55 protein-coding genes, 1 tRNA gene, 2 pseudogenes and 1 riboswitch (2 of these 59 cut by a window edge) are annotated in these 55,716 nt (G+C 69.4%); of the genes and pseudogenes, 13 read left to right on the top strand and 45 right to left on the bottom strand.

The features are described 5' to 3' along the window. The 4 genes from ACGGCP_RS07965 to ACGGCP_RS07950 all read right to left on the bottom strand — a co-directional run. On the bottom strand, positions 1-127 hold the 5' portion of the coding sequence (locus tag ACGGCP_RS07965; protein WP_392962706.1) for a YbaB/EbfC family nucleoid-associated protein. It extends 188 nt beyond the left edge of the window; the window shows 127 of its 315 coding nt (coding positions 1-127); its start codon is at positions 125-127; the stop codon falls past the left edge of the window. A gap of 242 nt (positions 128-369) precedes the next feature. Further along, positions 370-2,109: a hypothetical protein gene (locus ACGGCP_RS07960; RefSeq protein ID WP_392962703.1), complete on the bottom strand. Its 1,740-nt coding sequence runs from the start codon at positions 2,107-2,109 to the stop codon at positions 370-372. A 2-nt stretch (positions 2,110-2,111) separates the two neighbouring features. Continuing rightward, a complete protein-coding gene (locus tag ACGGCP_RS07955) occupies positions 2,112-2,843 on the bottom strand; it encodes a hypothetical protein (RefSeq protein WP_392962700.1) in 732 nt (243 codons plus the stop codon). Positions 2,844-2,856: 13 nt separating this feature from the next. Beyond that, the gene (locus ACGGCP_RS07950) at positions 2,857-3,189 is read right to left on the bottom strand and encodes a hypothetical protein (RefSeq protein ID WP_392962697.1); all 333 of its coding nucleotides are present in this window, start codon (positions 3,187-3,189) and stop codon (positions 2,857-2,859) included. Positions 3,190-3,743: 554 nt separating this feature from the next. Between ACGGCP_RS07950 and ACGGCP_RS07945 the strand changes: the two genes are divergently transcribed. Both ACGGCP_RS07945 and ACGGCP_RS07940 read left to right on the top strand, forming a co-directional pair. After that, complete coding sequence (locus ACGGCP_RS07945; protein WP_392962695.1) at positions 3,744-4,184, top strand: hypothetical protein; 441 nt, start codon at positions 3,744-3,746, stop codon at positions 4,182-4,184. Continuing rightward, positions 4,181-4,468, top strand: coding sequence for a hypothetical protein (locus ACGGCP_RS07940; protein WP_392962693.1), 288 nt, complete (start codon positions 4,181-4,183; stop codon positions 4,466-4,468). Before ACGGCP_RS07945 ends, ACGGCP_RS07940 begins: the two co-directional genes overlap by 4 nt. A 47-nt stretch (positions 4,469-4,515) precedes the next feature. Here the strand turns inward: ACGGCP_RS07940 and ACGGCP_RS07935 are convergent, their stop codons facing one another. The 5 genes from ACGGCP_RS07935 to glmU form a co-directional block, all read right to left on the bottom strand. Beyond that, positions 4,516-6,021: a sugar transferase gene (locus tag ACGGCP_RS07935; RefSeq protein ID WP_392962691.1), complete on the bottom strand. Its 1,506-nt coding sequence runs from the start codon at positions 6,019-6,021 to the stop codon at positions 4,516-4,518. Positions 6,022-6,093: 72 nt separating this feature from the next. Continuing rightward, positions 6,094-6,681, bottom strand: coding sequence for an aminoacyl-tRNA hydrolase (gene pth, locus ACGGCP_RS07930; protein ID WP_392962689.1), 588 nt, complete (start codon positions 6,679-6,681; stop codon positions 6,094-6,096). Positions 6,682-6,691: 10 nt separating this feature from the next. Further along, positions 6,692-7,309, bottom strand: coding sequence for a 50S ribosomal protein L25/general stress protein Ctc (locus ACGGCP_RS07925; RefSeq protein ID WP_392962687.1), 618 nt, complete (start codon positions 7,307-7,309; stop codon positions 6,692-6,694). A gap of 203 nt (positions 7,310-7,512) precedes the next feature. Further along, positions 7,513-8,496: a ribose-phosphate diphosphokinase gene (locus ACGGCP_RS07920; RefSeq protein WP_392962684.1), complete on the bottom strand. Its 984-nt coding sequence runs from the start codon at positions 8,494-8,496 to the stop codon at positions 7,513-7,515. Positions 8,497-8,598: 102 nt separating this feature from the next. Further along, positions 8,599-10,038, bottom strand: a complete 1,440-nt coding sequence (gene glmU, locus ACGGCP_RS07915; protein WP_392962682.1) for a bifunctional UDP-N-acetylglucosamine diphosphorylase/glucosamine-1-phosphate N-acetyltransferase GlmU — start codon at positions 10,036-10,038, stop codon at positions 8,599-8,601. Between the two features lie 167 nt (positions 10,039-10,205). Here glmU and ACGGCP_RS07910 point away from each other — a divergent pair, with 167 nt between their 5' ends. The 4 genes from ACGGCP_RS07910 to ACGGCP_RS07895 are packed head-to-tail and all read left to right on the top strand — an operon-like array spanning position 10,206 to position 14,425. Beyond that, positions 10,206-11,300: a sugar ABC transporter substrate-binding protein gene (locus tag ACGGCP_RS07910; protein ID WP_392962679.1), complete on the top strand. Its 1,095-nt coding sequence runs from the start codon at positions 10,206-10,208 to the stop codon at positions 11,298-11,300. A gap of 9 nt (positions 11,301-11,309) precedes the next feature. Further along, complete coding sequence (locus ACGGCP_RS07905; RefSeq protein ID WP_392962676.1) at positions 11,310-12,077, top strand: ATP-binding cassette domain-containing protein; 768 nt, start codon at positions 11,310-11,312, stop codon at positions 12,075-12,077. Then, entirely contained in the window at positions 12,074-13,333 is a 1,260-nt protein-coding gene (locus ACGGCP_RS07900) for a sugar ABC transporter permease (protein WP_392962673.1), read from the top strand. Before ACGGCP_RS07905 ends, ACGGCP_RS07900 begins: the two co-directional genes overlap by 4 nt. 3 nt (positions 13,334-13,336) lie before the next feature. Beyond that, a complete protein-coding gene (locus ACGGCP_RS07895; protein WP_392962670.1) occupies positions 13,337-14,425 on the top strand; it encodes an ROK family protein in 1,089 nt (362 codons plus the stop codon). A gap of 276 nt (positions 14,426-14,701) precedes the next feature. Here the strand turns inward: ACGGCP_RS07895 and ACGGCP_RS07890 are convergent. The 19 genes and pseudogenes from ACGGCP_RS07890 to ACGGCP_RS07800 all read right to left on the bottom strand — a co-directional run bounded on the left by ACGGCP_RS07890 (position 14,702) and on the right by ACGGCP_RS07800 (position 32,247). Beyond that, positions 14,702-14,776 (bottom strand) — tRNA-Gln (locus ACGGCP_RS07890). A 182-nt stretch (positions 14,777-14,958) separates the two neighbouring features. Then, positions 14,959-15,654, bottom strand: coding sequence for a hypothetical protein (locus ACGGCP_RS07885; protein WP_392962667.1), 696 nt, complete (start codon positions 15,652-15,654; stop codon positions 14,959-14,961). Positions 15,655-15,730: 76 nt separating this feature from the next. Beyond that, positions 15,731-16,414 (bottom strand): hypothetical protein, encoded by a 684-nt coding sequence (locus ACGGCP_RS07880; protein WP_392962664.1) that lies wholly within the window; start codon positions 16,412-16,414, stop codon positions 15,731-15,733. Between the two features lie 59 nt (positions 16,415-16,473). Further along, positions 16,474-17,160, bottom strand: coding sequence for a hypothetical protein (locus ACGGCP_RS07875; protein ID WP_392962663.1), 687 nt, complete (start codon positions 17,158-17,160; stop codon positions 16,474-16,476). An 86-nt stretch (positions 17,161-17,246) separates the two neighbouring features. Then, a complete protein-coding gene (locus ACGGCP_RS07870) occupies positions 17,247-18,122 on the bottom strand; it encodes a LemA family protein (protein ID WP_392962660.1) in 876 nt (291 codons plus the stop codon). Positions 18,123-18,202: 80 nt separating this feature from the next. Continuing rightward, positions 18,203-19,531 carry a phosphoglucosamine mutase gene (gene glmM, locus ACGGCP_RS07865; RefSeq protein ID WP_392962657.1) on the bottom strand — a complete coding sequence of 443 codons (1,329 nt, stop codon included), beginning with the start codon at positions 19,529-19,531 and terminating at the stop codon, positions 18,203-18,205. Between the two features lie 115 nt (positions 19,532-19,646). Then, positions 19,647-20,195, bottom strand: a complete 549-nt coding sequence (gene rpsI, locus ACGGCP_RS07860) for a 30S ribosomal protein S9 (RefSeq protein WP_392962655.1) — start codon at positions 20,193-20,195, stop codon at positions 19,647-19,649. Between the two features lie 25 nt (positions 20,196-20,220). Beyond that, entirely contained in the window at positions 20,221-20,664 is a 444-nt protein-coding gene (gene rplM, locus ACGGCP_RS07855) for a 50S ribosomal protein L13 (RefSeq protein WP_208495357.1), read from the bottom strand. A 261-nt stretch (positions 20,665-20,925) separates the two neighbouring features. Continuing rightward, positions 20,926-21,222 (bottom strand): putative quinol monooxygenase, encoded by a 297-nt coding sequence (locus ACGGCP_RS07850; protein ID WP_392962651.1) that lies wholly within the window; start codon positions 21,220-21,222, stop codon positions 20,926-20,928. A 93-nt stretch (positions 21,223-21,315) separates the two neighbouring features. Further along, positions 21,316-22,941, bottom strand: a complete 1,626-nt coding sequence (gene thiC, locus ACGGCP_RS07845) for a phosphomethylpyrimidine synthase ThiC (RefSeq protein ID WP_392962648.1) — start codon at positions 22,939-22,941, stop codon at positions 21,316-21,318. 423 nt (positions 22,942-23,364) lie between these two features. After that, positions 23,365-24,444, bottom strand: a complete 1,080-nt coding sequence (gene thiD, locus ACGGCP_RS07840; protein ID WP_392962646.1) for a bifunctional hydroxymethylpyrimidine kinase/phosphomethylpyrimidine kinase — start codon at positions 24,442-24,444, stop codon at positions 23,365-23,367. Beyond that, the gene (locus ACGGCP_RS07835; RefSeq protein WP_392962644.1) at positions 24,441-25,235 is read right to left on the bottom strand and encodes a thiazole synthase; all 795 of its coding nucleotides are present in this window, start codon (positions 25,233-25,235) and stop codon (positions 24,441-24,443) included. Before ACGGCP_RS07835 ends, thiD begins: the two co-directional genes overlap by 4 nt. A 2-nt stretch (positions 25,236-25,237) precedes the next feature. After that, the gene (gene thiS / locus ACGGCP_RS07830) at positions 25,238-25,432 is read right to left on the bottom strand and encodes a sulfur carrier protein ThiS (RefSeq protein WP_392962641.1); all 195 of its coding nucleotides are present in this window, start codon (positions 25,430-25,432) and stop codon (positions 25,238-25,240) included. Continuing rightward, positions 25,429-26,793 carry an FAD-dependent oxidoreductase gene (locus ACGGCP_RS07825; RefSeq protein WP_392962638.1) on the bottom strand — a complete coding sequence of 455 codons (1,365 nt, stop codon included), beginning with the start codon at positions 26,791-26,793 and terminating at the stop codon, positions 25,429-25,431. Before ACGGCP_RS07825 ends, thiS begins: the two co-directional genes overlap by 4 nt. 290 nt (positions 26,794-27,083) lie before the next feature. After that, a pseudogene (gene thiE, locus ACGGCP_RS07820) lies at positions 27,084-27,707 on the bottom strand (thiamine phosphate synthase); the annotation flags it as partial. Further along, a riboswitch (TPP riboswitch) is annotated at positions 27,700-27,806 on the bottom strand. Its footprint overlaps the pseudogene before it by 8 nt. 83 nt (positions 27,807-27,889) lie before the next feature. Continuing rightward, positions 27,890-29,146 (bottom strand): family 1 glycosylhydrolase, encoded by a 1,257-nt coding sequence (locus ACGGCP_RS07815; protein WP_392962636.1) that lies wholly within the window; start codon positions 29,144-29,146, stop codon positions 27,890-27,892. Then, positions 29,143-29,979 (bottom strand): carbohydrate ABC transporter permease, encoded by an 837-nt coding sequence (locus tag ACGGCP_RS07810; RefSeq protein WP_392962633.1) that lies wholly within the window; start codon positions 29,977-29,979, stop codon positions 29,143-29,145. Before ACGGCP_RS07810 ends, ACGGCP_RS07815 begins: the two co-directional genes overlap by 4 nt. Further along, positions 29,976-30,923, bottom strand: coding sequence for a carbohydrate ABC transporter permease (locus ACGGCP_RS07805; RefSeq protein WP_392962631.1), 948 nt, complete (start codon positions 30,921-30,923; stop codon positions 29,976-29,978). The genes ACGGCP_RS07810 and ACGGCP_RS07805 overlap by 4 nt, the downstream gene beginning before the upstream one ends. Positions 30,924-30,990: 67 nt before the next feature. Next, positions 30,991-32,247 carry an ABC transporter substrate-binding protein gene (locus ACGGCP_RS07800; protein WP_392962629.1) on the bottom strand — a complete coding sequence of 419 codons (1,257 nt, stop codon included), beginning with the start codon at positions 32,245-32,247 and terminating at the stop codon, positions 30,991-30,993. A gap of 264 nt (positions 32,248-32,511) precedes the next feature. On the opposite strand from ACGGCP_RS07800, the gene ACGGCP_RS07795 reads away from it, so the two are divergent. Continuing rightward, complete coding sequence (locus ACGGCP_RS07795; RefSeq protein WP_392962627.1) at positions 32,512-34,611, top strand: RICIN domain-containing protein; 2,100 nt, start codon at positions 32,512-32,514, stop codon at positions 34,609-34,611. 104 nt (positions 34,612-34,715) lie between these two features. On the opposite strand, the gene ACGGCP_RS07790 is transcribed toward ACGGCP_RS07795, so the two are convergent. Beyond that, entirely contained in the window at positions 34,716-35,729 is a 1,014-nt protein-coding gene (locus ACGGCP_RS07790) for a LacI family DNA-binding transcriptional regulator (protein WP_392962625.1), read from the bottom strand. A gap of 184 nt (positions 35,730-35,913) precedes the next feature. Continuing rightward, entirely contained in the window at positions 35,914-36,531 is a 618-nt protein-coding gene (locus tag ACGGCP_RS07785; protein ID WP_392962622.1) for a class I SAM-dependent methyltransferase, read from the bottom strand. Positions 36,532-36,855: 324 nt separating this feature from the next. Between ACGGCP_RS07785 and ACGGCP_RS07780 the strand changes: the two genes are divergently transcribed. Then, positions 36,856-37,854, top strand: coding sequence for a hypothetical protein (locus ACGGCP_RS07780; RefSeq protein ID WP_392962619.1), 999 nt, complete (start codon positions 36,856-36,858; stop codon positions 37,852-37,854). Between the two features lie 293 nt (positions 37,855-38,147). Continuing rightward, positions 38,148-39,176, top strand: a complete 1,029-nt coding sequence (locus ACGGCP_RS07775) for a proprotein convertase P-domain-containing protein (RefSeq protein ID WP_392962617.1) — start codon at positions 38,148-38,150, stop codon at positions 39,174-39,176. Between the two features lie 61 nt (positions 39,177-39,237). On the opposite strand, the gene ACGGCP_RS07770 is transcribed toward ACGGCP_RS07775, so the two are convergent. The 14 genes and pseudogenes from ACGGCP_RS07770 to ACGGCP_RS07705 all read right to left on the bottom strand — a co-directional run bounded on the left by ACGGCP_RS07770 (position 39,238) and on the right by ACGGCP_RS07705 (position 51,634). After that, positions 39,238-40,320, bottom strand: coding sequence for a cytochrome d ubiquinol oxidase subunit II (locus tag ACGGCP_RS07770; RefSeq protein ID WP_392962614.1), 1,083 nt, complete (start codon positions 40,318-40,320; stop codon positions 39,238-39,240). Continuing rightward, on the bottom strand, positions 40,317-41,837 hold the full coding sequence (locus tag ACGGCP_RS07765) for a cytochrome ubiquinol oxidase subunit I (RefSeq protein ID WP_392962612.1): 1,521 nt from the start codon (positions 41,835-41,837) through the stop codon (positions 40,317-40,319). Before ACGGCP_RS07765 ends, ACGGCP_RS07770 begins: the two co-directional genes overlap by 4 nt. A gap of 422 nt (positions 41,838-42,259) precedes the next feature. Beyond that, the gene (locus tag ACGGCP_RS07760; RefSeq protein WP_392962610.1) at positions 42,260-43,714 is read right to left on the bottom strand and encodes a von Willebrand factor type A domain-containing protein; all 1,455 of its coding nucleotides are present in this window, start codon (positions 43,712-43,714) and stop codon (positions 42,260-42,262) included. A gap of 192 nt (positions 43,715-43,906) precedes the next feature. Continuing rightward, entirely contained in the window at positions 43,907-44,731 is an 825-nt protein-coding gene (truA, locus tag ACGGCP_RS07755; protein WP_392962607.1) for a tRNA pseudouridine(38-40) synthase TruA, read from the bottom strand. Positions 44,732-44,804: 73 nt separating this feature from the next. After that, positions 44,805-45,152, bottom strand: a pseudogene (gene rplQ, locus ACGGCP_RS07750) (50S ribosomal protein L17); the annotation flags it as partial. 68 nt (positions 45,153-45,220) lie between these two features. Further along, positions 45,221-46,267: a DNA-directed RNA polymerase subunit alpha gene (locus ACGGCP_RS07745; RefSeq protein ID WP_392962605.1), complete on the bottom strand. Its 1,047-nt coding sequence runs from the start codon at positions 46,265-46,267 to the stop codon at positions 45,221-45,223. Positions 46,268-46,344: 77 nt separating this feature from the next. Next, entirely contained in the window at positions 46,345-46,743 is a 399-nt protein-coding gene (rpsK, locus tag ACGGCP_RS07740) for a 30S ribosomal protein S11 (RefSeq protein WP_091053358.1), read from the bottom strand. A gap of 11 nt (positions 46,744-46,754) precedes the next feature. Then, entirely contained in the window at positions 46,755-47,129 is a 375-nt protein-coding gene (gene rpsM, locus ACGGCP_RS07735) for a 30S ribosomal protein S13 (protein WP_208495378.1), read from the bottom strand. Between the two features lie 168 nt (positions 47,130-47,297). Beyond that, the gene (gene rpmJ, locus ACGGCP_RS07730) at positions 47,298-47,414 is read right to left on the bottom strand and encodes a 50S ribosomal protein L36 (RefSeq protein WP_081913453.1); all 117 of its coding nucleotides are present in this window, start codon (positions 47,412-47,414) and stop codon (positions 47,298-47,300) included. Positions 47,415-47,441: 27 nt separating this feature from the next. Then, positions 47,442-47,663, bottom strand: a complete 222-nt coding sequence (gene infA / locus ACGGCP_RS07725) for a translation initiation factor IF-1 (RefSeq protein ID WP_026929479.1) — start codon at positions 47,661-47,663, stop codon at positions 47,442-47,444. A gap of 339 nt (positions 47,664-48,002) precedes the next feature. Further along, the gene (gene rpsD / locus ACGGCP_RS07720; protein ID WP_392962602.1) at positions 48,003-48,608 is read right to left on the bottom strand and encodes a 30S ribosomal protein S4; all 606 of its coding nucleotides are present in this window, start codon (positions 48,606-48,608) and stop codon (positions 48,003-48,005) included. A gap of 184 nt (positions 48,609-48,792) precedes the next feature. Continuing rightward, complete coding sequence (locus ACGGCP_RS07715) at positions 48,793-49,854, bottom strand: D-alanine--D-alanine ligase family protein (protein WP_392962599.1); 1,062 nt, start codon at positions 49,852-49,854, stop codon at positions 48,793-48,795. After that, entirely contained in the window at positions 49,851-50,852 is a 1,002-nt protein-coding gene (locus ACGGCP_RS07710) for an NAD(P)H-dependent glycerol-3-phosphate dehydrogenase (RefSeq protein ID WP_392963569.1), read from the bottom strand. Before ACGGCP_RS07710 ends, ACGGCP_RS07715 begins: the two co-directional genes overlap by 4 nt. 11 nt (positions 50,853-50,863) lie before the next feature. After that, positions 50,864-51,634, bottom strand: coding sequence for a lysophospholipid acyltransferase family protein (locus ACGGCP_RS07705; RefSeq protein ID WP_392962596.1), 771 nt, complete (start codon positions 51,632-51,634; stop codon positions 50,864-50,866). Between the two features lie 336 nt (positions 51,635-51,970). On the opposite strand from ACGGCP_RS07705, the gene ACGGCP_RS07700 reads away from it, so the two are divergent. The 4 genes from ACGGCP_RS07700 to ACGGCP_RS07685 all read left to right on the top strand — a co-directional run bounded on the left by ACGGCP_RS07700 (position 51,971) and on the right by ACGGCP_RS07685 (position 55,077). Then, entirely contained in the window at positions 51,971-52,198 is a 228-nt protein-coding gene (locus tag ACGGCP_RS07700; RefSeq protein ID WP_392962593.1) for a hypothetical protein, read from the top strand. 56 nt (positions 52,199-52,254) lie between these two features. Continuing rightward, entirely contained in the window at positions 52,255-52,470 is a 216-nt protein-coding gene (locus ACGGCP_RS07695; RefSeq protein ID WP_392962591.1) for a hypothetical protein, read from the top strand. A 74-nt stretch (positions 52,471-52,544) separates the two neighbouring features. Continuing rightward, positions 52,545-53,462 carry an NUDIX domain-containing protein gene (locus ACGGCP_RS07690; protein WP_392962588.1) on the top strand — a complete coding sequence of 306 codons (918 nt, stop codon included), beginning with the start codon at positions 52,545-52,547 and terminating at the stop codon, positions 53,460-53,462. A gap of 337 nt (positions 53,463-53,799) precedes the next feature. Then, positions 53,800-55,077, top strand: coding sequence for a D-arabinono-1,4-lactone oxidase (locus tag ACGGCP_RS07685; RefSeq protein ID WP_392962587.1), 1,278 nt, complete (start codon positions 53,800-53,802; stop codon positions 55,075-55,077). 126 nt (positions 55,078-55,203) lie between these two features. Here ACGGCP_RS07685 and ACGGCP_RS07680 read toward each other — a convergent pair whose 3' ends face one another. Further along, positions 55,204-55,716, bottom strand: the 3' portion of a protein-coding gene (locus ACGGCP_RS07680; protein ID WP_392962585.1) for an HU family DNA-binding protein. Its footprint extends 42 nt past the window's final position; only the last 513 of its 555 coding nucleotides appear in the window; the start codon falls outside the window, past its right edge — the gene reads right to left on this strand; the stop codon is at positions 55,204-55,206.

Genomic DNA, 55,716 nt, shown 5'->3' with positions numbered 1-55,716 from the left:
GTCCACCGGCTCTTGCGAGGACTCGTATTGCTCCGTCTTCAGCGACGGCCTCGACTTCAATTGCAGCGATGACCTGCTGGAGACGAACTGACTTGTCCGCGAGGCCATGAATGTCGTTGTCCGACACGGGGGTGGTCTCCGTTTGGGGAGTGGTGATCAGATGCTCACGAGCAGAGTATCGGAGCGATCCCATTTTGTAAGTACATGTCTAGGCTGGTGTGATTTCGTTGGCGGAGAGAGGGTTTGGCATGCCCGCCCAGGGTGAGTTTGCGACGGACCTGGGCGGGCACGGGATCGGGTTGAGGGGTCGGCAAATAGCGCGGCGGCCGGGTCCTTTCGGGCTCGGCCGCCGCTGTTCGTTGATATGGGTTAGGCGAGGGGGTCGTTCTCGTCGTTGAAGCGGGCGAGGCCCCAGACGTCTTCGTCCTCGGTGAGCCAGGTTCCGGTGTTCGCTTCCTCGTCGTCACCGAGGCCGTTGGCGCCGCGACCGCCGCCCATCATGCCGCCACCAGCGCCTGCCCGGCCGCCAGCTCCGGCGGCCTTGCCGAAGAGGCCCTGGCCCTTGCCCATGCCGCCAGCACCTGCGCCGCGGCCTCCAGCGCCCGCACCGGTCATGCCCGACATGCCGCCGGTTCCGCCTGCGGCGGGACCGAAGAGGCCAGAGCCCGGGCCGAGGCCACCGCCGCCAGCTCCGCCTATGCCGCCGCCGGTACCGAGGCCGGTTCCCGCGCCCGTGCCGGGCAGCGTGCCCGCACCGAGCCCGCCGCCTGAGGCGAGACCACCAGAAGTGTCGTCGTCATCGTCGGTGGACGACTCCCACGGGTTGAGGCCCGAGTCGGTTGCGGTGTTTGAGCCGCCGGTGAGGTTGCCGCCGCTCAAGCTCTGCGTAGTCGCGGGCGGGGTGAGGCCGGCGCTGCCGGAGCTGTCGACATTGCCGTTCCAGTTGCCGCCGCCTGGCGGAGAGTAGCCGGAGCCGCTCAGGTTGCCCGCGGACTCGCGGAACGTCGTGTCGCCAGATGGCTGGACCGTCGGCACGAACTCGGAAGCAGAGGTCTCGGCGTCCTGCCAGCGGGCCGTAACCGTCTCGTTCTGCTCGGTCGCTCGGGCTTCGTAGTCCTGCGAGCCCGAGTCGTAGTCCTGCTTGGCCCGGTCATTGGCGTCCTGCTGGGCCAGGCGTTCCGCCTCGGCACGCAGCGAGGACTCCTGCGAGGCAGTCAGCGTGGTCGCCTCGGACTTTTCCTCGGCGTTCATCCCGGTCGTGTCGACCCCGTTGACGTGCTCCGCCTTCAGACGCGTGTAGTGGTACTCGGTCTGGTCGGTGACGTACTGGTTCAGCTCGTTGGTGTACTCGCTGTCGAAACCGCTGAGTTCCATGGCCTCGTTGGTGGTGCCGGTGCCAGCGAAGGAGCAGTCTTCGGCAATGTCGCAGTCCCCGTTGGTGAAGGGAGCACGGACGTGGATCTTGCCGTCGGTGAAGAGCGACATCTCATCCTCGACCCAGTACTGGGGCGCTGGGTAGGGAAGCTCGCCAGAGCCAGCACCCTGGAGGTTGTAGATCTCATCGCCCTTTTGATTCAGCAGACCAGCCATGCCGGTCGTCTCGGTGCCGATGTCAGATGCAATCTGCTCGCAGTTGGCGAACACGGCCTCCATCTGCTCTGCGAACGCATCGAAGTCGTTGCCCTGCCAACCGTTCGACAGTTCTGTAAGCTTCGACCGCAGGATCGGCTCAACTGCGGTTCCCTCGTTGATCGAGAAGTCGTTGTTGAACAGCAACCACTTCAGGGCGACTTCTTTGAGCGCGTACTTGTCCGGATCCGGGGGCCTGATCTGCGAGACCAGAGACTGGACCTCTTCTTGGCTCGGCGCGGCGGTACCGGTGGCCACACACTTCAGGTTCGCGACCTGACCGGCGACAGGGATTGCCGACACCAGCTTGACCCAAGCGTCTTCAGCCGGGTTGTGGGTGTTCTGGCAGTCGCCGTTGCCACACGGAGCGCCTGACAGGTAGGCGCCATCAGCGCTCGCCTGCTGACCGTCGACGGCTTCTTGGCCTTCGAGTTCACCGTTGCCGGCGTATTCCTCAGTCTCGAACTCAATGTCGCTCATGACTACTGGACCTCCGCAATCCGGTCGTTGACGGTCGTGTTGACCTCAGGCAGGTACGTGTTCACAAACCACTGGTTGAGTTCTTCGCTGGTGAACTGGTATGCAGGGGTTCCTTCGTTTCGAAGGCCGAAATCAGCGCCGTAGTTCAGCTGAATGTGGAACACCCATTGCCCATCCAGGGCGATAACTTCGAGGTTGGGGCTTTCCGCGCTGCCGATCCAGGAGACCAAGGTTCCCTGGTCCCACGGATCTCCAAACTCTTCGCTCTGGGCATCGGCACCTTGGGCCGATGCCGACTGGGCGGCGGCGACACGATCCTCGTAGGCGGTCGTTGCCTGTTCTTCGTCCTCAGCAGGAACAATCTTGACCTTGATTTCGCCGCCACCCATCATGCTTGCGTACTCATCAGGCACAGAAATGCTGATGAGGTCGTTGCAGCCGATGGAATCAGGGTCCAGCGTATTGCCGATTTCGGAAACGGTCGGTTCGCCGCCAGCGGCGGACGAGGAGCCATAGCCCTCGATTCCCATCTCGTCGGTGATGGGCTGAAGGTTGCCGAGAACCTCACAGGCGTTCCAGGACGCCATCTCGTTGTAGACGGCGTTGTCGCTGCCGCCGTCTTCGCCGTTTGCGTTTCCGGAGGAGTCGCTGCCTCTGTCGAGGAGGCTGCAGCCGCTGAGGAGGAGTGCCGCGGCGCCGGTTGCTGCGAAGGTCTTGAAGATAGTGCGCTTCATGAGTTTCGGGGTCCTAGGAGTTCTCGACGTCGGATTGGCTGGCCTTGAATTCGGTGAGGTTCAGATCCTCGGAATCCATATGCACGCCAAGCGAATCGTTGATCGTGACGATGGCGCCGTAAAGGTCGGCGCGGAGCTTCTGCATGTTGTTCCAGAGCTCTTCGTGAGCGGCTGCGTAATCGAGTCGCGCCTGCTGGGAAGAGTCGAGGAGGCCGAAGCCGGGTTCGACGCCGAGTTCATTGCCGGTGGCGAGCATCTGGAGCTTCTCGGTCACGAAGTTGAAGCGTGCCGCGAGTTCGTCGCGGTACGCCTCCAAGTAAGCGGGGTCGAGAATGCGCTGAGCCACGGTGGGGACCTCCGGGGTGTATCGGGCGAAACTTCAGCAAAACCGTCTTCGATTCTAACGGCTCGCTGCAACACCGTGTGATCGGCGTGTTCTCGCAATGTCGCCCGAACGGGTGTAGACGCTTTCGGCGTGTCGCCTTGACGGAGATTGACAACGCATGTCACCGTCGTAGATCACGCGATGAGTCTTCATCGCGTGCAACAAATGAAGATCAGACGGCGGCCCGCCGGTCCAGTCGCTAAACAGATTGGCGGGCCGCCTCCCAAAACCAGAGAGGCGAACCTCCCGTGGCTAGTCCCACCCTACGCGAAAACAGGGCCGCGTCAACAGCTCATAATGCGTGTTTCACCGAATCGGGAACGACCGACGTTCCCGGTATTTCCCCTGCTCAGCAGCGGGAAGCCGAGACCTCCTGGACGGCCGTCCGGCCGATCTCGGGCACCCCGCTCTGGGCCCGTCCGGGACCTGACGGCGGTCGGGCCGCCGTTCCTCCCTGGGAGCCGTGGCCTCGGACGCCGCGGGATCCGGCTCGCTTCGCCGCCAAGCTCGCCGCGGTGCGCGAGCCCGCGCCGCAGGTCTCCTACGCTTGGCGGGTCGACTTCCGTGAGGCCGGCACCGCGTCGGCACGGCAGGGCAGGGAGGCAGCAACTGCTCCGAACCCGGCTGTCCAGCCGGTTCGTGCACAGGTGGTGTCGATCGAGTCGCGAAATTACACTGCGGCCCTTCGCAAGCGCGTCGCGCTGCTGCTCGGGTTCGCTTACCTGCTGCTCTATGCGCTGGCTTCCGGGTTGGCGCTCCCGCTGATCGCCGATCCTGAGCCTGAGTTGCCGGAGGAACCGGTCGAAGGGCCTAATCCGCCGACTGCTCCCCCGCTGGTCGACTATCGGCCCCGGCCGCATCCGCGTCCTGATCCGCATGAGCCGGGCCTGCACGTCCGGCCCGATGGGTCGCGGTATCTCGTTGTGCCGCTGAACTTCGCGGGGGCCGCCGCGTGAGCAGGGTCAATGCGCCGCTTGATGCGACGTTCGTGGTCGGGAAGGCCTGGATCGGCGATCGGTTCCTGCGGTTCGACGCGAGCTTCTGCCAGGCGCGCATCCGGGTGACGTTCGCGGGGGCCGAGACCAGGGCTGTCGGGTCGGTGATCTACCTGGATACCGATCAGCCTGCACTGCGGGTGAGTTCGCCGATCGATGCCGAGTGGGCCGGGCTGCATTGTGCGGCGATCATTCAGCAGGCCAGGCGGATCTGGGCCGAGGCGGTCCGGGAGTGTGACGGATAGAGAAGAGCGCCCCGCCCGGAAAGCCGGGCGGGGCGCTCACCAGTGACTCAGTACGCGCCTTGCGGGCGCAGGATGGCGGTCACCGTGCGCAGCAGGATGACGAAGTCGAGCGAGAGGTTCCAGTGCTCGACGTAGCGCAGGTCGAGGCGCACGGCCTCTTCCCAAGGGAGGTCGCTGCGGCCGGAGACCTGCCAGAGGCCGGTCATGCCGGGCTTGACGGCGAGGCGGCGGCGCATGTCGGATTCGTAGGCGGCGACCTCGATCGCGAGCGGCGGGCGCGGTCCGACGAGGCTCATGTCGCCGCGGAGGACGTTGACGAGCTGGGGGAACTCGTCGATGGAGAAGCGGCGCAGGTATTTGCCGACGGTGGTGATGCGGGGGTCGTCCTTCATCTTGAAGAGGACGCCGTCGCCTTCGTTGAGGTGCGCGATCTCGGCGAGGCGGCGTTCGGCGTCCGTGTGCATGGTGCGGAACTTCCAGATGGTGAACGGCTGGCCGTCCTTGCCGATGCGCTCCTGCTTGAAGAGGGCCGGTCCCGCTGAGGTGCAGCGGATCAGGAGCGCGGCCGTGAGGAGGAGCGGCGAGAGCGCGAGGAGGAGGAGCGCCGCGCCGACGCGGTCCACCGCTTCCTTTGCGAGGCGGCGCACTCCGGTGAGGCGGGCGTGGTCGAGATGGAGCATCGGGAGGCCGTCGACGGGACGGACCGTGGTGCGGTCCCCGGCGACGTCGACCAGCGCGGAGGCGACGATGAGGTCGACTTCGCTGCGTTCGAGCTTCCAGGCGAGGCGGCGCAGGGCCTGGCCGTCGATTTCGGGGCAGCCCAGGACGATGACGGTGTCGGCGCGTTCGGCGGCGACGGCTTCGGCGATGCGGTCGAAGCTGCCGCGGACGCGGGTGTCGAAGTCCAGCAGGGCGCCTCGGGGCTTGTCGGTGGGCAGACAGGCGGCGACGACGTTGAGGCCGTGGTAGTGCTCGCGGCGGAGCTGGACGATGAGGGCGGCGACGGAGGACTCGTGGCCGACGAGGACGACGCGTTTCATGCAGCGGCCGTCGCGGCGCATGTGGTGGAGCCATTTGCGCCAGGCGAAGCGGGCGACGATGGACCATGCTGCGGCGGTGGGGATCGCGATGAGGACGAAGACGCGGGAAGTCGGGAGCTCGAGTCCATAGGAGACGATGGCGACGGCGGCGGTGAGCGCCACGGCGGCGTGCACGATGCGCTGGTACTCCTCGGTGCCCACGAAGAGGTAGCGCTTCTCGAACGCGCGGGAGAGGCCGAGGGCCGCGATCCAGACGGCGGGAAGGGCGATCAGGGCGAGTGCGTAGATGCGGGTGCCGTCGTTGACGTGGCCGAAGCGGGCGAAGAAGGCCAGCGCCGCACCGAAGATGCCGGCGCCGATGTCGGAGGCGATGATGCCCGCGAAGTACTTGCGCTGCCAGGCGGGTGGGCCGCCGTAAGGCCGGGTCGCCTGGGGGCCTATGGAATAGACGCGCCCCTTTGCGGAGCTGTCCTGTACGCCATCGAAAGCCGTCGAGTCCGCAACCACTGTCATGACCGGATAACGACCGAGGAGACATTGAGTGACGGGGTTGTCACCCTGCGGAGTACATGAGGGTCCGTCGAGTCAGGACGGGGCGTTGAACGCGTTCTGCGCCAGGACGAAGCCCTTTTCGATGATGGCTTCGACCGCGTCGGCGGCGAGTTCGATGTTCAGCTCGACTTCGGGGCGTTCGGCTTTGGCGAAGTCCTTGAGGACGAAGTCGGCGGCGTCCTGGCGGCCGGGCGGGCGGCCGACGCCGAAGCGGACGCGGGCGTAGTCCTTGGTGCCCAGGACTTTGGTGAGGGAGCGGAGGCCGTTGTGGCCGCCTTCGCCGCCGCCGCGCTTGAGGCGGAGTTCGCCGAAGGGGACGTCGAGCTCGTCGTGGACGGCGATCACCGATTCGGGCGGGACCCCGAAGTACTGGGCGAGCGGGCCGACCGCTTCACCGGAGAGGTTCATGAACGTCAGGGGTTTGACGAGAATGACGCGAGGCCCGCCTACCCCCAAGCGGGCCTCGCAGACTTCGGCGCGGGCCTTGCGGGCCACGGCGAATTTGGCGCCGACGCGCCGGGCAAGGGCGTCGACGACCATGAAACCGACATTGTGGCGGTTCGCGGCGTACTTCGGCCCGGGGTTGCCCAGGCCGACCACGAGCGTCGGGGTGTCGGTCATGTTCAGGTTGTTACTCGGCGGCAGCGGCGGCCGGGGCTTCTTCACCCTCGGCGGCTTCGGCCTCGGCCTCGTCGGCGGCTTCGCCGCGCGGCTCGCTCACGGTGGCGACGGTCTGCTCGCCGTCGGTGAGGATGACGATGCCGTCGGGCACGGTGATCTCGGAGACGAGACGCTGCGAGCCGATGGCCAGGCCCTCGAGGTCGACCTCGATGGACTCGGGGATGTGGGTGGCCTCGGCCTCGACGGACACGGCGGTGAGCTCGTGCACGACCAGGCCGCCCTTCTCGACCTCGCCGGTGAAGGCGAGCGGGATGTCGGTCGTGATCTTCTCGCCGCGGCGGACGATCAGGAGGTCGGCGTGGACGATCTCGTCACGCAGCGGGTCGCGCTGGATGTCCTTGGGGATCACCAGTTCGCGGGTGCCGTCGGTGACCTCGATCGCGATGAGCTGGTTGGCGCCGCCCTTGCGGATGGCCGCGGCGAGCTCGAGCGAGGGAAGGGAGATGTGGAGCGGCTTCTCGCCGTGGCCGTAGACCACCGCGGGAACCTTTCCAGCCCGGCGCGTACGGCGGGCACCGCCCTTCCCGAAGTCAGTGCGAGGCTCGGCGCTGATACGAACTTCGGACACGGAAATACTCCCCTGTTTCTTAAGCAACATTTCATGCGGCGCTCGACGCTCACGTCGGCATTCAGAAGGGCACACGAGCCCTGAAAAGACCTACGCCATTTGCGTCGATTACGGCGCCCTCTGGAGGACACCCTCGCCGTCGGCAACCCCACCAGAGTACTACGCGCATCAGATCAGGCTTGACACGGGCGTCGATATGTGACTTACGAGAGACCGCCGAAGAGGGTGGTGACGGAGCCGTCGTTGAAGACCTCCCAGATGGCCTTCGCGACGAGCGGCGCGATGGACAGGGTGGTGATCTTCTCCAGGTCCTGGGCTTCCTTGGGCAGCGGGAGCGTGTTGGTGACGATGACCTCGGAGACGGGGGCCTTGGCGAGGCGCTCGACGGCGGGGCCGGACATGATCGCGTGGGTGGAGGCGATGACGATGTCCTCGACGCCGGACGCGGCGAGCATCTCGGCGGCGGAGCAGATGGTGCCCGCGGTGTCGATCATGTCGTCGATGAGGAGGCAGGTGCGTCCTTCGACGTCGCCGACGACCTTGTGCGCGACGACCTGGTTGGGCTTGAGCGGGTCGCGGGTCTTGTGCACGAACGCGATGGGGCAGCCGCCGAGGCGGTCGGACCAGCGCTCGGCGAGGCGCACGCGCCCGGTGTCGGGCGAGACGACGGCCATCTGGCGGTCGGCGTACTTCTCCTCGACGTAGCGGGCGAGCGTGCCCATGGCGAAGAGGTGGTCGACGGGGCCGTCGAAGAAGCCCTGGATCTGGGCGGTGTGGAGGTCCACGGTGAGGATGCGGTCGGCGCCGGCGGTCTTGAGCAGGTCGGCCATGAGGCGCGCGGAGATGGGCTCGCGGCCGCGGTGCTTCTTGTCCTGGCGCGCGTACGGGTAGAACGGCAGCACGACGGTGATGCGCTTGGCGGAGCCGCGCTTGAGCGCGTCGATCATGATGAGGGTCTCCATGACCCACTCGTTGATCGGGGCGGGCATGGACTGCACGACGAAGGCGTCGCAGCCGCGGACCGACTCCTGGTAGCGCACGAAGAGCTCGCCGTTGGCGAAGGAGTAGGCGCTCATCGGGGTCGGCGCGACCCCGAGGTGCTTCCCGATCTCCTCAGCCAGCTCCGGGTAGGCGCGCCCGGAGAACAGCATGAGCATCTTGGAGTTGACAGCGGACATGCTCGCCATGACGTGGGCTCCCCCAGTAGGTCGTCTCACCTGAACCTCGACGGTTCCAGTGTCCCCGACCCAGCCCCGAAGCGCGAGGGGACCGGGGGGTTTAGTGTCGCGTCACGCTTCAGACACTCCCGCCTCACCTTTCGCTCGCCTCGCTGCTTTATCGGAGACGGTGCCGGGGCGTTTCTTGGCGACCCAGTCGGTGAGCACGGCCTGGCGGGCGCGGGCGACGCCGAGGTCGCCGGGCTCGACGTCCTTGACGATGGTGGATCCGGCGGCGATGTAGGCGCCGTCGCCGACCGAGACGGGAGCGACGAGCACGGTGTCGCAGCCGATGAAGGCCGCTTCGCCGATCTCGGTGCGGTGCTTGCTGACGCCGTCGTAGTTGGCGGTGATGACGCCGCAGCCGATGTTGGCCTTGGCGCCGACGGTGGCGTCGCCGAGGTAGGCGAGGTGGTTGGCCTTCGCGCCGGGGCCGATCTCGGCGTTCTTGGTCTCGACGAACGCGCCGATCTTGGCGTCCTCGGCGAGCTTGGAGGCCGGGCGCAGGTGCGCGTAGGGGCCGACGTGCGCGTTCTCGCCGATGTGGGACTGGTCGGCGTGGGAGCGGACGACGACGGCGTTCGCGCCGACGATGGTGTCGGTGAGGGTCGTGTCGGGGCCGATCTCGGCGCCGGAGTCGACGGCGGTGGCGCCCTTGAGCTGCACGCCGGGGTGCAGGTGGACGTCGGGGGCGACCTTGGCGGTGGCGTCGATCCAGGTGGTGGCCGGGTCGTCCATGGTCACGCCGGACTTCATCAGCTCGGTGTTGATGCGGCCCTGGAGGATGCGGCGCAGGTCGGCGAGCTGGGCGCGGTCGTTGCAGCCGAGGGTCTCGGTGGGGTCGTCGACGACGACGGCGCCGACGGTGTGGCCGGCTTCGCGCGCGAGCTCGATGATGTCGGTGAGGTAGTACTCGCCCTGGTCGTTGGCGGTGCCGAGGCGCTGGAGCTGCTCGCGCAGGACCTGGGCGTCGAAGGCGTAGGTGCCGGAGTTGATCTCGCGGATGGCGCGCTCTTCGGCGTCGGCGTCGCGGTGCTCGACGTTGCGGAGCACGTTGCCCTCGTTGTCGCGGACGATGCGGCCGAGGCCGGTGGGGTCGTCGACGACGGCGGTGAGGACCGTGACGGCGTTGCCCTTCTTCTCGTGCACCTCGACGAGCTCGGCGATGGAGTCGGCGCGCAGGAGGGGCGCGTCGCCGCAGGCGACCACGATGGTGCCCTTGAGGTCCGGGTTGGCGTCCACGGCGATCGTGACGGCGTGGCCGGTGCCGAGCTGCTGGTCCTGGAAGACCGTGTCGGCTTCGGGGGCGACCTCGGCGAGGTGGGCGCGCACCTGGTCGGCGGCCGCGCCGACGACGACGATCTGGCGGTCGGGCCTGATGGCCTTGACACTGCGGAGGACGTGGCCCACCAGGGAACGGCCGAGCACCTCGTGCAGGACCTTCGGTTTGGTGGACTTCATGCGGGTGCCCAGGCCAGCGGCCAGGATGATCGCCGAACGCTCACTGCTCATGATGGGCCATGGTAGTCGGTGACCCTGACATGAACGGGCCGGGCCGGGAGCGCGCCTCGTCACTGAATCGTTACGAATGGAACGCGTTCTCCATCTCCCTGACACTTGTGCGAGCTGCGTCACTCGTCATATGTTGCTGACAACAACAAACCTCGGAGGTACCTCTCATGCACCTTCTCAGCAGCTCCCGACCGATCCTGGCCGCCGCCGCCGGCGCGGCCCTCGTCCTGACCATGACCGCCTGCGGCGCCGACGAAGGCGGCGGTGGCGGCGACGACAAGCCGTTCATCGGCGTCATCCTCCCCGACTCCGCCTCCTCGGACCGGTGGGAGACCGCCGACCGCAAGTACCTCGAAGCCGCCTTCGACGCCGCCGGCGTCGAGTACGACATCCAGAACGCCCAGGGCAGCCGCGAGGACTTCCAGACCATCGCCGACCAGATGCTCACCAAGGGCGTCAACGTGCTGGTCACCGTGAACCTCGACTCCGGCACCGGCAAGACCGTGATCGAGAAGGCCAAGTCGCAGGGCGTGGCCACCATCGACTACGACCGGCTCACCGAGGACGGCGGCGCCGACTACTACGTGAGCTTCGACAACGAGCAGGTCGGCGTCCTCCAGGGCGAGGGCCTCGTCTCGTGCCTGGAGGGCGCGGAAAAGCCCCTCGTGGCCGAGCTCAACGGCTCCCCCACCGACAACAACGCGACCCTGTTCAAGAACGGCTACGACTCGGTGCTCCAGCCGCTCTACGACGGCGGGACCTTCGAGAAGGGCCCCGACGAGTGGGTGCCCGACTGGGACAACGCGCAGGGCGGCACGCTCTTCGAGCAGATGCTCACCGACACCGGCACCGAGATCGACGGCGTGCTGGCGGCGAACGACGGCCTGGCGCACGCGGTCATCACGGTGCTGGAGCGCAACAACCTCAACGGCACGGTGCCCGTGACCGGGCAGGACGCCACCATCCAGGGCCTGCAGAACATCCTCACCGGCGACCAGTGCATGACCGTGTACAAGGCGATCGAGGAGGAGGCCAACGCGGCCGCCGAACTCGCCGTGGCCCTCGCCAACGGCGAGAAGCCGACCACCGACGCGAGCGTCACCGACCCGGTGAGCGGCGCCGAGGTGCCGTCCGTGCTCCTCGAACCCGTCGGGATCACCATCGAGAACATCCAGCTGGTCGTCGACGACGGCTTCGCCGACCCGGCCGAGCTGTGCGCCGGGGAGTACGCGGCGCTCTGCACCGAGCACGGCATCGGATAGGGGCTGCACGTGCTGCTCGAACTCACCGGACTCTCGAAGCGCTTCGGACCGGTCGAGGTCCTCTCCGACGTCGATCTCGCTATCGACGCCGGAGAGGTCTGCGCGCTGGTCGGCGACAACGGCGCCGGAAAGTCCACACTGGTCAAATGCGTCGCCGGGATCCACGACATCGACGGCGGTTCCATCACCGTGGACGGGGAGTCCCGGACCATCTCGGGGCCGCGTGACGCCGCCGCCCTCGGGATCGAGGTCGTCTACCAGGACCTCGCGCTGTGCGACAACCTCGACGTCGTCGAGAACCTGTTCCTCGGGCGCGAGAAGGTCCGCGGCGTCGTCCTCGACGACGACGCCATGGAGCAGCTCGCCGCAGAGACGCTCTCCTCCCTTGCGGTGCGGACGATCCGCAACCTCAGGCAGCCGGTCGCCAGCCTCTCCGGCGGCCAGCGCCAGACCGTCGCCATCGCCAAAGCCGTGCTGTGGAACTCGCGGCTGGTCATCCTCGACGAGCCCACCGCCGCGCTCGGCGTGGCCCAGACCCGGCAGGTGCTCGAGCTCATCCGGCGCCTCGCCGACCAGGGCCTCGCGGTGCTGTACATCTCCCACAACCTGAACGACGTCTTCGCCGTGGCCGACCGGATCGCCGCCCTCTACCTGGGGCGCATGGCGGCCGTGCTCGACGCCGCCGACGCCACCCAGTCGCAGGTGGTCGAACTCATCACCAGCGGCAGGTCCGGGACCCTCGGGCTCGGCGCCGACACGAATGGAGCCCGGACGTGACCACAGTGGAGACCCGGCCGGAGGCCGGGACCGAACCGGGCGCGGTGCGCGCCGTCGCCGACCACCTGCGCGGGTACTGGGCGGAGGTGCGCTCGGGCGAGGTCGGGGCGCTGCCGGCCGTCGCGGGGATCATCGCGCTGTGCGTGTTCTTCGGGATCTCGCAGCCGGTGTTCCTGTCGGTGGGGAACCTCGCGAACCTGTTCGGGCAGGGCGCGGCCGTCGCCTGCATCGCGATGGGGCTGGTGTTCGTGCTCATCCTCGGCGAGATCGACCTGTCGGCCGGGTTCGCGTCGGGCGTGTGCGCGGCGATCATGGCCGTGATCCTCACCAACTGGGGGATGCCGTGGCCTATCGCGGTCGGCGCGGCCATCGTCACCGGCATGGTGATCGGGCTGCTGCTGGGGACGCTCGTGGTGAAGCTCGGCATCCCCTCGTTCGTGGTGACGCTCGCGGCGTTCCTGGCGTTCCAGGGGATCGTGCTCATGATCCTCGAGGAAGGCAGCAACATCAGCATCAACGACGAGACCGTGAAGGCCGTGGCGGGCGGGAACCTGGAGCGCTGGCAGGGCTGGACGCTGCTGGTGCTGACGATCGGGGCTTACGCTGCGCTGCAGCTGAACCGGTGGCGGCGGCGGGTGGCGCGGTCGCTCGTGCACGAGCCGCTCGCGGTGGTGGCGGCGCGGATCGCGGCGCTCGGGCTGCTCCTGGCGGCCGGGGTGTTCCTGCTCAACCTGGAGCGCTCGGCGAACCCGCAGATCATCTCGCTGACGGGAGTGCCCGTAGTGGTCGTGCTCCTCGGGGCGCTGTTCGCGGTGTGGACGTTCGTGCTGCACCGCACCAGGTTCGGGCGGCACCTCTACGCGGTGGGCGGGAACCGGGAAGCGGCGGTGCGCGCGGGCGTGAACGTCGACCGGGTGCGCATCGCGGCGTTCGTCATCTGCTCGGGCATGGCCGCGATCGGCGGCATCGTCGCCGCGTCGCGCGCGGCCTCGGTGGACCCCAACACGGGAGGGTCCAATGTGCTCCTGCTTTCTGTGGGGGCCGCGGTCATCGGCGGTGCTAGCCTCTTCGGTGGCAAGGGCACGGTGCGGGCGGCCCTGCTGGGAGGAGCGGTGGTGGCGATCATCAACAACGGCATGGGCCTGATGGGCCTGAGCGCCGGCGTGCGGTTCGGCGTGACCGGCGCGGTGCTGCTCCTCGCGGCGGGCGTGGACGCCATGTCGCGCGGCCGGGGCAAGCTCTTCGGCAGGCACTGACCGGTGGCCCTGCCTCCGGCCGCGGAACTGCGGCGGCGCAACCGCGCGGCGCTGCTCGAACAGCTCCACCGGCACGGCCCCCAGACCCGCGCCGCGCTGACGGAATCGTTGGGGCTCAACCGTTCCACGATCGGCGCGCTCGCGACCGACCTGGCCGACTCGGGGCATCTGCAGGAGACGACGGGGCAGTCGACCGGTTCGGCCGGTCGGCCCTCGACGCTCGTGGCGTGCGTCCCGCAGTCGATCACGGTGGCGGTCGTGGAGATCCGCGCCGACCGGCTGCGGTTCGCGCTGGTCGGGCTGGGCGGCGAGGTGCTGGAGCGGTCGGAGACCGCTCTGGGCGAGGGCGACGATCCGATGGCCGCGGCGGCGGCGCTGACCGGTGGGACGGCCGCCGACGCCGAGGAGGCGGTGGCGGCCGTGCCCGGACTCGTCGACGAGGGCGTGGTCGCGCACTCTACGGAGCTGGGCTGGGAGGACCGGGACGCCGCCGCGGAGCTGGCGGCGGCCACGGGCCGGGAGTGGCGGGTCGTTGACACCGCGACGGCGGCGGCGGTCGGCGAGTGGACGCGCGGGGACGCGCACGAGGCCCGGAAGCTGATCTACCTGCACGGCGGCCGGGGCCTGACGGCCGGGCTGGTGATCGAGGGCCGGGCGCAGCGCGGCGGGTCGATCCAGTTGGGGCACATCGTGGTCGAACCGGGCGGGCTGGAGTGCGCGTGCGGGCTGCGGGGGTGCCTGGAGGCCGAGATGGAGGCGTTCGGATTCGCCGACGACATCGAGGACGCGACCCTGGCGGCGGGCATGGGCGACGGCGCGGCCCGGGACCGGCTGCGCCGGTCGGGCCAGGACCTGGGGCGGGCGCTGGGGGCGGTCGTCACCGCGACGGGGCCGGACGAGATCCTGTTCGGCGGCTGGCTGCGGGAGCTGTACCTGTCGGCGGCCGCGCCGGTCCGGTCGGCGCTGGCGGAGACGACGCTGCCGCAGCTGCGTTCGAAGCTGCGGCTGCGGACGCCGGTACTCGGCGACGAGGGCGCGCTCATCGGTGCGGCGGAGACGGGTTTCGAAGCGCTCTTCGAGCGGATGCGTTGACACGTCACCGATCGCATCGACTGCACGAGTAGTACGTGTTCGCACAACTCAATGCCGCTAAGGGAGCAATCGTGGCGAAAGGAGACGGCAAGATGACCGTAACCGGCGACGAAGCCCGGAGGGAGGCGGCACCGTCCGCGACCTCATCGAGGCGGAGGACGACTGAGCGAAGACGGTCTTTTCAGCAGTAGGCGGGGAGGACTACGCCTTCCTGGCTGAGACCGACCGCAACGACTGACCGTATCGCGTCCCGCGCTGCGAGGGTCGGAAAGGATCTGGCTGGCCCGCCAGGACTCGAACCTGAAATGACTGAACCAAAATCAGTAGTGTTGCCAATTACACCACGGGCCATCGCGGGCAGCGCCGTTCAGCGGCCGCGCGCAGCCATTCTAGCAGTCGGGACGCACCCGTTCGCCGCCCTCCGCAGCCGTCCCGCATTCGCGGGCCCCGCCGGGCGCAGGGGCCTCGCGACCCGGCACGGTTTGCGGATTCGCTGGGCCGCAAGCGCCTCGATCGGCCGCGGAGGTCAGGGGTCAGGGGCGCGGCGACCAGAGGTAGGCGGGGGCTTGGGCGCGGGCGTCGAGGAGGAAGTCCGCGCGCCGCAGGGCGTCCGCCGGGTCGAGCTTCTTCTTCTCGAAGGTCATGAGCCACTTGCCTTCGAAGCGCCACGGCATGGCCGAGGCGCGGGGGTCGGCGAGCATCCACTCCATGGTGCGGGCGTGGACCACGTCGAAGGCGAAGCGACGGTCGGCGGACTCGATCCTGAACTTGTCGTTGAACGCCTGGTTCTCGAAGTCGATGTCGTCGCCGAAGCGGCGCGTGCGCCCGGTCTCCTGGCCGATGTCGAGCAGGGGGACCGAAACGGGGAGCGGGACGGCGGCCACCTGGTAGTTGAAGACCTCTTTGCTGTCGCCGCTGCCCATGTGCCGGTACTCGAACAGCAGGACCGGCTCGCCGCGGTGCTCGCCGCGCAGGACGTGGGCGCCCTCGCGGCGCTTGCCGCGGCCCCACGGCTCGGCGGCCGAGAAGTTCGCCAGCGCGCCCTCGCCGCGCCCGTACCGGAAGCCGTGCTGCTTCCCCCAGGCTTTGAACGCCTTGGCGCGCTTGTCTTCGCGCTTGTAGTAGAGGTAGACGTACAGTGCGACGAAGATGATCATCGCCCAGAACATGAAGGGCATCAGGTCTGTCGCTTCGAAGCCTCCGGCGGCCATCGGCTCCTCCTCATTCATATGTCATGTGTGATGTACTACAGCCCCTCCGACGGTCCTACAGTTTCCGCGAAAGGGCTGAACCGGGTGATCCGGACTATTGCGCGGACCACACGTGCTTCGGGACCTGGGCGCGCACGTCGTGGAGGAAGTCCGCGAGGAAGAACACCTCGTTGAGGTTGAGCGGACCGTCCCGGAACGTCATCAGCCACGCCCCCTCGAACCGCCAGCGGATCGTGCGGGCGCGGTGGTCGGCGAGCATCCACTCCATCGTGCGCGGGTGGATCACGTCGTGCGCGAAGCGCGGGCTCGCCGAGACGATCTTGAACAGGTCGTTGAAGGCCTGGTTCTCGAACTCGATGTCGTCGCCGAAGCGGCGCGTCAGCGCGTTCTCGTGCGCGATGTCGAGCGGCGGGCGCGACGCGGGGAGGCTGATCGCGACCACCTGGTGGTCGTGGGTCGTCTCGTTGTCGCCGCTGCCGGTGCGGTACCGGAGCTGGAAGCAGTGCATGTGCTCGCCGCGGTAGGTCCCGCGCAGGACGTCGCGCGCTTCGCGGCCGCTGCCGTAGCTGAACGGCGCGAAGCGGGAGAGGCTCAGGGCGCTCTGGTCGTAGGGCCAGTACTGGAAGCCGTAGTGGGCGGCCCAGGCCGAGAGGCGTGCGACGTGCCGCTCGCGGGCCTTGCGCGAATAGTGGACGGCGAGCCAGACGGCCGCGCCGGGGACGCCGATGCACAGCACCCAGAAGAGCACGACGAGCACGGGGGCGGCGAACTCGGCCACGGTTCCTCCTCTGCGGCGAAGCGACGGGGCCGCGTCCGATGACGCGGCCCCGTCGGCTGCTAGTTGTTCGCCCAGACGTGCCTGGGCACCTGGCCGAGGATGTCGAGCAGGAAGTCCGCGTAGAAGAAGACCTCCTCGAGCTTGATCGCCCCCTGGCGGGAGGTCATGAGCCACGGCCCCTCGAACCGCCACCCGTACGAGCGGGCGCGCTGGTCCTGCAGCATCCACTCCATGGTGCGGGCGTGGATGATGTCGTATGCGAACCGGCGGTTCGGCGACTTGATCCGGAAGTAGTCGTTGAACGCCTGGTTCTCGAAGTCGATGTCCTTCGCGAACCGCTTGGTCAGGAAGTTCTCCTGGCTGATGTCCAGCAGCGGCCGCGAGGTCGGCAGGCCGATCGCGACGACCTGGTAGTTGAACGTCTTGCGCTCCTTGCCGCTGCCAGTGGAGTACTGGTACTGGAAGAAGACGATGTGCACGTTCTTGTACATGCCGCGGAAGACGTCGATGCCCTTGCGCGAGTGCCCCTGGTTGAAGGGGTCCTCAGTGGACAGGGCGATCACCGAGTTGTCGCTGGGCTCGTAGTGGAAGCCGTACTGGGCCGCCCAGGCCCGGTACATCGCGATCTTCTTCTGCCTCGCGCGCCAAGCGAAGTACGCGCCGACGCCGACCACGAGGAGGCAGAGGACCCACGCCCACCAGGGCATGTCGCTACTGCTGCTCGAAGCGAGCAGTGTCTCGTTCACTGGGGTGATTCCTTCTTACGGGCTTTCAGGGCTGCAAATGCGCACGCGCGGCCCGGGAGACGGGACCGCGCGGGCGGGGTGGTTCGCTACCGGCCGTAGGGCTGCTGGCCGTAACCGGGCTGCTGCGGCTGCTGGGGCTGCTGCGGGTAGCCGGGCTGGGGCGCGGGCTGGCCGTAACCGGGCTGCGGGGCGCCGTAGCCGGGCTGGGGCTGCTGCCCGTAGCCGGGCTGCGGGGCGGGCTGGCCGTAACCGGGCTGCTGCGGGGGCTGCTGCTGGTAGCCGACCTGCTGCGGCTGGCCGTACGGCATCTGGCCGGGCGCGGGCTGCGGCGCCATCTGCTGCTGGGCCGGGGGCTGCTGCATGTAGGCGGGCTGGCCCATGTCGCGCATCTTCGGCGCGGTGCGCGCGGCCGGGTTGTCCAGCTCGAAGTACTCTTCGGGCTTGAACCCGCCCATCTTCGCGGAGATCGAACCGGGGAAGACCTGCAGCGCGGTGTTGTACTCGCGCACGTTCGCGTTGTAGAACCGGCGCGGGGCCGCGATGCGGTTCTCGGTCTCGGTGATCTCCTGCTGGAGCTGCAGGAAGTTCTGGTTGGTCTGCAGCGCCGGGTAGGACTCCTGCATGTGGATGACGCCGCGGATGGCGTTCCCGAGCTGGCCCTCGGCCGCACCCTGCTGGCCGTGGCCCGCGTTCGGGTCCTGGCGGGTCTGCATGGCCATCGCACGCGCCTCTGCGACCTGCCGCAGCGTCGCGTTCTCGGAGCCCGCGGCCTGCTGCACGACGTACATCAGGTTGTCCAGCAGGTCGTAGCGGCGCTGGAGCTCGACATCGATCTGCGCCCAAGACTCCTGGGTGATGTTGCGCATTCGCACCAGTTTGTTGCGGCCGCCGAGGGCGGCGAACACCAGGATCAGGCCGATCAGCAACAGGAGGATCAGGATCCAGACGATTGGGTTGCTCATAGAGCGTGAGCTTAGTGCATCTATGCCAACGGGAGGGCACCCCTTCGGGGCCCTCCCGTCGCGTAAGAAGATGGTCGGAATCAGCCCAGGGCGTTCTCGACGACCGCCACGAGCTCGGCCGCGACGCTCTGCGCCACCGGCTCCTCCGAAGCCTCCACCATGACCCGGACCAGCGGCTCAGTTCCGGAGGGGCGCAACAGGACCCGACCGTCCGAGCCGAGCTTCGCCTGCCACAGCGCCACCGCGCTGCGCACGTCCGCATGGTCGATCACGGACTTGTCGGCGACCCGCACGTTGACGAGCACCTGCGGCGCGGGGGTGAACACCGACGCGAGCTCCGCGAGCGACTTCCCCGTCGCCGCCATGCGCGCCAGGAGCAGGATCGCTGTGAGCGTCCCGTCTCCGGTGGTCGCGTAGTCGGAGACGATGATGTGCCCGGACTGCTCGCCGCCGAGCGAGAAGCCGCCCTCGCCGAGCCGCTCCAGCACGTACCGGTCGCCCACGCCCGTGACCTCGAGCTTGATCCCGGCCGAACCCATCGCCTGGTGCAGGCCCAGGTTCGACATCACGGTGGTCACGAGCGTGTCGCCGCGCAGCTGCCCGGCCTCGCGCAGCGCCAGCGCCAGGATCGCCATGATCGCGTCGCCGTCGACGTCGTTGCCGTCCGCGTCCACCGCGAGGCAGCGGTCCGCGTCGCCGTCGAGCGCGATACCGGCGTGCGCGCCGTGCTCGACGACGGCTGCGCGCAGCCCGCCCATGTGGGTGGACCCGCAGTCCTCGTTGATGTTGAGGCCGTCGGGGTCGGCGTTGATGAGCACGACCTCCGCGCCCGCGCGGCGCAGGGCCTCGGGGGCCGCGCCCGTGGCCGCGCCGTTGGCGGGGTCGAGCACGACCTTGATGCCGTTCAGCGGGTGCGGGGAGGCCGCGACCAGGTGCTCGATGTACGACTCGACGGGGTCGACCGAGCGGACGATCCGGCCGACGCCCTCGCCCTGCGGCAGCGGCGACGCGTCGTCCATGGCCGCCTCGATGGCGTCCTCGACCTCGTCGGGGAGCTTGCGGCCGCCGGCCGCGAAGAACTTGATGCCGTTGTCGGGCATGGGGTTGTGCGAGGCCGAGACCATGACGCCGAAGTCGGCGCCGGTCAGGGCCGTGAGGTGGGCGACCGCGGGCGTGGGAAGGATGCCCAGGTCGATGACTTTCACGCCTGCCGCGGCGAGCCCCGCCGCGCTGGCGGCGGCGAGCATCTCGCCGGAGGCGCGGGGGTCGCGGCCGATGACGGCGACGGCGCGCCGGTCGCTCGCGCCGAGGACGCGCGCGGCGGCGATGTTGAGGCGGAGTGCCAGGTCGGGCGTGAGGTCGGCGTTCGCCCGCCCCCGTACGCCGTCGGTGCCGAACAGTCGTGACACGGTGTGGCTTCCCATCGTTGTGGCATAAAAAAACGGGGGCTGCCGAGGATGTCCTCCTCGGCAGCCCCGTCGCTTGTGCAGACTAGCGCGTTCCCGGGCGAACCGGGAAGGCGTGCTAGCGCTTCGAGTACTGCGGTGCCTTGCGGGCCTTCTTGAGGCCGTACTTCTTCGATTCCTTCTCGCGGGCGTCGCGGGTCAGGAACCCGGCGGCCTTGAGGGCCGGGCGGGTGTTCGGGTCGATCTCGACCAGGGCGCGGGCGATGCCGAGGCGGAGCGCGCCGGCCTGGCCGGTGGCGCCGCCGCCGTGGATGTTGACCAGGACGTCGAAGTTGTCGCCGGCCTCGACGGTCACGAAGGGCTCCGCGACGGTCTGCTGGTGGACCTTGCTCGGGAAGTAGTCCTCGAGGGTCTTGCCGTTGACGACGTACTTGCCGGTGCCGGCGACCAGGCGGACGCGGGCGATGGCGCGCTTGCGGCGGCCCACGGTCTGGATCGCGCGGTCGGCGGGGACCACGGGGATGCTCGGCACGGACGGCGCGGCGGCGACGTCGGCGGGAACCTCGGGGACCTCGACGGGGGCTTCGACAGCCTCGGGGGCCTCGACGGCTTCGGTCTCGACGACCTCGGCTTCGGTGGCCTCGGTGGCCTGGATCTCGTCACTCATGTGGATGCTCCTGTTCCGCCCGCGCCTACTGCGCGATCTTCTTGATCTCGTACGGCTTCGGCTGCTGGGCGGTGTGCGGGTGGCCGGGACCCGCGTAGACCTTCAGCTTCTTGGACACGGCGCGGCCGAGCTTGTTCTTCGGCAGCATGCCGAAGACGGCCTTCTCGACGACCTTGTGGGGGGCCTTCTCCATGAAGTCGGCGTACGACTTCTCCTTGAGACCGCCCGGGAAGCCGGAGTGGCGGTAGGCCTTCTTGGTCTGGAGCTTGTTCCGGGTCAGGACGACCTTCTCGGCGTTCACGATGATGACGTAGTCACCGGTGTCCGCGTTCGGTGCGAAGGTCGGCTTGTGCTTGCCTCGGAGCAGATCGGCAGCGTGCGTCGCGAGCCGGCCCAACACCACGTCGGTCGCGTCGATCACGAGCCACTGCGGGTCAATGTCACCCGGCTTAGGGCTGTACGTGCGCACAGGTTTACCTAGCTTTCGTTGTTGGTGTGAAACGAATCCCGCTGAGAGCGGGACCGCCTGAATCCCCGGCCTCGGTGAAACTCGCAAGCCGTGAACCGGCTCAGCCTGAGGCGTCGCACCCGCCGCGTCGCGGCCGGTGTGGGATTCGTTGGACAGCGTCTTACGCAGAAGACACTCGAACAACAGCTGCCAAGTCTACGCGGTGGTGGCGGCCCCCTTGAAGGCGGCCGCCGTGACCTCGGCTACAGCGTTTTCGCGGCGTCAGACGACGGGCGCGAGGACCTTCACCGACGGCGGCTCGGCGAGCAGTTCGGCCGAGCGCGCGAGGGACGCGGCCAGGTGGGGGCTGGCCATGTGGGCGTCGAAGGAGGCCTGGTCGGCCCATTCCTCGACGACGACCCAGGAGCGGGGGTCGTCGGGGTCGACGTAGTTGCGGTAGGAGAGGCAGCCGGGCTCGGCGAGGCTCGCTTCTGCCATCGACCGCGCCTGCTCCGCCATTTCGGGCTCCATGCCGGGTTTGGCCTTGAGGACGGCGACGACACTGATGGTGTGTGACATGTTATTCCTCTTTCTGCGGGGCGCAGAGGATCGTATGCGCGTGCGGCGCGGCCGGGCCCCGGCGCTCGGGCGGCACCCGAGCGCCGGGAGGGGTCAGCGGTCGGCCATCGGCAGGTAGACGCGGTTGCCGGAGCGGGCGAACTCCTGCGACTTCTGCAGCATCCCGGCGTTGATCTCCTCCTGGGTGGCGTCGGCCTTGTCGCCGCCGAACTGGTCGGCGATCTCGTGGCTGATCTTCATCGAGCAGAACTTCGGGCCGCACATGGAGCAGAAGTGCGCGGTCTTCGCGGGCTCGGCGGGCAGGGTCTCGTCGTGGTACTCGCGGGCCCGGTCGGGGTCGAGCGAGAGGTTGAACTGGTCCTGCCAGCGGAACTCGAAGCGGGCCTTCGAGAGCGCGTCGTCCCATTCCTGCGCCTTCGGGTGGCCCTTGGCGAGGTCGGCGGCGTGGGCGGCGATCTTGTAAGCGATCACGCCGTCCTTGACGTCCTCGCGGTTGGGCAGGCCCAGGTGCTCCTTCGGCGTCACGTAGCAGAGCATCGCGGTGCCGAACCAGCCGATCATGGCCGCGCCGATCGCGGAGGTGATGTGGTCGTAGGCGGGCGCGACGTCGGTGGTGAGCGGGCCGAGCGTGTAGAACGGGGCCTCGCCGCAGATCTCCTGCTGGAGGTCGACGTTCTCCTTGATCTTGTGCATGGGCACGTGGCCGGGGCCCTCGCACATGACCTGGACGTCGTACTCCCACGCGATGTGGGTGAGCTCGCCGAGGGTGCGCAGCTCCGCGAACTGGGCCTCGTCGTTGGCGTCGGCGATCGAGCCGGGGCGCAGGCCGTCGCCGAGGGAGAACGCGATGTCGTACTTCGCGAAGATCTCGCACAGCTCGCGGTAGTGCGTGTACAGGAAGTTCTCCTGGTGGTGGGCGAGGCACCACGCGGCCATGATCGAGCCGCCGCGCGAGACGATCCCGGTGACGCGGCGGGCCGCGAGCGGGACGTAGCGCAGGAGGACCCCGGCGTGCACCGTCATGTAGTCGACGCCCTGCTCGGCCTGCTCGATGATCGTGTCGCGGTAGATCTCCCAGGTGAGCTTGACCGGGTCGCCGTTGACCTTCTCCAGGGCCTGGTAGAGCGGGACGGTGCCGATCGGGACCGGGGAGTTCCGCATGATGTGCTCGCGAGTCTCGTGGATGTGCTTGCCGGTGGAGAGGTCCATCACGGTGTCCGCGCCCCACTTGGTGGCCCAGTTGAGCTTCTCGACCTCGGCGGCGATGGAGTCGGAGACGGCCGAGGTGCCGATGTTCGCGTTGATCTTCGTGAGGAAGTTCTTGCCGATGATCATCGGCTCGGTCTCGGGGTGGTTGACGTTCGCGGGCAGGATCGCCCGGCCCGAGGCGATCTCGGACCGCACGAACTCGGCGTCGAGGCCCTCGCGGACGGCCACGAACTCCATCTCGGGGGTGACGACGCCCTGCTTGGCGTAGTGCAGCTGGGTCGGGCAGTCGAGCTCGGCCCCGCCGTGCTCGATCCTGCTCGCGGCGGCGCCCGCGCGCTCGGCGATCCACGCCTCGCGGAGCTTCGGCAGCCCGACCTCGGGATCCGACCCGGGCCCGGACGTGTCGTAGAGGCGGATCGGCGGCTCCCCGCCGCTCAGCTCCACCTGGGTGAACGGCACCTTGATGTCGGGTCGCGGGCCTTCGGCGTAGACCTTGCTTCTGGCGTTCATGCTGTCTCCTCGTGTATCGATCGATCAGTGCTGGCCGTTCACAACCGGCGGCACCGAAATGTCAGACCCTTGTGTCAGGGTTAAAACCGGGGGCCCACAGATTTCGCAGCGCTTTCGGCGTCCCCGAGAACCGGTGCCGTTCGCGGCGATGAGCGCTTGCTGTCGTGGTCGTGTCGGCGTCTCCGAAGACCGCGCCGGACTCGGTACCCGCCAGACGGGCCCTGCGAGTCTCGCGGCACCTTCGGGAAGCGGCTTCGCCCCGAACGCAACGCGGGCCCTCCCTCGCGCAGCCCCGCAGCCCCGCAGCCCCGCAGCCCCGCAGCCCCGCAGCCCCGCAGCCCCGCAGCCCCGCAGCCCCGAGAGCATCCGTCCGCCGCGGCCCGGCGCTCGTCCTCCGCCGCTCGCCGTCGATGCCGTTGCCGCTCATAGCGCTGCGGTCCGCTTGCCGTGGTGGTGGTCGACCGGGCCCGGGCCGAGGCCGAGCCGCCATTCGGCGGCGGCCTTCAGCGCCTCCGTCACGTAGACCTTCGCGCCCGCGACCGCCTGCGGCAGCGGGTGACCGAGCGCGAGCCGGGCCGCGATCGCCGCTGCGAGCGTGCAGCCCGTGCCGTGGTCGTTGCGGGTCGCGACGCGCGGCGCGGCGAGGTCGAGCATCTGGCCGTCGCACCACAGCACGTCGACCGCGGACGACGAACCGCTCGGAGCTTCTCCGGCTACGTCGGACGCGGCCAGCGCTCCCCTAGTCACATCCGACGCGGCCGGTACTCCCCCGGCCACATTCGACGTTCCCCCGGCGTCGCCGGGCGCCCGCCCGGCGTCCGGCACCACGACAGCTCCGCCGGGTCGCCGACCACCGGTGCCCTCAGGCGGTCCCTCTTCCTGCCCGCCACCGACACTCGCCTCCGCCGCAGGACGCTCTTCGCGATGCCCGCCTTTCACGAGCACGGCCCGCGGGCCGTACGTCGCCAGCGCACGGGCGGCCTCGCGCATGTCGTCGACGGTGTCGATCTCGCGGCCGAGCAGCTGCCGGGCCTCGACCAGGTTGGGCGTCAACACGGTCGCGAGCGGTCCGAGCCGAGCCAAGTAGGCGGCCGGGTCGCCCGCGAACAGGGAGTCGCCGGTCGTCGTGACCATGACCGGGTCGACCACGAGGTTCGGCAGCCGGTCGGCCTCGCCGTACTGCGCGACGAGCGCGAGCAGCGCGTCGCCGCCGAGCATCCCGGTCTTGACGGCCTTGACCCGGAAGTCGCCGAGGACCGCGTCCAGTTGCGCTCGAACGAGATCCGCGCCGACCGCTTCGGCGGCGGTCACGCCGCGCGTGTTCTGGGCAGTGATCGCCGTGATCACGCTGGTGCCGTGGACGCGGTGCGCGGCGAACGTGTGGAGATCAGCCTGGATGCCCGCGCCGCCGCCGGAGTCGGACCCGGCGATGGTGAGGGCGACCGGCGGGCTCTGCGCGTTCGAGGGTCGCGGGCCCTGGAGTGAAGGGTGCGCGCCGTTCACAGGTCGGCCATGCCCTCGAAGCTCGACGAGGCGCTGGCCAAGTGGCGCTTGGGGATGCGTCCGGCGAGGCGGGCGGCGCGTCCGGCGTTCACGGCGTCGCGCATGGCGGCGGCCATGAGCGCGGGGTCGGCGGCGCGGGTGACGGCAGTGGCGAGGAGGACGGCCGAGCAGCCGAGTTCCATGGCGAGTGCGGCGTCGGAGGCGGTGCCGATCCCGGCGTCGCAGATGACTGGCACGTTGGCGTTCTCGCAGATCAGCGCCAGGTTGTGGGGGTTTCGGACGCCGAGGCCGGTCCCGATGGGCGCGGCCAGGGGCATGACGGCGGCGCATCCGGCGTCTTCGAGGCGGCGCGCGAGCACGGGGTCGTCGCTGGTGTAGGGCAGGACGGTGAAGCCTTCGGCGACAAGGGTTTCGGCGGCGTCGAGGAGTTCGACGGGGTCGGGGAGGAGGCTGTCCTCGTCGCCGATGACCTCGAGCTTGATCCAGTTGGTGGCGAATGCCTCACGGGCGAGTTTGGCGGTGCGCACGGCCTGTTCGGCGGTGAAGCACCCGGCGGTGTTGGGGAGGAGTTCGACGCCGCAGCGTTCGATGACGTCCAGAATGGAGCCTGAGGCGGCGGGGTCGACGCGTCGCAGCGCGACGGTGACGAGTTCGGTGCCGGAGGCGGTGATCGCCTCGGCGAGCTGCGCGTGGTTGGCCGCGCCGCCGGTGCCGAGGATGAGGCGCGAGGCGAAGGTCTTGTCGGCGATCTTGAGGTCGGCGTCGGACCTGGTGGTGGGGCGTTGTTCCATGGCTAGCCTCCTTGGGTCGCGGTGAGGACTTCGACGGCGTCGCCGTCGGCGAGCGGGTGGTGGTCCCATTCGGAGCGCGGCACGACTTCGCCGTTCAGCGCCACGGCGATCCCGCGGCGGGCGGCGGTGACGGTCGCGACGGCGTCGGCGATGGTGGCGACGTCTTCGCGCGCTTCGCCGTTGACCTCGATGTTCATGAGTCGACCTCCTGAGTCGGTGTGGGTTCGGCCACTTTGGAGTCGTGATCGGGTCCGCGCGCGCCGTTCTTGTCGGACCCTGGCGCGACCATTGGTTCGGGGGCGCCTGCGAACGGCGGCCCAGGGAGCTTCAGGCTGCCTTCGAACCGTTCTTCGTCGGCCGCGGCGCGTTGCGGCGAACCGGTCGGCCGCGGTGTTCGCGCAGGCCCGAAGCGCAGCGGGTCGAAGGCCGCCGGGGCGGCCCGGTCGTTTCCGGTGAGCAGGGCCGCGACCGCGGTGGCGGTGGCCGGGATGAGGGCGATGCCGTTGCGGTAGTGGCCGGTCGCGGCGACGGTGCGTTCGTCGAGGCGGCCGATGAGCGGCAGGTTGTCGGGGGTCCCGGGTCGGAAGCCGACGCTCACTTCGTCGAGGTGGTATTCGGCGATCTCGGGGACGAGCTCCATCGCGTGGCGCAGCAGGTCGTGGACGGCCCCGGCGGTGCCGGTGCGGCGGTCGAAGCCGCGCTCGTCGCTGGTGGCGCCGACGACGACTTCGCCGCTGTCGCGGGTCACGATGTAGATCGGGTGGCCTTTCACGAAGCCGCGCACGGTGGTTCGTGGCGTCGGCTGGTCGCCGACGGCGCGGAGGCGCAGGACCGCGCCGCGCACCGGCCGGACTGGCAGATGCCAGCGAGTGGTCGTGGAGGCCTCGTCGGGCAGCACGACGCCGCCCGCGCCCGCGCCCGCGCCCGCGCCCGCGCCCGCGCCCGCGCCCGCGCCCGCGCCCGCGCCGACAAACCTCGCCGATCCGCATCCGGCGGCGATGACCACCTGGTCCGCGTCGAGCGCCGAAAGGTCATCGACGTGTCCGGCGCGCAGATCGACCCCGGCACGCTGGGCGGCGGCCAGTAGTGCGTCATGTACTACTCGCGGATCGACGGCGCGGTCCTCCGGCGCGAGCACGCCGCCGCGCACTCGGTGGCTCAGCAGCGGTTCGACTCTGCGAGCGGCGCGCGCCGTGAGCGGCTCGACGTTCCTCGCGGTGAACCGGTAGAGCTCGGCCTGGCGGTCGACTTCGGCGCGGTCGCCGTCCTCGATGCCGACCACGAGGGTCGGCACGTCGCGGAAGCCGATCGTGAGCCCGGAGGCGGCTTCGAGTTCGCGGGCGAAGCCGGGCCAGGCGTCGGCCGATTCGGCCATGAAGGGACCGAGGGCCTCTTCCCCGTAGTGAGCTTCGGTGACGGGGGCGATCATGCCTGCGGCCACGCGCGAGGCGCCCGAACCCGGGTCGGGGTCGTGCACGACGACCTCGGCACCCGCCTGGGCGGCCCGCCACGCGACGGCGAGCCCGATCGATCCAGCGCCGACGACGGCGACGCGCATCAGCCTTCGCCCGTCCCTCGCAGGAGGCCGATTTCGGGCGAGTCGGAACCGTGAAGGCAAACGGCCGAGCGGTCGGCATCGGGCGAGCCGGATCCACCGAGACGACCGGCGGAGCGGTCTGCGGCGAACAGCGGTTCATCGCGCCCAGTCCGGTCCACCGAATCCCGGTTGCCGATCGCCGAGCCAGACCCGTCTGCGGTGCGGCGCGGCTCCTCAGGGCGCAGGTCGCCGCGGCCGAACCCATCCGCGTCGCGTCGCGATCCGACGCCGGGACTGCCGCTCTCCTCCCCAACGGCCGCAAGCAGTTCGGCCGTCGCCGCGCGCGGGTCCGCCGCCGTCGAGACCGCGCCGACCACGGCCACGCCGTGGGCTCCCGCCTCGCGGCACAGTGCGGCGCGTTCGGCGGTGATGCCGCCGATGGCGATCACCGGGAGGTCGACGGCCTCGCACACGGCGGCCAGTCCTTCGAGCCCGATCGGCTGCGGCAGACCGGATTTCGTCGTGGTGCCCCAGACGGGCCCGACGCCGAGGTACGTGGCCCCGGCCCGCCGCGCAGCCCGCGCGGATTCGGGGTCGCGGGCGGTGCCGCCGATGATCGAGGCGGCGGGGAGGACGCGCCGGGCGGCGTCGATCGGGAGGTCGTCGGCGCCGAGGTGGACGCCGTCAGCGCCGACGGCCTGCGCGATGTGCACGCGGTCGTTGACCAGGCAGAGCGCCCCGTAACGGTCGCACAGCGCGGCGATGGCGGTGGCGAGGTCGAAGGCCGCGCGGTCGGTGTAGTGGTCCTCGGGCCGGACCTGGACGAGCCGGGCCCCGGCGATCAGGGCCGCTTCGACGACGGCGATCGGGAGCGCACCGGCGGGGCCGCGGGTGTCGGTGATGACGTGAAGTCGGGGTAGACGAGTAGCGCGCATAGCTCCTTCTCCCTGCGCCAGCATGATCTGGATCAGGTTCGACGGTCGGGACTACCCAGTCCCCTCTCAGCCCGATGCATCGGACTCCCGTGGGTTTTATTCGTTTACGGCCGCTACGCTACGTCATCGCGAGCGATCCTCGCAAGGGCGGTGTCAGGAAGTGGACACCGCCCCGAAAGCGGCTACGCGCCGGTCGCGTGGTGCCGGAAGCGGTCGGCGACCTCGGTCCGGACCCGTTCGAGGCCGTCGGCGGTCTCCTCGAGCCGCCACAGCCCCATGGTGAGCCGGTGCGCCTCGCGCGGCAGCTCGGAGTGCCGGTATGTCCACTCGTACATGTCGAACAGCGGCCACCACGTGTACCCGATCACGTCGACGCCGGACGCGCGCAGGCCGTGCAGCGCGGCCACCGACTCGTCGAGCCACGCGATCCGCTCCTCGACCGAGCCGGTCACGCAGGTCTCGGTGAGCATCACCGGCGCCCCGTAACGGGCGGCGGCCTCGCGGACGAGCTCGTTCATGCCCTCGACGCCGTCGTCGCGGAACGGACGCGGGTCGCGGAATCCTCCACTGTGGAAGACTCCGGCCTCGAAGACCTCGGTTGAGTGGCGCGGGTAGTAGTTCACGCCCATGACGTCGGGCAGCACGGGCGCCTCGGCGAACCACGCGAAGTCGTCGTCGCCCCATCCGTTGGCGCGCAGGTGCTTCTCAAGTGGATGATCGGCGTCGACGCGGCCGGTGACGAGGTCCTCGACGAGGAAGACCTGCTCCTTGAGGCGGGCCGCGTGCTCGCGGTGCTCGGGCGCGTCGGTGTCGCCGACGTAGCGCATCCCGGCGTCGACGTGGACGAAGACGCCCCGGTCGCCGAGCACGTCCCGCATGGCCCGCTGGGCGAGCACGAAGCCGCGGCCGAGCTGCCCGACCATGGTGCTGAGCCCCTGCGTCCCAGAGAGATAGGGAGGCCAGTACGCGTACTCGCCGGAGAACAGCGCGTGGATCATCGGCTCGTTCACCGGCGTGTAGTCGGTGACGCCGAGGTGCAGGTAGCGCTCGGCGACCTGCGCCGAGTACTCGGCGACGAGCTTCGGGTAGTCCGGGTTCGCGAACTGGTCGTCGAGCCACAGTGGAGTCCCGTAGTGCATGAGGTCCACAATGGGTCGGAGGTTAAGCTCGGCGTACCGGTCCATGACGCGGTCGAGCCAGGCCCAGTCCCAGCGGCCGGGCTCGGGCTGGATGCGGTGCCACGGCACGCCCCAGCGCACCAGCTCCGCACCGGCCTCGACGGCGAGGCCGAGGTCGGCGTGGAACCGCTGGTAGTGCTCGGTGAGCTCGTACTCGTCGATCGGCCGCTCGCCGGGCCCGGATTGGGGCACGAAGGTGTCCTCGACACCTACGGCGAAGTGGAATCCGCCGTCGCGGTGCCAATTGGGGGAGCCGGTCATTTGAGTCCTGTCGTTGCGATGTTCTCGATGAAACGCCGCTGGATGAAGAGGAACGCGATGACGAGCGGCAGGATCGCGATCAGCGAGCCGGCCATCATCACCCCGTGCGGCACGATGCCGCTGGGTCCGGTGAGCTGCGTCAGGCCCGAGGTGATCGTGCCCATCTCCGCGTCGGTGGTGAACACCAGCGGCCACAGCAGGTCGTTCCAGTTGTTGACGAAAGTGAAGAGCCCCAAGGTGAGCAGGGCGGGAACGGCGTTCGGGAGCACGATGGACCGGAAGATCCGGAACTCCCCCGCGCCGTCGATACGCGCGGCCTGGTCGATGTCGCGCGGCAGCGCGAGGAAGAACTGGCGCAGGAAGAAGATCCCGAACGCGTCGGCGGCGCGCGGCGCGATGAGCCCGGTGTACGTGTTCACCCAGCCGAGGTCGGCCACGAGCTGGTACAGCGGGATGAGCGTGGCCTGGAACGGGATCATCAGCGTCGCGATGATGACGACGAGCAGGAGCCGCCGCCCCGTGAAGTCCAAGCGCGCCAGCGCATAGGCGGCGAGCGAGTCGAAGACCAGCGCGAAGAGCGTCACGCCCCCGGCGAACACGAAGCTGTTGCCGACGAGCCGCGCGAACGGGAGCTCGGAGGTGACGGTCTTGAGGTTGTCGAGCGTCCAGTCGTCCGGGAGCAGGCTCGGCGGGAAGGCGTTGACCTCGGCCGCGGGCTTGAACGCGGTGAGCACGATGATCGCGATCGGCAGCAGCACGACGGCGGTGACGGCGATGAACGCGATCGTCGCGAGCACGGTGGAGGGCCGGAGCTCCTTGAGTCGGTTCCTCATGCCAGGTCCTTTTCTTTGCGGCCGAAGAACACGAACTGCACGAGGCTCAGCAGCAGAGTCGCGGCGAGCAGCACGTACGACAGCGCCGAGGCGAAGCCGATGTCGAGCTTGCGGAAGCCGGACTCGTAGATCTCCATGACGAGGGTCTGGGTGCTGCCGTAGGGGCCGCCGCCGGTCATGACGTAGATCTGGTCGAAGGCCTGGAGCGCGGCGATCATCGCGAAGATGAGCACGAACGCCATCGTGTTGGACAGCAGGGGGAGCGTGACGTTGCGCAGCCTGGACCAGGCCCCCGCGCCGTCCATGCGGGCGGCCTCGTAGATCGTGGGCGGGATGTCCTGGAGTCCGGCCAGGAAGATCACGAAGTAGAAGCCGAAGAGCTTCCAGACGGCGACGAGCACGACCATGGGCATGGCCAGGTGCGGGTCCTCCAGGACGTTGCCGATCTGGATCCCGGCGCCGCGCAGCCAGTAGTTGAGCAGGCCGACCTGCGGGTCGACGAGGTAGCTCCAGGCGAACGCGGCCACGGAGAACGAGACGACGAACGGGACGAACAGGGCGGTGCGGAAGAAGCCGCGGAACGGCAGGCGCGGGTTGTTGAGCAGCAGCGCCAGGGCGAGCGCCGAGGCGACCGCGATGGGGGTGAACAGCACCGTGTAGAGCGCGGTGTTGGTGACGGCGTTGAGGATGTCGGGGTCGGTGAAGACGCCGATGTAGTTCTCGAAGCCGATGAACTCGGGTTCGCCGAAGCCGCTGGCGTCCGTGAAGGACAGCCGCAGGGCCGAGAGCATCGGCCAGATCGTGAACGCGCCCAGGATGATCAGGGCCGGGGCGAGGAACGCGGCGGCCTTGAGGCCCCGGCCGGCGGGGCTGTCGGCGCGGCGGCGTCCGCCCAGCGGTGCGGGCGGGCGGTAGCGGCGGCCCGTCGGTGGTGCGGTGTGCATGGTCTCCTTCACTCCCCTTTGGAGGGTGGGGGCGCCGAGGGGCGGCGCCCCCACCGATCGCGGTGCGCTAGCTGAGCGCGCCCTGGACGGTGTCCTGCGCTTCGGCGAGGAGCGCGGCGATGTCCTCCCCCGCGACGGCGCGCTGGGTCAGCTCGTCGACGGCGGCGAGGACGTCGACGCTGTTGACGACGCCCGGCAGGAGCGGGCGGCCGAGGTCGGCGATCTCCGTGAGGGAGGCGACGACCGGGTTTGAGTTGACCGCTTCGGCGGGCACGTCGGTGCGAAGGGGCGGCCAGCCGGAGCCGAGCGACCAGGCGGCGGCGTTCTCGTCGTTGAGGAAGAACGCGAAGAACTTCTCGGCGGCGGCGCGGACGTTGTCGTCCGCGTCGACGGTGACGGCCATGGCGACGCCGATGGCGGAGGCGGCCTGGGCGACCGGTCCGGCGGGGATCGGCGCGATGGCGTACTCGATGTTGTTCTCGGTGGCGATGGAGGCCATCCAGGGGCCGCCGATGGTCATGGCGGCCTTGCCGGCGCTGAAGAGCTCGTCGGCGCCGACGCCGTCGACGCCGGTGGGCGAGATCTTGTCGTCGACGATGGCCTTGCGCCAGTATTCGAGGGTCGCGGCGTTCTCGGGCGAGTCGATGACGGCGTCGACGACCTCGGAGACGATGTCGCCGCCGTTGCCGTAGAACAGGGAGGGCCAGAGCCCGTTGGCGACGGTGGCGTGGTCGGGCAGGACGACGCCGTACTGCTCGGGCGTGCCGTCGCCGTCTTCGTCCACGGTGAGCTTCTTGGCGGCTTCGACCCATTCGTCCCAGGTGCCCGGGAACTCGGTGACGCCGCCGGCCTCGAACAGCGCGGTGTTGTAGTAGACGGCCAGCGGCACGAAGCCGGTGGGCACGCCGTACTTGCGGCCTTCGATCTCGATCATGGCGACCGCGCCGGGGATGAGGTTCGCAGTGTTCGAGGAGTCCTCGCCGTAGAAGCCGTCGAGCTCGGCGAACGCGCCCTTGTCGGCGTAGACGGGCAGGCGCTCGGCGGGCATGGCGACGATGTCGGGCCCCTCGCCGGCGGACAGGGCCGTCAGCAGGGTGTCGTCGATGCTGGCCCAGGTCTTGACCTCGGTGTTGATCGTGATGTCCTCCTGCGAGGCGTTGAAGTCGTCGACGATGCCCTGGAGGACGTCGCCGTCGGCCTCGGTGTAGCCGTGCCAGAAGGTCAGGGTCGCGGGGCCGCCGGTCTCGCTGCCGGAGCAGCCGGTGCCGAGGAACGCGAGCGCGGCGCTGCCTGCGCCGCCGATGAGGACGGTCTTGCGTTTCATGTTCAGTTCCCTCCCAACGCGACAGCGTTGTCTTTGGTAGGTACAACGTCGAGGGGGCCCTGTACTGGGGAACCGTCTTGTACAACGTTGTAATCACGGGAATCGTACGCACGCCCGCTTCGCCGTGTCAACGGACCCCCCGGTTCGTTTCCGATCCGTTTCCGATCTGTGATCAGATCCGCGACCAGGGGCTTGACCTGCGGGCATTGATGGTCTTACGATGTCCCGCACGCATGATACAACGTTGTAAAGATTGGGAGTCCCATGCGAAGCCCTCACCTCCTCTCGTTCAGGCGGATCGGCGCGGTGCTCGCCGCCGCCGCCGTCCTCCTCACCACAGCGGCCGTCGCGGTCGGCTGGGCTCCGGCCCCCGCCGCGGCCGTGACCACCGGCAACGGCGCGCTCGTCTACGCGCCCGCGGCGGGCACCTCGTTCAACCCCGAGGGCGGCACGCCCGCCGGGACCACCTACGCCAAGATCATCGTGCTCAAGAACAGCGGCAGCGCGAACGGGACGCAGCTGGTCACGTTCGACCAGCTCGTGCTGCAGAACGGCGTGCAGGTCTACCCGATCTACCGCAGCACCAACGACGGCGCGAGCTGGACCAAGGTCGCCGACGTGAACCCGAGCCTCCAGTTCCCGGCGCTCACCCGCACCGCGCAGCCGTTCCTCTTCGAGGTCACGCAGACCACCGGCGACCTGGCCGCGGGCACGATCCTGCTGGCCGGGATGATCATGCCCGAGGACCGCTCCTCGAGCCGCCTGGTCGTGTACAAGAGCACCAACCAGGGCACGAGCTGGAGCTACCTGAGCACCATCGACTCGGGCGGCCCGGCGGTCTACGACCCGTCGCCGACCTCGACGACGACCACCGTGTGGGAGCCCTCGCTCGCGATCGACGGGAACGGCGGCCTCGCCGCGTACTTCTCCGACGAGCGCCAGAAGGCCAACGGCGTGCTGCAGGCGATCTCCTACCGCCGCTCGACCGACGGCGGCAAGACCTGGGGCTCGCTGGTGAACGTCTCGGCGCCGACCAACCAGAGCGACCGGCCCGGCATGATCACGGTGACGAAGATGCAGGACGGGCGCTACATGGCGACGTTCGAGGTCGTCAACCGGCCCAGCCAGTCGCAGAACACCGCGCCGGTCTACTACAAGATCTCGGCCGACGGCCTGAACTGGGGCACGACGACCAGTATCGGGACCCAGATCAAGCTGGCGGACGGGCGCGGCATCGGCTCGTCCCCGTACGTCAAGTGGGTGCCCACCGGCGGTCCTAAGGGGATGGTCGTGGTGGCCTCGAAGTGGTCGCTCGACGGCAGCGGCAACATCGACGGCGGCCAGAACTTCTACGTCAACTACAACCTCGGCGAGGGCCCGTGGGAGCGGCTGCCGATGGCGGTCACCTACGACGCCAGCGACACCCAGGGCGGCAGCTTCACCGGCTTCGCGCAGGGCATCGACTACAGCGCCGACGGCCGCACGCTCTACCAGGCCACGAATGTCGAGAACACCGTCTCGGACCTCAACGACATCCGGGTCGGCTCGATCCCGCTCGACGCCCAGCAGTACGAGGCCGAGAACGCGACGCTCAACGACGCGTCCCTGGTGACCCACGTGCAGGCGGCGAACGGTTCGAAGGTCGGCAACATCAACAACGCCGGCAGCTACGTGCAGTTCACGGTGAACGTGCCGACCGCCGGGACGTACACGATGAACGTCCGCTACGACAACGGGTACGGCTCGGCCGCGACCCACTCGGTGAGCGTCAACGGCGGCTCGGGCTCCTCGATCAGCTATCCGGCCACTGTGGACTGGGGCCGGTACGCGTGGGCGCAGAAGACCGTGACCTTGAACGCGGGCACGAACACGATCCGCTTCACCAAGGGCACCAACTTCGCCGAGCTCGACGCGATCCACCTGTACTCGAGCACCGCGCTCGCGCCGGTGTTCCAGCTGCAGAACCGCAACAGCTCGAAGTACCTCGAGGTACTCAGCGCGCTGACGACCGACGGCGCGGCCGTGGGCCAGTGGGGCGACACGAACAACGCGACCCAGCGGTGGACCGTCAGCGGCGGCGCCACGGTGCAGCTGACCAACCGCAACAGCGGGAAGCTCCTGGAGATCCCGTCCGCGCAGACCGCCGACGGGGTCGACGCGGTGCAGTGGGGTTCGACGGGCAGCTCGACGCAGTCGTGGAACGCCGCGACCAGCGGCGGCTGGTGGACGTTCGCGAACGCCAACAGCGGCAAGATGCTCGAGATCGATGGATGCTCCACTGCGGACGGCGCGGTGGCGCAGCAGTGGACCGCTAACGGCCTGACCTGCCAGCAGTGGCGACTCGTGAAGGAAGGCATTCAGTAAGGGGTGACCGGAGGCGGTGCGGCGATCGGCGCACCGCCTTCGGCGTGCCCGGGTGCGTTGCGGGACTGGAGGACCGGGCGACGGCGCCGCTCCCGGCCCGGCGCTCAGCTCCTCGGCGCGGACTCGCGCTCGATGATCTGGAAGTCCGCCAGCTCGGTGCGCGGCGGCTGCTTCGTCCCGGTCTCGGCGATGCGCTCGAGCAGCGTCCCGAGCGCGGTGCGCGCCAGCCATTCCCGTCCGGGGTCCACTGTGGTGAGCGAGGGGATGGAGTAGGCAGCCTCGTCGAGGTCGTCGAAGCCGATCACCGCCACGTCCTCGGGGACGCGGCGCCCGGCCTCCTGGAGCACGCGCATCGCGCCCAGCGCCATCGTGTCGTTGAAGCCGAAGACCGCGTCGAACGGCACGTCGCGATCGAGCAGCTCGTGCATCGCGCGGGCGCCGTCGGCGCGGTGCCACAGGGTCGCCCGGACCACGAGCGACGCGTCGTACTCGACCCCGTGCGCGGCCAGGGCCTCGCGGTAGCCGCGCAGGCGGAGGCGGGCAGAGCCCATGACCTCGCCCTCGTACTCGCCGATGACGGCGATGCGGCGGCGGCCCGAGGCCAGCAGGTACTCGGTGGCGGCGCGGGCGGCCTCGGTGTTGCGCATGGTGACGTGGTCGCACGGCCAGTCGAAGGTGCGCTCGCCGAGGAGGACCAGCGGGAATGGCACGTCGAGCGCCTCGGCGTCCTCCTGGCCCATGCCGAGGGGGCTGAGGATGAGGCCGTCGGTCATGCTCAGGCGGGGGCTGCGCAGCAGCGCGAGCTCGCGGTCGCGGTCGCCGCCGGTCTGCTCGACCACGACGGTGAGCCCGTGCTCCTCGGCGGCGGCGATGACCATCCCGGCGAGCTCGGCGAAGTAGCTCAGGTTGAGCTCGGGGACGGCGAGGGCGACGGTGTCGGTGCGGCCCGAGCGCAGGCTGCGGGCGTTCAGGTTCGGCTTGTAGCCGAGTTCGGCGATCGCCCGCTCGACCTTCTCCCTGGTCGCGGGGCGGACGTGCGGGTAGTCGTTGATGACGTTCGAGACGGTCTTGAATGAGACGCCCGCCAGTTTCGCGACATCGCGCAAGGTCGCCGCCATCGCACCTCCTCGTTTCCCGCGAATTCTACAACGATGCAAACCGGTTTTGCCGGACCGCTCCCACTGGTAGTGCCGTCGATGGGGCGGACCCGGCGACATCCTATCCGCACATTTCGATCAAACGATACGTCGGCGTCCGCCGACGGTTCGGGGCCGCATGGCGGCGTGATGCGAAGGCGCGCCGTTACGCCTCGGGGCGTTCGACTTTGAGGACCCGGTAGCCGTTGGCGCTCGCGTGCTTGTCGACTTCCCAGCCCTGCTCGGCGAGCCAGCGCGCGAGCGAGTCGGCGCCGAGGTGCTTGGAGACGACGAGCCAGGCGACGCCGCCGTCCTTCAGGCGCGGCAGCCAGGTCAGGAGGAGTTCGTGCAGGACCTCTTTCCCGACCTTGATCGGCGGGTTGGACCAGATCTCGTCGAATCGGACCTCGGCCGGGACGTCCTCGGGGGCGGCGACGTGGACCGTGCCCGAGGCCTTCTCGGTGTTGCGGCGGGTCAGGTCGAGGGCGCGGCGGTTGACGTCGACGGCCCAGATCTCGGCGTCGTCGCGTTGGGCGAGCACGGCGCTGATCGGCCCGTAGCCGCAGCCGAGGTCGAGGAAGGTCCCGGCCGTCTCGGGCGGCACGACCTTGTTGAGCAGCACGCTCGTGCCGGGGTCGAGGCGGTTGCCGGAGAAGACCCCCGTGGAGGTGGTCAGCTCGTAGTCGACGCCGTCGAGCGCGAACTCGACGGTGCGCTCGCGGTCGTCGACGGCGGGCTGCTCGCTGAAGTAGTGCTCTGGCTGGTCGGCTGGGCCTTTGGACATGCCCCCCATTGTCGCGCGCCGGGCCCGGGCCGATCGCCGGGATCGGCCGGTTAGAGACCTGCGCCGTGTCCCGCGCTCCGGTGGAATGTCACGCACCACCCCGGAGTGCCTCTCGCGAGCCCCGGTGTAGTGCGTGACATTCCACCGGGCGGTCCCCGACCCGCCCGTCCCCGGGTCCCGATCCGATCGCCGAGTGCACTGCGTGACATGTGATATGTCACGTGGCACGCCTTGTCACCCAAGGAGATGAACGCCGCTCAACACCGTCCATCTCCCGGGGGAACGTTTCCCGGTTTCGCAGGTTTCCAGGTCTAAGCTGCCTCCATGGCACATGGCCCGTCACCGTTCGGAGTTCCCCAGGAGACGCAGGCGCACCGGCCTCCGGACGATCCAGGATTCGACTGGGCGGAGTACGACGAGCGCTCGCAGATGCGCGCGCCGACAGCGCGGCTCAGCCCCGAAGACCGCACCCCGACCGTGCGGCTCGGCGCGGGCGGACGCCCGCTGCCGCCCGCGCGGCGCTCGCCCGAGGAGGAGATGGAGGCGCACCTGGACCAGATCCAGGCCTCGCGCCCCCTGCGCCGCGCCGCCCAGCGCGCCCGGCGCCGCACCAGGTGGTGGCTGGTCGCGCTCGCGGTCGTCAGCGCCGTCGCCGTCGCCGGGGCCTGCGCGGCCGGGGCGTTCATCGTGCTCCGCGAAGGCGAACCCGACCCGTCCGCGCCGAGCGCGGAGCCCCAGGCCGACCAGCCGTCCGCAGTGGACGAGACGGCGGGCGCGCCCGAGGTCGTCGACCCGATCGCCGCCCGCGAGACCGACACCGAGCCGATCTCGGTCGAAGAGCTGTTCGGCGCCAATGCGATCAGCCCGGCGGGCGGCGCGGGGGCGTACGAGGTCCTCGAGACCGAGGAGCTCGCGAACTGCGCCGACGCCGGGCTCGACGAGCTCGCCGAGCTGCTCGCCGACGCCGACTGCACCCAGACCGTGCGCGCCACCCTCATCAACCCCGACGGCGAGTACGCCGCGACCGCAGGGGTGCTCAACCTCGCCGACGCGGCCGAGGCGGAGTCGCTGCGCGCGGCCATCGAAGCGGGCCTCGAAGGCGGCTTCGCGGCCCTGCGCACCGACGGCGAGGCCGAGGAGCTCGGCCGGGCCGCGACCATGGTCGGCTACAACACCTATGGGCACTACCTGATGTACGTGGTCATCGGCCGCACCGACGGCGAGCCCATCGAGGAGGCCTCGGAGCCGGTGCGCGCCATCGTGAGCGACCTCGTCGACGTCTGGTTCATCGACCAGCTCAACCCGAGGCGCGACGTCCAGTAGCGATCGCCGGGGCCCGAACGTGAACGGAGGGTCCCGGCAAATCGGACGCCCGGGGACCTCGAGCTCATGCGCGGTTCCGGTGTGCACCAATGACACTCGTCGAATTTTCGACCGGCCTGCCCCGACCAGTCAGTGTCGGGAATGTGAACAATCTACTGTGACTATTGCCACGGCCTATCATCCCATGATTTGATCAATCGAGGCTTGCGTCCCGTCCCCGGCAGGCCCACTCCCCGACCGGCCCGCCGGTCGCCCGTCACCGTGCTCAACCGCCTCACCTCAGGAGCCGAACCATGTCTTCCTGGACCCTCCCCGCCCGCCGCACGCTCGCCGCGCTCGTCGCGGCCGCGCTGGCAGTCCTCTCGATCGTCGTCCTCGACGCCGAGCCCGCCGAAGCCGTCCGGCCGCCGGGCATCCCGTCCACCGCGACCGCGCAGGCCGAGCTGAACGCCCTCACCGTCGCCGCCGAGTCCCACGGCTCGACCTACGACCGCGACCTCTTCCCGCACTGGAAGTCCGTGAGCGGCACCGGAAGCTGCACCGCCCGCCAGTACGTCCTCAAACGCGACGGCCAGAACGTCGTGACCAGCGACGGCTGCCAGCCGACCTCCGGCAACTGGCAGTCCGACTTCGACAACACCTGGACGACCACGGTCTCCAACGCCTCCATCGACCACGTCGTGGCCCTCTCCGAAGCCTGGGCCTCCGGCGCCTGGGCCTGGACCACCGCCCAGCGCCAGGCCTTCGCCAACGACATCAACTCCCCGCAGCTGTGGATCGCGACCGTCTCCTCGAACGCCGCGAAGAGCGACTGCGACCCCGCCGAGTGGATGCCCGTCAACACCACCGGCCTGCGCTGCGACTACGTCAAGGCCTGGACGCACGTCAAGTACCTGTACAACCTGTCCGTCGACTCCGCCGAGAAGGCCGCGATCCAGTCGCACCTGACGACCTACTGCGGCTCCTCCGGCGGCACCCCGACCGGCTGCACCGGTTCGAAGGCCACCGCCGCCGCGATCCCCGAGGGCTCGCCCCTGAACTCGACGATCGCCCTGTCCTGCACCGGGACCGCGTCCTCGACGAGCTCGGTCACCGTGAACATCACCCACCCGTACAGCGGCGACATCACCATCGCGCTCATCGCACCCGACGGCACCAGCCGCACCCTCAAGGCGGCCGGCGGGTCCGGCGCGAACATCGCCGCGACGTACAGCGTCAACCTGTCCACCGAGGCCCGCTCGGGCACGTGGACGCTGCGCGTCACCGACACCTACTCCGGCGGGTCGAGCGGCACGCTGAACAGCTGGTCGCTCAGCATCTGACGCACCGAGGAGGGCCGGGCACGCTGTGCCCGGCCCTCCTTTCATCCACCGCAGTGTGAAGTCAGTTCCCGAGCTGGCCGCTCCAGTGCGAGGCGCGGCGGCGGACCGCTCCGCCATCGCCACCTTCGACGCCGCCGCGCGCCTCCCCGTTCCATTCGGGCGACTGGGTCAGGTAGAACAGGTAGCCGAGCGCGGGCGCGACGATCACGGCCGCGATCCCCACGGCCACAAGCAGACCCTGCAGCGTCGCCCGCGCGCCCGCGCCGTCGGCGATGCTCACCTGGTCGACGAGCACCCACGGGTACTGGCCGATCCCCCACCCGGCCATGACCGCCGCGACCGCGATCACCGCGGTCAAGCGCGCCGGGCTGAAGCGCCTGCGCCACAGCAGGACGAGCGTCGCGATGCCGCCGAGCGCCGAGAGCGCCATGACGGGCGCGGCGCGGCCGGTCAGGCCGTCCCAGAACGTCGGCGCGTCGTGCTCGATCGGGATGAGCCCCGCGAACACCACGACCCCGGTCGCCGCACCGACCACAAGGGACCTGACGCGGAGCCGCGCCGCCAGCGCCGTCTCGCCGCGCCGCGCGGCGTCAGCGGTCAGGAAGGTCGCGGCGAGGAACGCGCACGTGCCGACCGAGATGCACCCGGTGAACAGCGCGGTCGGGTTGATCCACGACGACCACGGGTCGCCGTTGCCGCCCGCCGGGACGCGGCCCGAGGCGAGCGCGCCGACGATGGTGCCGAGGAAGAACGGCGCGAGCACGGAGCTGGTGGCGAAGACGATCCCGAACAGCTTGGCCTGCCAGAGCGTCTCGCTGTACTTGCGGAACGCGAAGCTGGCGCCGCGCAGGACGATGCCGACGAGCGCGAGCACGAACGGCACGTACAGCGTGGTCATCGTGGCGGCGAAGGACTCGGGGAACCCGGTCCACCACATGACGAGCACGTAGATGAGCCAGACGTGGTTGGCCTCCCACACAGGGCCGATGCTGTGGTCGATGAGCGTCCGCAGTGGAGCGCCGCGCCGTGCGCCGCCCGCGGTGAGGTCGTGGAAGCCGGACCCGAAGTCGGCTCCGCCGAGGACGGCGTAGGCGACGACCCCGGCGAACAGGGCGGCGGCGACGGCGAATTCGAGGGTCATCATTTCGCGGTCTCCTTCTCGGCGGCGCCGTCGGCCTCGCCCGTGCCGGCCCGCTCGCCGGTCGCGTCCTGCTCCCCTGCGCCGTCCTTCTCGTCGGCGCAGTCGCGGACTTCCAGGGGCCCGTCGGCGGCCAGGAGCTTGGGCCCGTAGGGGCTCGGCAGGTCGCCCGCGCCTTCGCGCCAGCGCCGGGCCATTGAGCGGATGATGGCGATCGCGGCGATCGTCATGCCGCCGTAGAGGACCACCGATCCGCCGTAGAACCACCAGAGTCCGGCCGAGTGGTCGGCGGCGGCGTCGGTGGTGCGCATGACGCCGTAGACGATCCAGGGCTGGCGTCCGACCTCGGTGGCGATCCAGCCCGCTTCCATCGCGGTCATGGCGAGGAGTCCGGTGACGGCCATGAACCGCAGGAACCACTTGTTGTCGAGCAGGTCCCTGCCCCGCCAGCGCAGGAACCAGTAGAGGGCGACGGCCGCCAGGAGCAGCAGGCCGATGCCGACCATGGCCTGGAACGAGTAGTGGGTGAAGTTGACGGGTGGTTCGTCCTCCTCGGCGACCTGGTCGAGGCCGGGGACGGGTTCGGTGAACGAGTTGAGCGAGGCGACCGAGGAGAGGTAGGGGATCTCGATGGCCCACTTGACTTCGCCGTCGATGTAGAAGCCGCCGATGGTCAGCGGGGTCGCGCCGTCGGCGGTCTCGTCGGCGTATTCGAACGCGGCGAGTTTCGCGGGTTGGCGTTCGGCGAGGTCGTGGCCGAGGAAGTGCCCGGCGAGGGGCTGCGCGAGGGCCGCGATGGTGGCGAACGCGAAGGGGACCATGAAGCCGAGGCGGTGGTGGCGGTCGCGGCGGCCTTTGAGCATGCCGACGGCGTAGACGGCGGCGATGGTGAATCCGGCGACCATGTACGCGGCGAGCCACATGTGGGCGAAGGCGAGGAAGGCGTGCTGGTTGAACAGGACCGCCCACGGTTCGATGTTCGTGACTTCGCCGTTGACGATGTCGAAGCCGACCGGGGCGTTCATCCAGGCGTTGACGGCGAGGACGCAGTACGTGCCGATGACGCCGGTGATCGCCATGGGCAGCACCATGAGCAGGTGCAGCTTGGGCGGCATCTTGCCCCAGCCGTACAGGTAGATGCCGAGGAAGATCGCTTCGAGGAAGAACGCGAGGCCTTCGAAGGCGAAGGGGAGTCCGAGCACGTCGCCGAAGGTGCCCATGAGGCCGGGCCACAGGAGGCCCATCTCGAAGCTGAGGACGGTGCCGGAGACCGCGCCGATCGCGAAGAGCACGGCGGAGACCTTGCCCCAGCGCTTGGCGAGGTTGAGCGCGACCGGGTCGTTCTTTCGGATGCCGCGCAGGTGCATCACGAAGATGATGGCGGGGAAGGAGACCCCGAAGCAGGCGAGGATGATGTGCCATCCGAGCGACAGCGCCATCTGCTGGCGTGCGGGCATGAGCCCGGCGGGGTCTGCGGCGGCGACCACATCGGACGCCTGGGCGAGGAGCTGGGTTGCATCCATGCCTTGAAGCTACGGGCTCGGTATCCCGAAATCACGCTCTTGTGAATGCATTCACAAGCCCTCGGAACGTGAGATCGAACGTGTTCAAAAACTTCTTCACCAGCGAATACGCGCCCGGACCTCGATAACCGGCCGGTCGGCTAGGACGCTGGAGCGGCAGCGCTCAATTTCGTGGTCGGGCCCGGCGGCGGCCGTCGCGAGGGCGTCGAGCATAGCTCGCGAAGCCGCCCGGGCCCGCGGACGCGGGCGGCTTCACGACCGCGCCGCGGACCGGCTCGGGCGCGACGGCGATCAACCCCCGACCGCCCTTGCCCAAGCCGGACGCGACAGCGAACAGCTCCACCCGAGTCGGGCACGACGGCGATCAGCTCCAACCGCCCTCGCCCCCGCACCGGATGTGACAGCGACCAGAACCGGCCGCGCTACGCGCCCAGCTCGCTCGCGGTCGCGATCAGCTCCGCGAGCTCGTCCACGTCCGGGTCGTCGCTCGACTCGGCGAGCGCCCTCGCCGCAGGGAGGAGCGACTCGCAGTCGAAACCGGCGCTGCCGCGCAGGATCTCGGCGAAAGCCGCCGCGACCAGGTCGACGCTCAAGTGCTCGCCGGGGTCCTCGCTCAGCCCAGCGACCGGCATGACCGCCTCGGCAGAACCGGTGTGCTCGCCGTCCGGGTCCTGCCAGCGCACACCCACGGTCGCCACGTCCCCGGCGTCGCCGGTCAGGGTCAGCGCGTACAGCGCGGTGACGCTGTGCCCGGGCCCGACTTCGCCGCCGTCGACGCTGTCGTCCTCGAACTCGTCGTCGTCGAGCGCGCGGTTCTCGAAGCCGATGAGCCGGTACTCGGCGACCGTCGCGTCGTCGAAGGTCACCTGGATCTTCGCGTCGCGCGCGGTCACGCCGAGCGTCGAGGTCAGCCGCTCGGAGAAGACGCGCTCGGCCTCGGACTCCGTCGCGAAGTAGACCGCCCAGCCGTCGCCGTTGTCGGCCAGCTGCTCCAGCAGCTCCTGGTTGTACGAGTCGCCGACGCCCACGGTGAGCAGCGTGATGCCCTCGGCGATGCCGTCACCCAGCTCCTCGAGCATCGCGTCGTGCTCGGTGATGCCGACGTTCGCCTCGCCGTCGGAGAGGAGGATGACCCGGTTGTCCTTCTCCGGGTCGAACACCTCCCCCGCGAGCTCGTAGCCGTCCTCCAGGCCGGCCTGCATGTTCGTGGAGCCGCGCGCGTACAGCTCGCCGATACGCGACCGCAGCTCGTCCCCGTCGCCGACGTCGGTCATGCCGAGCAGCACTTCGGAATCGGACTCGTAGGTGACGATCGCGACCGAGTCGGTCGGCCGCAGCTGGCTCACCAGGAGTTCGAGCGAGTCGCGGACGAGGGCGATCCGGTCGCCCTCCATCGAGCCGGAGACGTCGATGACGAACGTCAGATTCACGTCGGCGCGCTCGGACTCCGGTTCGCTGCGGGTCTGGAGGCCCACGCGCATCACGTGGGTGGCGTCGCCCGCGTCGTACCAGTCCGGCAGCTCGGCGCCGTCGACGCTGACGGCGAAGCCGTTCCCCTCGGGCTCGTTGTAGCCCTGGTCGAAGTAGTTGACGAACTCCTCGGGCCGGATCTGGTCGGCGGGCGGCAGCGAGCCGTCGTGGAGCGAGCGGCGCGCGTAGTCGTACGAGGCGGTGTCCACGTCGACCGAGAACGTCGACTGTGGATCGTCACCGGGTGAGACCGGGGCGTTGGCGTCGTAGGTCGCATCGGCTTCGGGGGCCACGTCTTCAGCCATGTCCTGCGCGGCACCGGATTCGGTGCCGCCGGGTCCGGAGCAGGCGGCAAGGGCGAGCAAGAGGAGGGCAGCCGGAATACCGGCCACGTGGTGGCGTCTCATGGAGGGGTTCCCTTCTCGATCGGGACGGGGTGCTACCTCCATGAGACCGCCGATTCCGCGGTTCGGTTCCCCTCGTTGCCGAACCGTGACGACGCGGTGAGCAAACAGGACCCGGCCGTGACCGGACCGTCACCGCGTAACGATTCGACCACTACCGGTCGCAGTGGCAGCGGGGAGCGCGGGCGACCGTGTTCAGAGCGTCCGCACCCGCCGGGTCAGGTCGACGCGGGCCTGCCAGTCCTTCGGGTCCTCGGAGTAGGAGACCTCCATGAGGGTGAGGCCGTGGGGGCCGACGACGTGGACGTCGTTGGCGCGCTGGCCGTTCTGGAGCAGCGACGCGAGCCAGTCCTCGTCGCGGCGGCCGTCGCCGACCGCGAGGGCCGCGCCGACGAGACTGCGGACCATCGAGTGGCAGAACGCGTCCGCGCGGACCGTGGCGACCGCGACGCCGTCCTCGTCCCGGGCCCAGTCGTACTGCTGGAGCTCCCGGATCGTCGTCGCGCCCTCGCGCTGTTTGCAGAAGCCCACGAAGTCGTGCTCGCCGATGAGGCGCTGGCACGCCGCGTGCATCCGCTCCACGTCGACCGGCCGCTGCCACGCGAGGGTGTCCAAGCGCCGCAACGGGTTCACACCCCACGTCGCGTCCGCGACCCGGTACCGGTACCGGCGCCACTGCGCCGCGAAGCGGGCATTGAAGGAAGGGTCGACGGCCGCGACCGAAGTCGCCCGCACGTCGGCGGGCAGGATGCCGCGCAGCCGCCACAGCAGCCGCTCCCCCAGGGCCTCCCACTTCGCCGTGGGCACGTCGACGTGCACGACCTGGCCGGTCGCATGCACGCCCGCGTCGGTCCGCCCCGCCACCGTGAAGTCGGCGATCTCGCCGAACAGCAGCTCCAGCGCCCGGATGACCTCCGAGGCCACCGTCCTGAGCCCCGGCTGCAGCGCCCACCCCGAGAACTCGGCCCCGTCGTAGGCGACGCCGAGTCGCAAGCGGGTCCTGTCCACAACCTCGTCCACAGCGTTCCTCCCGGATAAAGCAAACCGCGCGCAGAGCCTGAGCCCTGCGCGCGGTAAGACAGCCTAGCTAGTCGACCAGCTCGATGATCGCCATCGGAGCGTTGTCGCCCTTGCGGTTCCCGGCCTTGATGATCCGGGTGTAACCGCCCTCGCGGTTGGCGAAGCGGGGCGCGACCTGCTCGAACAGGTCGTGCGTCGCGTCCTTGTTGCGCAGCTTGGCCAGCGCCAGACGGCGGTGGTGCAGCGTGCCCTTCTTGCCGTACGTGATGAGACGCTCGGCGTAGGGGCGCAGACGGCGGGCCTTGGTCACCGTGGTGGTGATGCTGCCGTGCTCGAACAGGGAGGCCGCGAGGCCCGAGAGCATGAGCTTCTCGTGAGCCGGGGAACCGCCCAGGCGCGGGCCCTTTGTAGGTTTGGGCATTGTCTTGCTCCTCTTGGTTTGACGCGGCCGGCCGTCTTACGGAACCGACCGCCACTGGTCGGAAGGGCTTAGAGCTCTTCGGTTTCGCGAAGGTCCTCTTCGTCTTCCTCGTACTCGTCGTTGTCGGCGACCGGCGACCCGCCGTAGGCCACAGCGGCCTCGCTCGGGTCGAAGGTGCCGGGCGAGTCCTTCAGGCTCAGGCCCATGCCCGCGAGCTTCATCTTGACCTCGTCGATCGACTTCTGCCCGAAATTCCTTATGTCGAGCAGGTCGGCCTCGGTGCGGTTGATGAGTTCGCCAACGGTGTTGACGCCCTCGCGCTTGAGGCAGTTGTAGGACCGGACGGTCATGTCCAGGTCCTCGATCGGCAGGGCCAGGTCCGCGGCGAGCTGCTGGTCGGCCGGGCTGGGCCCGACGTCGATGCCCTCGGCCTCGGTGTCGAGCTCGCGGTACAGGCCGAACAGCTCCACCAGGGTGGAACCGGCCGACGCGAGCGCGGTGCGCGGCGTCGTGGACGGCTTGGACTCGACGTCGACGGTGAGCTTGTCGAAGTCGGTGCGCTGCTCGACGCGCGTGGCGTCGACGGAGTAGGCCACCTTGAGCACGGGCGAGTAGATCGAGTCGACCGGGATGCGGCCGATCTCGTTGGTCTCGCCCTTGTTGGCCGGGGACGAGACGTAGCCCCGGCCGCGCTCCACCACGAACTCCATGTCGATGCGGCCCTTGGAGTTCAGGGTCGCGAGCTTGAGCTCGGGGTTGTGGACCTGCACGCCGGCGGGCGGCTGGATGTCCCCGGCGAGGACCTCGCCCGGGCCTTCCTTGCGCAGGTACATGGTGGCCGGCTCGTCGTTCTCCGAGGAGACGCAGATCTGCTTGACGTTCAGCACCAGTTCGACGACGTCTTCTTTCACGCCGGGAATGGTGGAGAACTCGTGCAGGACGCCGTCGATCTTGATCGACGTGACCGCCGCGCCCGGGATGGACGACAGCAGCGTGCGCCGCAGCGAGTTGCCGAGCGTGTAGCCGAAACCGGGCTCCAGGGGTTCGATGGTGAACTTGGAGCGGGTCGGGCTGATCTGCTGCTCGGTGAGCGTGGGCCGCTGAGTGATAAGCACTTTGCGTTGTTTCCTTTGTTCGGGGCGCCCGCTATTTGACGCCTAAACTCATGGATTTTCTGTCGCGCTGCTGCGAATTAGACGCGGCGGCGCTTCGGCGGACGGCAGCCGTTGTGGGGCTGCGGGGTCACGTCGTTGATCGAGCCGACCTCGAGGCCGACGGCCTGGAGGGAGCGGATCGCGGTCTCGCGGCCCGAGCCCGGGCCCTTGACGTAGACGTCGACCTTGCGCATGCCGTTGTCCATCGCACGGCGGGCGGCGGCCTCGGCGGCCATCTGCGCGGCGTACGGGGTCGACTTGCGCGAGCCCTTGAAACCGACCTGGCCCGAGGAGGCCCAGGAGATCACAGCACCGGTCGGGTCGGTGATCGACACGATGGTGTTGTTGAAGGTGCTCTTGATGTGGGCGTGCCCGTGGGGCACGTTCTTCTTCTTGGCGCGCGGGTTCTTGGAACCGCCGCGAGTCTTCGGTGGCATCAGCTGGTCTCCTAACGTGCCTTCTTCTTGCCCGCGACGGTCTTCTTCGGACCCTTGCGAGTACGGGCGTTGGTCTTGGTCCGCTGACCGTGGACCGGAAGGCCGTAGCGGTGACGGAGACCCTGGTAGCAGTTGATCTCGATCTTGCGGCGGATGTCGGCCTGCACCTCGCGGCGCAGGTCGCCTTCGACCTGGTAGTGCTCTTCGATGTGGTCGCGGAGCTGCACCAGTTCTTCGTCGGTGAGGTCCTTGACCCGCTTGTCGCGGTCGAGGCCGGTCGCCGCGATCGTCTCAAGCGAACGCGTACGGCCGATGCCGAAAATGTAGGTGAGTGCGATCTCCAGGCGCTTGTCGCGCGGGAGGTCGACTCCAACCAGGCGTGCCATGCAGGCGTACTCCTAGTGTTGTCGGAGGTCTGACCACTGCCTTCCCGCTGGGTTCTGAGTCCCTGCCCTGATGGGCGATGCGAGCCCCGGCCTCCGAGCCGAGGGTTGTGCTTGCGCACTGGCGGCGGTTTCCCCTATTGGGGCCTTTCATTGCTGGCGTTGTGCTGCTTAGCCCTGACGCTGCTTGTGACGCGGGTCGGACGAGCAGATAACCATCACTCGTCCGTGCCTGCGGATCACGCGGCAGTTCTTGCAGATCACTTTGACGCTCGGCTTGACTTTCACGAGTCCTACTTACGTGTAGTCGTCAGGTCAGCGGTAGCGGTAGACAATCCGCCCGCGCGACAGGTCGTACGGCGAGAGCTCAACCACGACCCGGTCCTCGGGGAGGATTCGGATGTAGTTCTGGCGCATCTTGCCACTGATGTGGGCGAGTACCTTGTGGCCGTTGGTGAGTTCCACCCGGAACATAGCGTTCGGGAGGGACTCGACGACCTTGCCCTCAATCTCGATGGCACCGTCTTTTTTCGGCATGTCCTCCGCTACCGTGACAACTCGGTCTGAAAACCCCGCGCCCTTGCCGGGCGGGGAGCTACTGGCACGCCGACCCGAGGTCGGGTCGGCATTGGAATGGTGCGGCGCTTCACCGAAAGCGTCCGGGCGCACGGCGACACCTGGAGCGCATGGCTACCCACCTGGGGACGCACTGCACCACTGAGCGAGTCTACTCGCGTCCCAATACCGTCTACCAGGGGGTTGACCGTGACGGAGGGCACTTGGACGAAAGCGGAGCGCCGCCCGGATTCCCGGTCGCCCGGGAGCCGGGCGGCGCTCACTGCACGACTGAACCTCAGTCGAGCAAAGCTCGCATGCTTACTTCGAGTAGTACTCGACGATGAGCTGCTCGTCGCAGATCACGGGGATCTGCTTGCGCTCGGGCACCGACAGGAAGCGGGCGATCAGGCCTTCGAGGTGAGACTCGATGTAGGCCGGAGTCGTCTCGCCCGCCCAGGCGCCGGCGGCGGCCAGCTGGAACGGCGTGGTCTCGCGCGAACGCTTGCGGACCTGGACGAAGTCCCCGGCCTTCAGGCGGTAGGACGCGATGTCGACCTTGCGGCCGTTCACGGTGAAGTGGCCGTGGTTGACGAACTGACGCGCCTGGTAGATGGTGCGCGCGAACCCGGCGCGGAGCACGAAGGCGTCCAGGCGGGACTCGAGCAGGCCGACCAGGACCTCACCGGTCTTGCCGGGCTTGCGCACGGCTTCGGCGTAGAGGTTGCGCAGCTGACGCTCAGAGACGTTGTACTGCGCGCGCAGACGCTGCTTCTCGACGAGCTGGTTCTTGTAGTCCGATTCCTTCTTGCGGCCGCGGCCGTGCTGCCCCGGAGGGTAGGGACGGCGCTCCATGTACTTGGCGGCCTTCGGCGTCAGAGCGATGCCGAGGGATCGGGAAAGCTTGACTTTCGCCTTAGCTTGCAATGATCTCTCCAGTAATTCATGCGTTGCCTCGAACGACATACGAGGCATAATGCGTCACTGACCTGCAGAAACGCGTGAGTGTAGCGCGCTCAGGGTGCACCCGGAAGAAGCCCGGGGCCTGGCGCGCACACGGTGATGCGGTCGCGTTCCCGCGCCCGAGGGCATGGAAACGCTCGTGACCAGGTTACGCGGCCTCCTTGCCGCCGCCCACCCGGGCTGCGGCGAGAGTGACCAGGCGCTCTACGAGCTCGCCGTAGGAGATGCCGTACGCGGCGAACGCCTGAGGGACGCCGCTCATCGGCGTCATGCCCGGCATGGTGTTCACCTCGTTGAGATAGACGACACCGTCCTCGCCGAGGAAGCAGTCGACGCGCGCGAGGTCGCGGCAGTCCAGGAGCCGGAAGACCTTCCGCGCGAGGGCCTGGGCCTGCTCGGCGACGCCTTCGGGGTAGTCCGGGTGCAGGTTGAACGGCTCGGGGTTGTCGAGGTACTTCGCGTCGAAGTCGAACCAGCCGTCCTCGCCCTGGGCGAGCACCTCGAGCGGGAACGTGATCTCCAGGTCGCCGTCGAGGGTCTCGACCACGCCCATCTCGATCTCGCGGGCGTTGACGAACCCGGCCTCGAAGACGACCTTGTCGTCGACCTCGCGGGCCTTCGCCACGGCCGCGGCGAGTTCGGCGCCCGAGTTGACCTTGGAGATGCCCAGGCTCGAGCCGGCGCGCGCGGGCTTGACGAAGATCGGCAGGCCGAGCCTGCCGATGACCGCTTCGGCGTCGAGCTCCTCGCCCGCCTTGAGGACGTCGAACTTGCCCTGCGGGACGCCTTCGGCGGCAAGGAGGCGCTTGGAGAACTCCTTGTCCATGCACAGCGCGCTGGAGAGGACGCCCGATCCGACGTACGGGGTCCCGGCCATCTCGAACAGGCCCTGGATCGTGCCGTCCTCGCCGTAGGGGCCGTGGAGGACCGGGAAGAGGACGTCGGCGACGGGCTGCGCGCCGGGGCCGAGGTCGATCGCGACGGCCTTGCCGGCCTCGGCGGTGACCTCGGGGAGGGCCTCAGGGGACTCGATCGCGAACGCGACGTCGGGCGAGAGCTCGACCCATTCGCCGCCGCGGGTGATGCCGATCGTGGTCACGTCGAAACCCCGGTCGCGCAGCGCTTTGGCCACACCGGAGCCGGAGGCGCAGGAGACCGGTTGCTCCACGCTGCGTCCGCCGAAGAAGACGGCGACGGTCGGTTTAGTCATTTGTCGGACCTCAAACTGTCGGTTTCGGGTTTGGTCTCGCGTCCCATGAGTTCGGCGACCGCGGCTCTGGGGTCGAGTCCCTCGTGGCAGACCCGTTCCACGGCATCGCAGATCGGCATCTCCACGCCCACCTTGCGGGCGAGGTCGGTGATGGAACGGCAGCTCTTGACGCCCTCGGCGGTCTGCTTGGTGACGCGCGCGGCCTCTTCGAGGGTCGCGCCCAGCCCCAGCTGCTCGCCGAAGGTGTGGTTGCGCGACAGGGGGGACGAGCAGGTGGCGACGAGGTCGCCGAGCCCGGCGAGCCCGGCGAACGTGGTCGGGTCGGCGCCCAGGCGGGCGCCGAGCCGGGTGGTCTCGGCCAGGCCGCGCGTGATGATCGTGGCCTTCGTGTTGTCGCCCATGCCCATCCCGGCGGCCATGCCGTAGGCGAGCGCGATGACGTTCTTGACCGCGCCGCCCAGCTCGCAGCCGACCACGTCGGTGTTCGTGTACGGGCGGAAGTAGGAGGTCGTGACGGCCTTCTGCACGTCCACGGCGCGGCCGTGGTCGATGCACGCCACCACGGAGGCCGTGGGCTGCTCCTCTGCGATCTCGCGCGCGAGGTTCGGGCCCGACAGGACCGCGATGCGCGACTGGTGCGCGCCGGTGACCTCGGCGATGACCTCGGTCATGCGCTCGGTCGTGCCGAGCTCGATGCCCTTCATGAGGCTCAGCAGGGTCGCGACCGGCTCGAGGTGCTCGGCCCACGCGGCGAGGTTGCCGCGCAGGGTCTGGCTCGGGACGGACAGGACGACGAGATCGGCGCCGTGCAGCGCCTCGGCCGGGTCGTTCGTCGCGCTCACCAGGCCCGGCAGCTCGATGTCCGGGAAGTAGTCGGGGTTGCGGCGGGTCGTGTTGATCGCGTCGGCGACCTCGGCCCGCCTGGCCCACACGGTGACCGGCGTCCCCGCGTCGGCGAGGATCTTGGCGAACACGGTCCCCCAGGAACCGGCCCCCATGACGGCTGCTCTCACTCGGTACCACCACTTTCTTCGGATCGGTGCTGCCGGGGATCGAACAGAGGGGGTGCTTCCTGGCCGCGGACCTCGGCGAGGCCCGCGCGCAGCGCCTCCATGATGCGGTCGGTGACCGCGGCGAGGTCGTCGCGGGTGACCTCCTTGCCGCGCCAAGGGGAGAGGTCGACCGGAGGGAGGGCCTTGACGGTGACGGGCTTGCGGCCGAGCTTGAACTTGGGGTCGCGCTTGCGGTCGTGGATGCCGAGGGCGCCCCACTGCACGATCGGGATCACGGGCGCGCCGGACTCCAGGGCGAGGCGGGCGACGCCGGTCTTGCCCTTCATGGGCCAGCGGTCCGGCTCCTTCGTCACGGTGCCTTCGGGGGCCATGATGACCACGTGCCCCTGGGCGAGCTGCTCTTCGAGGATCCGGAGCGAGTCGGCGGCCTCGGCGCTGCCGCGCTTGACCGGGATCTGCCCGGCGCGCTTGAGGATCGGGCCGACGACGGGGACCCGGACGATCGACTCCTTGAGCAGGAACCGGGGGTGGCGTCCGGCGTTGTAGACGTAGTGGACCACCAGGATCGGGTCGATGTCCGAGTAGTGGTTCCACACCAGGATCGCGGGGCCCTTGAGCGGGACGTGCTCCATGCCCGACCACGAGCGCTTGCTGAGTCCGAGGATCGCGCCCTTGACGATGTTGGCGTAGACGCGGACGTCGAGGGTGATCGGGTCGCCGCCGCGGCGGCGGAAGGTGTACTGCGCCTCGGGCTTCGGCTCGGTCACCTGCTGGCTCGCTTTCTCGGGGAGGGGCTCCGGCCTGTGGGCTCGGCCTGTGCCGTCGTGTACGGGATCGTCAGTGCATTGCACTCTAACGCCCGCGCCGGGCCCTTCAGGCGACGGTAAGCAAAGGGTGGGGTTTGACTCCTCGCCGCGGGGTACACCGCTACGTCGCGTGAACCCCCAGGTACGCGGCGCGCGGCACGGGTTGCGCGGCACGGGATCGGCGGTACCCGGGGGTTGCGCCCGACCCGCTATGATGTCATCATAGAGTCACAATGACATCTACCTTGCCGACCGGACGTGTCGGCTCGAATCCCGACTCGACTCGGAGTGAGTGACATGAACTGGCGTCTCTTCGGCTGGCTCGCGGCCCTGTTCGGCGGCGCGGTCCTCGCCGTGATCATCGTGGTGAACGTGATCCAATTCGTGCTCGGCGCGATCGGCGGCATCCTCGCCTTCGTCTTCAACTTCGCCCTCTTCATCGCCATCGTCGGCGGCGTCGTCTGGCTGGGCCTCAAGGCCAAGAAGGCCCTCGGCGGCCGCAACAACCCCCAGATCCGGAAGTAGCCCGGCCGGAAACGGTCGCAGGTCCCCCTGGGCCGCACCTGGATTTCGGGCCTTCCATGGTCCAAGCTGAGACCATGCAGGGCACCGTCTCGATCTTCAACGAGGACGCCTCAGGCGAGGCCGTCCTCGACAACGGCCGCCGCGTCGCCTTCGACGCGGCGGCCTTCAATGTCTCCGGCCTGCGGTTCCTCCGCCCCGGCCAGCGCGTCGACCTCGACGCCGACGCCGACGGGAACGTCGTGGCCGTCCGCATCCCGACGATGCGCTCCTAGACGTGCCGCGCCGGGCGTACCCCGCGCGAGTGGCAGACTTCCCGCGATTGGGTGAGTCCCAGTACCTTAGAGGCGTGAGTGTGGAACAGGACACTGTCGGGAACGGGGCGCCGCAGAGGCAGATCGCCGCCGCTGGCGGCCTGTTGTGGCGCAACGGCGAGCGCGGCCTCGTCGAGGTGATCGCCGTGTGGCGGCCGCAGGTCGGGAACTGGTCGCTGCCGAAGGGCAAGCTCGACCCCGGCGAGCACCCGCTCACGGCGGCGTGCCGCGAGGTCGAGGAGGAGACCGGGATCCCGGTCATCCCGCAGATGAAGCTGTGCCGCGCCTCGTATGTGCTGCCGAACCCGGCCGGGGACGTGCTGAAGTACGTGGACTACTGGTCGATGCGCACCGAGAAGCCGGATGCGGCGTTCACCGCCGACGAGGAGATCGGCGAGCGGCGGTGGATCACGCTCGCGGAGGCGCGGGTCGCGCTGACGCGGCCGCGGGACCAGCAGGTGCTGCAGGCGTTCGGGGCTTTGCCCGCGGTGACGGCGACGGTGATCCTGGTGGCTCCGGCGGAGGTCGAGCAGGACTGGGACGGGCCGGACGTGACGCGGCCGTTGAGCGCGCGGGGGCAGGACCAGGCGGTGCGGGTGGCGGCGCTGGCGTCGCTGTACCAGCCGGACCGGGCGTTCAGCGCGACGGGCCGGGCGAGCGTGCAGACGGTGGAGCCGATCGCGCAGGCGGTGCGGTGCAGGCTGAGCGGCGACACGGCGTTCGACACCGAAGCGCACGAACGCAATCCCGAGCGCTCCAGCGCGCGGATCCGGGAGCTCGCGGGCGGGGGCGGGACGGCGATCGTCTGCGCGGAGCCGGAAGTGGTGAGCGACACGGTGGCGATCCTGGCGGACGAGGACGGGGTGGAGACCCCCGACGTGTCGACGCGGCCCGGGGAGGCGTGGGTGCTGTCCCTGTCGGGCCAGAAGCTCGTGGGCGTGGAGCGGCTGTAGGGACGCGTTCCGCGGGCAGGGAGCGAGCCGCTGAGGGCCGTGTTTCGGGCCCCCGGTGACAACCCTGGCATAGGGGTACGACATTTCGGCGCCGGAGGTCCCGGACCTCGGACGGTGCGGCCGGTGTCGGACCCCTGTGGGACAGTGATCGCATTTCCTCGGTAGGTCGGAGGCGGATGCGGGTGGGAAGGGGCGTGCCCTATGCCCGCGGCCGCGTCTTTCCCGGCCCTCGGGCGGGCCGTCGCCCCTCCTCCCCGGTTCGCGGTACCGTTGGCCGCCTCATTGCACCGTGCGCCCCGCAGCCCCTCTGCGAGGCGCACTGACTAGGAGGAACGCTTTGGCCAGCGCACCCACCGCCCTGCAGAACTGGGCCGGGAACATCCGCTTCTCCCCCAGCCGTTTCGAGGCGCCCGCGACGCTCGACGAGGCGCGGGCGGTCGTGGCCGCCGCGCCGCGGCTGCGCGTGCTCGGTTCGGGGCACTCGTTCAACACGATCGCGGCCTCTGACGCGACGATGATGTCCCTCGCGGGCATCGAGCCCGAGGTGAGCGTCGACGCCGTCAAGGGCACGGTGCGCGCGTCGGGCTGGATCACGTACGCGGCGTTGAGTGATGCGGTGCACCGCGCCGGTTTCGCGCTGCACAACATGGCGTCGCTGCCGCACATCTCGGTGGCCGGCTCGATCGCGACGGGCACGCACGGCTCGGGCGACCGCAACGGGAACCTCGCGACTGCCGTGGCAGCGCTCGAGTTCATCGGCCCTGACGGGGAGCTTCGCACTGTCGCGCGCGGCGACGCGGACTTCCCCGGTTCAGTGGTCCACCTGGGCGCGTTGGGCGTCGTGCACGCGGTGACGCTGGACCTGCTGCCGGGCTTCGAGATGCGGCAGTACGTGTACGACGGGCTGGCGTTCGACAAGGCGCTGGCGAACTTCGACGAGCTGACCGCTTCGGCGTACTCGACGAGCCTGTTCACCGCGTGGGGCGCGGAGCCGGTGTTCCAGTACTGGGTCAAGCAGCGCACCGCCGACCAGACCCACCCGTTCCCGCAGGCGAACTGGTTCGGGGCGCCGCTGGCGGACGGGAAGCGGCACCCGGTGCCGGGCGTGGACCCGGAGGCGTGCACGGTGCAGCAGGGCCAGACGGGCCCGTGGCACGAGCGGCTGCCGCACTTCAAGCCCGAGTTCACGCCGAGCGCGGGCGACGAGCTGCAGTCGGAGTTCCTGGTGGACCGGGCGGACGCTCCGGCGGCGCTGGAGGCGCTCGCGGGGCTGTCGGACAAGCTCGGTTCGGTGGTGCAGATCTGCGAGGTGCGCACCATGAAGGCGGACGACCTGTGGCTGTCGCCCGCATTCGGTCGCGACACTGTGGGCCTGCATTTCACTTGGGTGAGCGATTACGAGGCGGTCGCGCCGGTGATGTCGGCGGCGGAGGCGGCTTTGGAACCGTTCTCACCGCGGCCGCATTGGGGCAAATTGTTTTCGATACCAATGAGTGAAGTCGCCTCGCGTTATCCGCGAATGGGCGACTTCGAGAAACTCCGCGCCCGTGTCGATCCAGAGGGGAAGTTCGGCAATGACTTCTCCGACGCACTCGCGGGCCGTGCCGCGCGCTAGTGCGCAGTGCCGCCTGAGGCGGCGTTCCCGGTAAAGCAGCGAGGGCATTCAGGTGGCTCCTGAATGCCCTCTTCCCCGTGCGAGTCGGGTGCCTCACCGTGCCCCGAACCGGTTCGGGGCACGACATCAGCGTCCGCGCTTCGTGGTCTTCTTCGCCGCGGTCTTCTTCGCGGCGGGCTTCGCCGCGGTCTTGCGCACGGCCTTCTTCGCGGTGGAGGCCTTCTTGGCCACCGTCTTCTTCGCCGCGGTCTTCTTGGCCCCCACGCGGCTCGTGGCGGTCGAGCGGGTGGCCGTGGAGGCGGCCCGCGTGGTCTTCTTCGCGGCCGTCTTCTTGGCCGTGGTCTTCTTGGCGGCGGCCTTCTTGGCCGGGGCCGTCTTCTTCGCGGTGGCCGACTTGGCGGCCTTGCGCTTGCCCGTCACGAGCTCCTTGAACCCGGTGCCCGGGCGGAACGCGGGGACGACGGTCTTCTTGACCTTCACCGCTTCCCCGGTGCGCGGGTTGCGCGCCATGCGAGCGGCGCGCTGGCGCTTCTCGAAGACGCCGAAACCGGCGAAGGAGACTTTCTCCCCTTTCACCACCGCGCGCTGTATCTCGTCGATCGCGACATCCACGACTTCTTTCGCGGCGGCCCGGTCGCC

It is taken from the genome of Glycomyces sp. NPDC048151, from assembly GCF_043202775.1.
Classification (GTDB): Bacteria; Actinomycetota; Actinomycetes; order Mycobacteriales; family Micromonosporaceae; genus Glycomyces.
The sequence above is the reverse complement of the archived record's forward strand: the minus strand, read 5'-3'. Positions and strand labels throughout refer to the sequence as shown.

Excerpts from the sequence above, each read along its gene's own strand:
- ACGGCP_RS07700 (WP_392962593.1), top strand. The coding sequence starts at position 51,971 with ATGAACTGGCGTCTCTTCGGCTGGCTCGCGGCCCTGTTCGGCGGCGCG.
- ACGGCP_RS07810 (WP_392962633.1), bottom strand. The coding sequence starts at position 29,979 with ATGAGGAACCGACTCAAGGAGCTCCGGCCCTCCACCGTGCTCGCGACG.
- ACGGCP_RS07795 (WP_392962627.1), top strand. The coding sequence starts at position 32,512 with ATGCGAAGCCCTCACCTCCTCTCGTTCAGGCGGATCGGCGCGGTGCTC.
- ACGGCP_RS07825 (WP_392962638.1), bottom strand. The coding sequence starts at position 26,793 with ATGCGCGTCGCCGTCGTCGGCGCTGGATCGATCGGGCTCGCCGTCGCG.
- ACGGCP_RS07910 (WP_392962679.1), top strand. The coding sequence starts at position 10,206 with ATGCACCTTCTCAGCAGCTCCCGACCGATCCTGGCCGCCGCCGCCGGC.
- ACGGCP_RS07800 (WP_392962629.1), bottom strand. The coding sequence starts at position 32,247 with ATGAAACGCAAGACCGTCCTCATCGGCGGCGCAGGCAGCGCCGCGCTC.
- thiS (WP_392962641.1), bottom strand. The coding sequence starts at position 25,432 with ATGAACATCGAGGTCAACGGCGAAGCGCGCGAAGACGTCGCCACCATC.
- ACGGCP_RS07850 (WP_392962651.1), bottom strand. The coding sequence starts at position 21,222 with ATGTCACACACCATCAGTGTCGTCGCCGTCCTCAAGGCCAAACCCGGC.
- ACGGCP_RS07710 (WP_392963569.1), bottom strand. The coding sequence starts at position 50,852 with ATGGGGGCCGGTTCCTGGGGGACCGTGTTCGCCAAGATCCTCGCCGAC.
- pth (WP_392962689.1), bottom strand. The coding sequence starts at position 6,681 with ATGACCGACACCCCGACGCTCGTGGTCGGCCTGGGCAACCCCGGGCCG.
- rpsI (WP_392962655.1), bottom strand. The coding sequence starts at position 20,195 with ATGAGTGACGAGATCCAGGCCACCGAGGCCACCGAAGCCGAGGTCGTC.
- ACGGCP_RS07715 (WP_392962599.1), bottom strand. The coding sequence starts at position 49,854 with ATGACTAAACCGACCGTCGCCGTCTTCTTCGGCGGACGCAGCGTGGAG.
- rpsM (WP_208495378.1), bottom strand. The coding sequence starts at position 47,129 with ATGGCACGCCTGGTTGGAGTCGACCTCCCGCGCGACAAGCGCCTGGAG.
- ACGGCP_RS07775 (WP_392962617.1), top strand. The coding sequence starts at position 38,148 with ATGTCTTCCTGGACCCTCCCCGCCCGCCGCACGCTCGCCGCGCTCGTC.
- infA (WP_026929479.1), bottom strand. The coding sequence starts at position 47,663 with ATGCCGAAAAAAGACGGTGCCATCGAGATTGAGGGCAAGGTCGTCGAG.
- ACGGCP_RS07760 (WP_392962610.1), bottom strand. The coding sequence starts at position 43,714 with ATGAGACGCCACCACGTGGCCGGTATTCCGGCTGCCCTCCTCTTGCTC.
- ACGGCP_RS07935 (WP_392962691.1), bottom strand. The coding sequence starts at position 6,021 with ATGACAGTGGTTGCGGACTCGACGGCTTTCGATGGCGTACAGGACAGC.
- ACGGCP_RS07695 (WP_392962591.1), top strand. The coding sequence starts at position 52,255 with ATGGTCCAAGCTGAGACCATGCAGGGCACCGTCTCGATCTTCAACGAG.
- ACGGCP_RS07885 (WP_392962667.1), bottom strand. The coding sequence starts at position 15,654 with ATGAATGAGGAGGAGCCGATGGCCGCCGGAGGCTTCGAAGCGACAGAC.
- ACGGCP_RS07780 (WP_392962619.1), top strand. The coding sequence starts at position 36,856 with ATGGCACATGGCCCGTCACCGTTCGGAGTTCCCCAGGAGACGCAGGCG.
- ACGGCP_RS07870 (WP_392962660.1), bottom strand. The coding sequence starts at position 18,122 with ATGAGCAACCCAATCGTCTGGATCCTGATCCTCCTGTTGCTGATCGGC.
- ACGGCP_RS07960 (WP_392962703.1), bottom strand. The coding sequence starts at position 2,109 with ATGAGCGACATTGAGTTCGAGACTGAGGAATACGCCGGCAACGGTGAA.
- ACGGCP_RS07765 (WP_392962612.1), bottom strand. The coding sequence starts at position 41,837 with ATGGATGCAACCCAGCTCCTCGCCCAGGCGTCCGATGTGGTCGCCGCC.
- glmU (WP_392962682.1), bottom strand. The coding sequence starts at position 10,038 with ATGAGCAGTGAGCGTTCGGCGATCATCCTGGCCGCTGGCCTGGGCACC.
- rpsK (WP_091053358.1), bottom strand. The coding sequence starts at position 46,743 with ATGCCACCGAAGACTCGCGGCGGTTCCAAGAACCCGCGCGCCAAGAAG.
- ACGGCP_RS07835 (WP_392962644.1), bottom strand. The coding sequence starts at position 25,235 with ATGGAACAACGCCCCACCACCAGGTCCGACGCCGACCTCAAGATCGCC.
- ACGGCP_RS07955 (WP_392962700.1), bottom strand. The coding sequence starts at position 2,843 with ATGAAGCGCACTATCTTCAAGACCTTCGCAGCAACCGGCGCCGCGGCA.
- thiC (WP_392962648.1), bottom strand. The coding sequence starts at position 22,941 with ATGAACGCCAGAAGCAAGGTCTACGCCGAAGGCCCGCGACCCGACATC.
- ACGGCP_RS07790 (WP_392962625.1), bottom strand. The coding sequence starts at position 35,729 with ATGGCGGCGACCTTGCGCGATGTCGCGAAACTGGCGGGCGTCTCATTC.
- ACGGCP_RS07770 (WP_392962614.1), bottom strand. The coding sequence starts at position 40,320 with ATGATGACCCTCGAATTCGCCGTCGCCGCCGCCCTGTTCGCCGGGGTC.
- ACGGCP_RS07785 (WP_392962622.1), bottom strand. The coding sequence starts at position 36,531 with ATGTCCAAAGGCCCAGCCGACCAGCCAGAGCACTACTTCAGCGAGCAG.
- ACGGCP_RS07805 (WP_392962631.1), bottom strand. The coding sequence starts at position 30,923 with ATGCACACCGCACCACCGACGGGCCGCCGCTACCGCCCGCCCGCACCG.
- ACGGCP_RS07920 (WP_392962684.1), bottom strand. The coding sequence starts at position 8,496 with ATGGCGAGCATGTCCGCTGTCAACTCCAAGATGCTCATGCTGTTCTCC.
- ACGGCP_RS07815 (WP_392962636.1), bottom strand. The coding sequence starts at position 29,146 with ATGACCGGCTCCCCCAATTGGCACCGCGACGGCGGATTCCACTTCGCC.